47 protein-coding genes and 3 pseudogenes are annotated in these 44,870 nt (G+C 36.0%); 39 read left to right on the top strand and 11 right to left on the bottom strand.

Translation table 11 applies throughout. From position 1 onward, the window contains the following. Positions 1–261 precede the first annotated feature (261 nt). The 11 genes from PQ479_RS18715 to PQ479_RS18665 are packed head-to-tail and all read left to right on the top strand — an operon-like array spanning position 262 to position 8,490. Positions 262–843, top strand: a complete 582-nt coding sequence (locus PQ479_RS18715) for a zinc metalloprotease (RefSeq protein WP_047988048.1) — start codon at positions 262–264, stop codon at positions 841–843. Further along, a complete protein-coding gene (locus tag PQ479_RS18710; protein ID WP_047988049.1) occupies positions 840–1,913 on the top strand; it encodes an arginase family protein in 1,074 nt (357 codons plus the stop codon). Before PQ479_RS18715 ends, PQ479_RS18710 begins: the two co-directional genes overlap by 4 nt. A gap of 12 nt (positions 1,914–1,925) precedes the next feature. Beyond that, positions 1,926–2,846: a lysophospholipid acyltransferase family protein gene (locus PQ479_RS18705; protein WP_047988050.1), complete on the top strand. Its 921-nt coding sequence runs from the start codon at positions 1,926–1,928 to the stop codon at positions 2,844–2,846. Beyond that, positions 2,846–4,075, top strand: a complete 1,230-nt coding sequence (locus PQ479_RS18700; protein WP_047988051.1) for an MFS transporter — start codon at positions 2,846–2,848, stop codon at positions 4,073–4,075. The genes PQ479_RS18705 and PQ479_RS18700 overlap by 1 nt, the downstream gene beginning before the upstream one ends. 13 nt (positions 4,076–4,088) lie before the next feature. Then, the gene (locus tag PQ479_RS18695; protein ID WP_047988052.1) at positions 4,089–4,478 is read left to right on the top strand and encodes a 4'-phosphopantetheinyl transferase family protein; all 390 of its coding nucleotides are present in this window, start codon (positions 4,089–4,091) and stop codon (positions 4,476–4,478) included. Next, a complete protein-coding gene (locus PQ479_RS18690; protein ID WP_047988053.1) occupies positions 4,475–4,735 on the top strand; it encodes an acyl carrier protein in 261 nt (86 codons plus the stop codon). Before PQ479_RS18695 ends, PQ479_RS18690 begins: the two co-directional genes overlap by 4 nt. Next, positions 4,722–5,180: a 3-hydroxyacyl-ACP dehydratase FabZ family protein gene (locus PQ479_RS18685; RefSeq protein ID WP_047988054.1), complete on the top strand. Its 459-nt coding sequence runs from the start codon at positions 4,722–4,724 to the stop codon at positions 5,178–5,180. Before PQ479_RS18690 ends, PQ479_RS18685 begins: the two co-directional genes overlap by 14 nt. A 12-nt stretch (positions 5,181–5,192) precedes the next feature. Next, complete coding sequence (locus PQ479_RS18680; protein WP_047988055.1) at positions 5,193–6,386, top strand: beta-ketoacyl-[acyl-carrier-protein] synthase family protein; 1,194 nt, start codon at positions 5,193–5,195, stop codon at positions 6,384–6,386. Positions 6,387–6,406: 20 nt separating this feature from the next. Then, positions 6,407–7,366, top strand: a complete 960-nt coding sequence (locus PQ479_RS18675; RefSeq protein WP_047988056.1) for a beta-ketoacyl synthase N-terminal-like domain-containing protein — start codon at positions 6,407–6,409, stop codon at positions 7,364–7,366. After that, positions 7,363–8,073 carry a 3-oxoacyl-ACP reductase FabG gene (fabG, locus tag PQ479_RS18670; protein ID WP_047988057.1) on the top strand — a complete coding sequence of 237 codons (711 nt, stop codon included), beginning with the start codon at positions 7,363–7,365 and terminating at the stop codon, positions 8,071–8,073. Before PQ479_RS18675 ends, fabG begins: the two co-directional genes overlap by 4 nt. Further along, entirely contained in the window at positions 8,074–8,490 is a 417-nt protein-coding gene (locus tag PQ479_RS18665) for a hypothetical protein (protein WP_273717151.1), read from the top strand. Positions 8,491–8,711: 221 nt separating this feature from the next. Here the strand turns inward: PQ479_RS18665 and PQ479_RS18660 are convergent, their stop codons facing one another. Further along, positions 8,712–10,016, bottom strand: coding sequence for an acyl-CoA thioesterase/bile acid-CoA:amino acid N-acyltransferase family protein (locus PQ479_RS18660; protein WP_047988059.1), 1,305 nt, complete (start codon positions 10,014–10,016; stop codon positions 8,712–8,714). A 355-nt stretch (positions 10,017–10,371) separates the two neighbouring features. Here PQ479_RS18660 and PQ479_RS18655 point away from each other — a divergent pair. Then, a pseudogene (locus tag PQ479_RS18655) lies at positions 10,372–10,644 on the top strand (GNAT family N-acetyltransferase); the annotation flags it as partial. Between the two features lie 137 nt (positions 10,645–10,781). Here the strand turns inward: PQ479_RS18655 and phaZ are convergent. Together phaZ and PQ479_RS21950 are read right to left on the bottom strand one after the other, a co-directional pair. Continuing rightward, positions 10,782–11,639 carry an intracellular short-chain-length polyhydroxyalkanoate depolymerase gene (phaZ, locus tag PQ479_RS18650; protein ID WP_053070332.1) on the bottom strand — a complete coding sequence of 286 codons (858 nt, stop codon included), beginning with the start codon at positions 11,637–11,639 and terminating at the stop codon, positions 10,782–10,784. 52 nt (positions 11,640–11,691) lie between these two features. After that, complete coding sequence (locus tag PQ479_RS21950; RefSeq protein WP_047988061.1) at positions 11,692–12,885, bottom strand: ABC transporter permease; 1,194 nt, start codon at positions 12,883–12,885, stop codon at positions 11,692–11,694. A gap of 292 nt (positions 12,886–13,177) precedes the next feature. Between PQ479_RS21950 and PQ479_RS18645 the strand changes: the two genes are divergently transcribed. The 5 genes from PQ479_RS18645 (at position 13,178) to PQ479_RS18625 (ending at position 17,507) form a co-directional block, all read left to right on the top strand. Next, entirely contained in the window at positions 13,178–13,741 is a 564-nt protein-coding gene (locus PQ479_RS18645) for a GNAT family N-acetyltransferase (protein ID WP_047988062.1), read from the top strand. Between the two features lie 378 nt (positions 13,742–14,119). Next, entirely contained in the window at positions 14,120–14,296 is a 177-nt protein-coding gene (locus tag PQ479_RS18640) for a hypothetical protein (protein WP_273717150.1), read from the top strand. A 209-nt stretch (positions 14,297–14,505) separates the two neighbouring features. Beyond that, positions 14,506–15,303 (top strand): phosphotransferase, encoded by a 798-nt coding sequence (locus PQ479_RS18635; protein ID WP_047988063.1) that lies wholly within the window; start codon positions 14,506–14,508, stop codon positions 15,301–15,303. Positions 15,304–15,847: 544 nt separating this feature from the next. Then, on the top strand, positions 15,848–16,846 hold the full coding sequence (locus PQ479_RS18630) for a metal-binding protein ZinT (protein WP_047988064.1): 999 nt from the start codon (positions 15,848–15,850) through the stop codon (positions 16,844–16,846). A 259-nt stretch (positions 16,847–17,105) separates the two neighbouring features. Beyond that, positions 17,106–17,507, top strand: a complete 402-nt coding sequence (locus PQ479_RS18625; protein WP_047988238.1) for a Fur family transcriptional regulator — start codon at positions 17,106–17,108, stop codon at positions 17,505–17,507. Between the two features lie 93 nt (positions 17,508–17,600). Here the strand turns inward: PQ479_RS18625 and PQ479_RS18620 are convergent, their stop codons facing one another. Then, entirely contained in the window at positions 17,601–18,452 is an 852-nt protein-coding gene (locus PQ479_RS18620) for a metal ABC transporter permease (protein ID WP_047988065.1), read from the bottom strand. 219 nt (positions 18,453–18,671) lie between these two features. Here PQ479_RS18620 and PQ479_RS18615 point away from each other — a divergent pair, with 219 nt between their 5' ends. The 5 genes from PQ479_RS18615 to PQ479_RS18595 all read left to right on the top strand — a co-directional run bounded on the left by PQ479_RS18615 (position 18,672) and on the right by PQ479_RS18595 (position 23,153). Further along, entirely contained in the window at positions 18,672–19,898 is a 1,227-nt protein-coding gene (locus tag PQ479_RS18615) for a metal ABC transporter solute-binding protein, Zn/Mn family (protein ID WP_047988066.1), read from the top strand. 52 nt (positions 19,899–19,950) lie between these two features. Continuing rightward, a complete protein-coding gene (rpsN, locus tag PQ479_RS18610; RefSeq protein WP_047988067.1) occupies positions 19,951–20,220 on the top strand; it encodes a 30S ribosomal protein S14 in 270 nt (89 codons plus the stop codon). Between the two features lie 22 nt (positions 20,221–20,242). Further along, the gene (locus tag PQ479_RS18605; protein ID WP_047988068.1) at positions 20,243–20,593 is read left to right on the top strand and encodes a hypothetical protein; all 351 of its coding nucleotides are present in this window, start codon (positions 20,243–20,245) and stop codon (positions 20,591–20,593) included. Positions 20,594–20,719: 126 nt separating this feature from the next. Continuing rightward, positions 20,720–21,916 (top strand): GTP-binding protein, encoded by a 1,197-nt coding sequence (locus PQ479_RS18600; protein WP_047988069.1) that lies wholly within the window; start codon positions 20,720–20,722, stop codon positions 21,914–21,916. 64 nt (positions 21,917–21,980) lie between these two features. Continuing rightward, positions 21,981–23,153: a GTP-binding protein gene (locus PQ479_RS18595; RefSeq protein ID WP_047988070.1), complete on the top strand. Its 1,173-nt coding sequence runs from the start codon at positions 21,981–21,983 to the stop codon at positions 23,151–23,153. A 370-nt stretch (positions 23,154–23,523) separates the two neighbouring features. Here PQ479_RS18595 and PQ479_RS18590 read toward each other — a convergent pair whose 3' ends face one another. Continuing rightward, complete coding sequence (locus PQ479_RS18590) at positions 23,524–24,600, bottom strand: glycoside hydrolase family 11 protein (protein ID WP_047988071.1); 1,077 nt, start codon at positions 24,598–24,600, stop codon at positions 23,524–23,526. A gap of 359 nt (positions 24,601–24,959) precedes the next feature. On the opposite strand from PQ479_RS18590, the gene PQ479_RS18585 reads away from it, so the two are divergent. From PQ479_RS18585 to PQ479_RS18560, 6 genes are all read left to right on the top strand, one after another. Continuing rightward, complete coding sequence (locus PQ479_RS18585; protein ID WP_047988072.1) at positions 24,960–25,400, top strand: hypothetical protein; 441 nt, start codon at positions 24,960–24,962, stop codon at positions 25,398–25,400. 222 nt (positions 25,401–25,622) lie between these two features. After that, complete coding sequence (locus PQ479_RS18580; protein WP_047988073.1) at positions 25,623–26,783, top strand: sensor histidine kinase; 1,161 nt, start codon at positions 25,623–25,625, stop codon at positions 26,781–26,783. Then, on the top strand, positions 26,761–27,393 hold the full coding sequence (locus PQ479_RS18575) for a response regulator (RefSeq protein WP_047988074.1): 633 nt from the start codon (positions 26,761–26,763) through the stop codon (positions 27,391–27,393). Before PQ479_RS18580 ends, PQ479_RS18575 begins: the two co-directional genes overlap by 23 nt. 148 nt (positions 27,394–27,541) lie before the next feature. Beyond that, positions 27,542–28,474, top strand: a complete 933-nt coding sequence (locus tag PQ479_RS18570; protein ID WP_047988075.1) for an ABC transporter ATP-binding protein — start codon at positions 27,542–27,544, stop codon at positions 28,472–28,474. A 16-nt stretch (positions 28,475–28,490) separates the two neighbouring features. Continuing rightward, on the top strand, positions 28,491–29,753 hold the full coding sequence (locus PQ479_RS18565; RefSeq protein WP_047988076.1) for an ABC transporter permease: 1,263 nt from the start codon (positions 28,491–28,493) through the stop codon (positions 29,751–29,753). Beyond that, a complete protein-coding gene (locus tag PQ479_RS18560; protein ID WP_047988077.1) occupies positions 29,753–30,856 on the top strand; it encodes an ABC transporter permease in 1,104 nt (367 codons plus the stop codon). The genes PQ479_RS18565 and PQ479_RS18560 overlap by 1 nt, the downstream gene beginning before the upstream one ends. A 122-nt stretch (positions 30,857–30,978) precedes the next feature. On the opposite strand, the gene PQ479_RS18555 is transcribed toward PQ479_RS18560, so the two are convergent. The 6 genes from PQ479_RS18555 to PQ479_RS18530 all read right to left on the bottom strand — a co-directional run bounded on the left by PQ479_RS18555 (position 30,979) and on the right by PQ479_RS18530 (position 34,745). After that, on the bottom strand, positions 30,979–31,632 hold the full coding sequence (locus PQ479_RS18555) for an HAD family hydrolase (protein WP_047988078.1): 654 nt from the start codon (positions 31,630–31,632) through the stop codon (positions 30,979–30,981). Positions 31,633–31,663: 31 nt separating this feature from the next. Beyond that, complete coding sequence (locus PQ479_RS18550) at positions 31,664–32,131, bottom strand: GNAT family N-acetyltransferase (RefSeq protein ID WP_047988079.1); 468 nt, start codon at positions 32,129–32,131, stop codon at positions 31,664–31,666. Positions 32,132–32,165: 34 nt separating this feature from the next. Continuing rightward, positions 32,166–33,017, bottom strand: a complete 852-nt coding sequence (locus tag PQ479_RS18545) for an alpha/beta fold hydrolase (protein WP_047988080.1) — start codon at positions 33,015–33,017, stop codon at positions 32,166–32,168. 117 nt (positions 33,018–33,134) lie between these two features. Further along, the gene (locus PQ479_RS18540; RefSeq protein ID WP_083991198.1) at positions 33,135–33,719 is read right to left on the bottom strand and encodes a GNAT family N-acetyltransferase; all 585 of its coding nucleotides are present in this window, start codon (positions 33,717–33,719) and stop codon (positions 33,135–33,137) included. 35 nt (positions 33,720–33,754) lie between these two features. Beyond that, positions 33,755–34,330, bottom strand: a complete 576-nt coding sequence (locus PQ479_RS18535; RefSeq protein WP_047988081.1) for a histidine phosphatase family protein — start codon at positions 34,328–34,330, stop codon at positions 33,755–33,757. A 13-nt stretch (positions 34,331–34,343) separates the two neighbouring features. After that, on the bottom strand, positions 34,344–34,745 hold the full coding sequence (locus PQ479_RS18530) for an NUDIX hydrolase (RefSeq protein WP_047988082.1): 402 nt from the start codon (positions 34,743–34,745) through the stop codon (positions 34,344–34,346). Between the two features lie 140 nt (positions 34,746–34,885). Between PQ479_RS18530 and PQ479_RS18525 the strand changes: the two genes are divergently transcribed. The 11 genes and pseudogenes from PQ479_RS18525 (at position 34,886) to PQ479_RS18480 (ending at position 44,754) form a co-directional block, all read left to right on the top strand. Beyond that, positions 34,886–36,160 carry an acyl-CoA thioesterase/BAAT N-terminal domain-containing protein gene (locus PQ479_RS18525; protein ID WP_047988083.1) on the top strand — a complete coding sequence of 425 codons (1,275 nt, stop codon included), beginning with the start codon at positions 34,886–34,888 and terminating at the stop codon, positions 36,158–36,160. Between the two features lie 180 nt (positions 36,161–36,340). After that, positions 36,341–36,895, top strand: a complete 555-nt coding sequence (locus PQ479_RS18520; protein ID WP_053070333.1) for a PadR family transcriptional regulator — start codon at positions 36,341–36,343, stop codon at positions 36,893–36,895. A 4-nt stretch (positions 36,896–36,899) separates the two neighbouring features. Continuing rightward, on the top strand, positions 36,900–37,466 hold the full coding sequence (locus PQ479_RS18515) for a rhomboid family intramembrane serine protease (RefSeq protein WP_047988085.1): 567 nt from the start codon (positions 36,900–36,902) through the stop codon (positions 37,464–37,466). Then, positions 37,465–37,748, top strand: a pseudogene (locus PQ479_RS18510) (IS607 family transposase); the annotation flags it as partial. The gene PQ479_RS18515 and the pseudogene PQ479_RS18510, both read left to right, overlap by 2 nt. Next, positions 37,732–38,891: pseudogene (locus PQ479_RS18505) on the top strand (RNA-guided endonuclease InsQ/TnpB family protein). The pseudogenes PQ479_RS18510 and PQ479_RS18505, both read left to right, overlap by 17 nt. A gap of 158 nt (positions 38,892–39,049) precedes the next feature. After that, positions 39,050–39,514: a GNAT family N-acetyltransferase gene (locus PQ479_RS18500; protein WP_047988086.1), complete on the top strand. Its 465-nt coding sequence runs from the start codon at positions 39,050–39,052 to the stop codon at positions 39,512–39,514. Positions 39,515–39,592: 78 nt separating this feature from the next. Next, entirely contained in the window at positions 39,593–40,432 is an 840-nt protein-coding gene (locus PQ479_RS18495; RefSeq protein WP_047988087.1) for an AraC family transcriptional regulator, read from the top strand. Positions 40,433–40,755: 323 nt separating this feature from the next. After that, positions 40,756–41,193 carry a VOC family protein gene (locus tag PQ479_RS18490; RefSeq protein WP_047988088.1) on the top strand — a complete coding sequence of 146 codons (438 nt, stop codon included), beginning with the start codon at positions 40,756–40,758 and terminating at the stop codon, positions 41,191–41,193. A gap of 600 nt (positions 41,194–41,793) precedes the next feature. Then, entirely contained in the window at positions 41,794–42,501 is a 708-nt protein-coding gene (gene thyX / locus PQ479_RS18485; protein ID WP_047988089.1) for an FAD-dependent thymidylate synthase, read from the top strand. Between the two features lie 713 nt (positions 42,502–43,214). Continuing rightward, on the top strand, positions 43,215–43,496 hold the full coding sequence (locus PQ479_RS21945; protein ID WP_420535565.1) for an FtsX-like permease family protein: 282 nt from the start codon (positions 43,215–43,217) through the stop codon (positions 43,494–43,496). 250 nt (positions 43,497–43,746) lie between these two features. Further along, positions 43,747–44,754, top strand: a complete 1,008-nt coding sequence (locus tag PQ479_RS18480; protein WP_047988090.1) for a phosphotransferase family protein — start codon at positions 43,747–43,749, stop codon at positions 44,752–44,754. Positions 44,755–44,870 lie beyond the last annotated feature (116 nt).

Raw genomic sequence — 44,870 nt, 5'->3', positions numbered from 1 at the left:
CAGTAACGGTGGAAGAATTAGAAAAGTTCGAAGAGCAAAGAAATGGCGATGTCGTAATTATCCGTTGTGCCCGCTAAGCTAGGTTAAAAATATTGATAGGGCCCTGTATGTTTAATTAAAATAGAAGCAAAATTTCCACCAAGACTCTCGTTTAATTCAATTATGTAAATGCGTAATTTTGATTGGCTAAAGGGCTCTGACTCAGTATTGGTAGTTAAATTATATGAATGCAAATTTGTTTGTAGGTAAGGGTGTGTTTGAATGATGGAGCTACAACTTATTGACGTTATTTTATTCATCGCTTTATTCCCGCTCCATTCTTATATCAGTCTAATTGTTCACGAGTGTGGACATTATCTTGGGGCTATTTTTATGAAAGCAGAAAGTAAAAAAATTGTTGCAAGCCTGAGTGAGAAGAAGTTCTATGTAAGATTTAATTTCGGAAGAAAACCAACGAGAACAGAAGATATTATTATTTCTATAGCTGGTCCAATGGCACAACTATTATTAATACTTATTTTTATAATGCAACCGTATTTGATTGCTTTAAAATTAGTTGCGATTGCTTACTTGCCAATGGTCTTTCGTCATTTAATTCCGAGTAAAGGTTCAGATGGTCAGTTTATACAGAATGTGCTACCTAATCAGCAGCAAGTCATTTATAAAAAATTAAGCTATACATTATATTCTTTTGTATTCTTATTCTCTATCTTGTATTTTCAATTAACGATCGTCAATAACCCCGAATATACGATGTGGACGATTGCGTTATTAACTATTTTGGCATTACCGTTCTGGTGGAAACTATTAAGGCCCTATTATGCAAAGGTTGTGAGGGTGTGACTAACAAGTATATTTATAAGGTAAATGATTCAGAGGTGATATTGGCAAATTCGAGCTTTGATAAATTTTGGTTGTCGGATAACCCTTTTAAAAAAGAGATGTTGCCCAGGCATTTAAATTATATCAAAAGCGTTGATCATTCCTTTTTTAACCTAAAGAATTGTGTTGATTTTGAAGCAGCTGATCTTTTTGTATTAGGCGTTCCATATAACAGGGGATCCAATATGCAGAAATCCGCAGTCCGCCACTTCCCAGAGGTATTGCGCAGAGCTAGTTATGCATATACCAACTTTTATGATTTTAATTTAAAAAGCATGTCTGGAATATATGATGTGGACGATAATAAGTTACTTTGGCAAGATGCGGTTGTTAAAGATTTAGGTGATATGGAAGAAGTTTTTGATCAATGTGACATTCAAAAATGCCTGGATGATGTTATAGCTTTTACTCACTTTTCCGATTCAAAATTATTAACAATTGGCGGAGATCATTCTTTAACCTTTTATGCAATTAATGGGCTGAAGAAGCTGTATCCGAAAAAGAAGTTTGTCCTATTTCAATTTGATGCTCACCATGATTGTGGATATAGCCTAAAGCACCGTCAGGAGAATCTAGATCATGCGAATTTTGTAAAATATTTATTAGATGATGAATCGATTTATGGGGTCATCCAATTTGGTGTAAGAGGTTTCAGGTCAAGAGAACAAGTGTATAAGCATCCAAAATTATTTCAGGTATCTGCTCGTGATTTAAGACAGAACAATATAAGTGAGTTACTTGATGAATTACCAATAGATTTTCGTAGTAATGAATTATTAGGGTACGTTAGTTTTGATACGGATGCTTTCGATCCTAAAATATTCCCTTTAGTAGATTTCCCTATTCAAGAGGGGATGCAAATGAACGAGGTCAAAAATACACTGGATAGTATATATTCCTTACCAATAGATATATGCGGATTAGACATTGTTGAAGGGAAAAGTGGTGGAGAGGTATCCGTCTATGATCCTGTTATTAAAGTCTTAATTCAATTACTACATTTAATGGGTAAAAAATATAGCTTAGTATAGCGAGGGTTGTGTGTGAACGAAAAAATTAATTTTATAGAAAAGCTAAAGGAACAAAAAGTACATGACTTTGAATATTTGAGAGCTCTTAGTAATTTAATAAAGGAACTAAAACCCTTACAATACTCAACTTCTTCAATTTTAGAAATATGGTACGAGTATATGTGGAAGATAGAGAGTCAGAATACTATAAGGGTGAGTCCATTTAGTTTTGAGGGTTTTAAAGGAATAAAAGGTCAAGAACACATTTTTGAGTGTGTTCAAGAAGCAGGGGTATTTGTATCATTTCATCTAAATAATTATAGGCTTATTCCATTCTATCTGGCCCTATTTCTTAAAGATAGAGGACTTTCTTATAAATTATCTTTATTAATCGATCAAAAAACTAGTGAATTAGAAAAAGAGCTTGAACAGTATGAGATTAAGAAGGACCTAATTGACCAAGTTTTGATTGCTGAGAATAAGAATATAGGATTCGAAATTTTGAAAACATTAGAAAAAAACCATTTATTTTTATATTTAGATGGAAATACTGGTGTAGGAAAGGACTTTAATCCAATTGAAGTAAACTACTTGTCTTCAGTGGTAACTATTAGAAGTGGCATTTTTAGGCTATTGTCAATTATTAATAAGCCTGTTTGTTGTATTAATATTGTAACGGATCAAAATGGAAATGAATATTTAGAAGCCCAGCCATTAATTAAAGTCACTAAAAATAATATCCATGATTCGGCTAAGGAAATGTATAGCCACTTTCTAAACATACTACGAAAAAATCCTGAAAATTGGAGGTTCTGGTACCGCCATCATTTACAGGTGTCAGATTGGAAACAGGTGGATGTTCATTCTGATGTGCTCGTGGACTACTATGACAAACAAAATTTATTTGGATTGAGTTTAGAGGATGGAAATTTTTATAAGGTAGGTGAAATGTAATGGTAAGAAACAAAAAATTTATGTTGTTATTTTCATCAACGTTTTTTAGCTCTTTTGGGGATGCGATTCTGTTTGTTATACTGTTGACCTTGTTGCAACAAGTGGGAGTTGGAGGGATTGGAACATCAGTATTCCTAGTGTGTTCAGCCCTGCCTGTCGTATTGTTTGGTCTTCATGCGGGTGCTTTTGTTGAAAATAAAAACTTACAAAAAATTATGATGTATTCTAATTTACTAAGAATTATAACTGTGTTTCTATTTTTCATAATGAGTTTTTATTTTATTGAATCTTTGTTGTTAATCTTTTCTTTCATTTTCTTAATAACCTTTATCAATATTTTCTTTAGTACAGCGAGCTCTACCTTAATACCAAATATATTAAGCGTCGAAGAGATTCCTAAGGCGAATGGTTTCTTTAGAATGATTAATATGATTTCAAAACTGATTGCTTATGGCTTTGCAGCATTATTATTCATATTTAATTTAACCGATTATTCTAAAATCCTATTTGCGTCATTGTTCTACTTAGGTTCATTAATTCTTATATCAAGAATTAAACCTTATGTTGAGAAAAAAAGAGACGAATTGACACCGAGAAAGTCTTTATCAGAATCAACTAAAGAAGGGTTACAGTATATCAAAGCAAATAATAAGATTTTCAGACTATTCATAGTGTTTGGTCTAGGTTGGATAGTTGGAGCTTCTATTGATGTTTATTTAATAAGCTATCTACACGAAATCATTGGAGAAGGGGCCAATAGTTTATATATGGTTGCTACCCCTACATTCATCGGGATATTAATTGGTTCAATAGTTAGCCCAATCCTTTACAAAAAGATAGATAAAAAATATGGCTTCTTGTTTTCGTTATTTACCTTTGGTGTTGTTATCTTTTGCTTCTCGTTAGAATTACCATTCATTGTATTGCAGCTACTGTTAGTTGTGGGAGGATTATCTCAAGGTATTTTAAACATTTTTATGGTGAGCTATTTACAAACTAATGTGGATCGGAATTATTTGGCAAGAGTGTTTAGTGTTTACAATATTATTATTACGGCTGCAAGTGTCCCTGGTTATTTATTAATCGGATTGTTAATTGAGAAGTTGGGTGTGATAAACATCGGATTTGTTATTTCTTCTTATTTAATAGCTGTTGGGGTCATTTGCTTAATTATAATCCCATCATTGAATACAGAAAAAGAACTCCATCTTGAGAATAGTAGTGCATAAGGAGATTAGAGAGATGAATAATTCAGCAGTCATTTATGGTATGGGGATTGATATCATAGAGAAAGTGACTATCGTAAAAGTATTTAATAGTAATTATTATGAAGAATATTTATTACGCTGGTTAACTGAGGAAGAGATTTATTGTTTAGAGGACTGCAATAATAAAATTGATTTACTTTCAGCTTACATTGCTATTAAGGAATCTTTTATTAAAGCATCAAATGGTTATATGAAGTTAAAAGATTTGAAAAAAATAAATGTGCATATAAGGAATGGTGTTTTTAATTTAAGTTTAGAAAATAGTACTTTCCTTAGTAATAAAACATGTAGTATAGAAGTTTTCCAATCACCAGATTTATGTATCGCATCATTAACATTAAAATTAGAGGAGGAAGTTAAGTGATTCTAAAAGATAAGGTTGTAAATGTAAAGAAGTTGAATGAAATCATTGCGGATGTTCTAGAAGTTGAGGTTGAAGAGGTAGAAGAGTGTGAGGACCTAGTAGAAGATTTGGATGCGGATTCCATGTCCCTATTAGAATTATTAGTTGCGATAGAGAAAGAGTTCAAAGTGAAGATTCCAGAAGATAAGTTAGTTGATTTTACTAGTGTTAGTAATATTATTGAGGTCCTGGAAGGCTTAGCTTATGGAGAGATCTGAATTACTGGGATTATCCAAAACGGAAATTGATGCTTTGTTACCACATAGCGACCCGATGATTTTTGTAGATGGTGTTTCGGATATTACAGGTAGTGAAATTACTACGTTTAAAGATGTACTAAGTCAAGAATATTATTTTAAGGGGCATTTTCCTGACAAAAAAATATTTCCAGGTGTTTTCATAATTGAATTCTCAGCGCAAAGTGCCATCCTGTTATTGCAACATTTAGGAAGTGAAATTGAAAGTGATACGATTCCGCTTTTATATCATTCAGACTTTAAATTTAAGCGTGTAGTTACACCTGATGTAAGGCTATACTGTTCAATCCGTCTAATTAAAAAAGTATCACACTCAGCCTTTGCAGAAGCAGTAGTTAAGTTAGATGGAAAGGTTGTTGCAAAGGGAGAATTGACTTTTGTTTTAAAAAAGATTGATGAAGAGTAATGGAGGAATTTTATGAGTAGGAGAGTTGTTATTACTGGATTAGGGGTTATTTCGTCTATTGGAGAAAAGCTCGAGGAATTTTGGGACAATTGTCAAAAAGGTGTTAGTGGTATATCGAACATAAAGGGGAATAATATTACGCTATTAACTTCGAGAAACGGTGGACAGGTTCAGAGTTTCAACCCGGAGAAGTATGTGAAAACCAATGATGCATTTAAGATAGGAAGGGGTTCTCAGTTATTAATTGCTGCTATGAGGAGGAGTATTGAAGATTCTGATATTAACTATGAGATTTATAAAGATGCAGCACTTGTAGTCGGCACTACTATGGGAGAAGTATCATCACAGGAGACACATTTATTAAGTAAGGAAAATAAACACCCAAGCGACGATCTTAGAGAACAAAATAATCTACAAACGATTTTATCTAACGCAACGAGTGAATTTAAACTGGAAGGAAAAGCAAGCTTAATTGGAAATGCATGTGCATCAGGAAATTATGCTTTGATTAATGCTTTTGAGAGTATAAGAAACGGGAAGACCAACGTAGCTTTTGCTGCTGGGGTGGATCCTTTTTCTACAGTAGCTTATTATGGATTTCATCGATTAAATGCGATAGCCCCACAGGTTTGTAGCCCATTTGATAAAAATAGGAGAGGTATGATGGTAGCAGAGGGAGCTGGGTGCTTACTTTTAGAAGATTACGAACATGCTATGAGAAGAAATGCCAAGATTTATGCAGAAGTTGCTGGTTATGGAGTAAGTACAGATGCTCACCATATTACAGCACCACATCCTGAAGGTGAGGGCCTTATTAGTTGTATGAATATGGCTATACATTCTGCCAACATAAAACCTGAAGATGTTAGTTATATCAGTGCTCATGGAACAGGTACCGCTGCAAATGATAAAGCAGAGGGGAAAGCTATTAATGAAGTATTCGGTTCCAGGACACCGGTGAGTTCGATAAAGTCCATGTTAGGGCATTCAATGGGTGCAGCAAGTGCAATTGAAAGTATTGTATGTTGTCTCGCTATCAGGGACCAAGTTGCTCCTCCAACCATAAATTTCAATGAACTTGATCCAGAACTGTCGATCGACTGTATCGAAAATACGAAAAGAGAGTTTCCAATTAATATAGCTTTAAATAATTCATCAGCATTTGGAGGAATGAATGCATCGGTTGTATTTCAAAAAATAAATTAAGAAATGTTGGAGGATAATAAATGAGTAAAGTGTCAATACAGGGTATTGGGTGTGTCACGCCATGGGGAAATGAAATAAATCAAGTCTATCAATCCTGGATTCAGGGGAACATAGAGACTTACAATGTCGCTGATTTTGAACCAAGTAAATATTTCAAATATAAGGGTATTAAACATATAAGTAAAACGACAAAAATGGCTTTATCTTCAACTTGGTTAGCTTTACAAGATTATGCTGGTGATTATCGTGCTTGGGATAAGGAAAGAGTAGGCGTATTCGTAGGGAATTCAATCGGTTATTTAAACGAAGTATATGAGTTTTTAGATGTTGCTTATGAGCAAGGAGCTGATTTCGTAAGCCCCAAAAAATTTACTAATACCGTTTTGAATAATATTCCTGGTTGGGTTTCTATTGTCTTTGGTATTAAGGGCATTAATCTATTGTTACAAAATGGTGTTACATCATCTTTAGACGCTATTGAGGCCGCGAGTATGTATTTAAATAATCATGTAATTGACTATGCTATTGTAATTGGTGCCGATGAAACGAAAGGACCAATATTAGAGAACAATATTGATAAAAAGTTCAATATAATATCAGAATCTTCAGTTAGTTTTGTGTTGTCACGTGAAGAAATCAACTCGAATTATGGTTATTTAGAGGTACTAGATACTTGGCAGGATTATAAAATTAATGAAAAGGATTATTTTACTAAAATCAACAAAGTATTAAGTGGTAAAACCTTTGAGCATGCTTTTTATGGGTCTGGTAATTTTCTAGATACTTGCTCACCAAGTATACTTAATGATTACGCTAGAGAAACCTCTAATACTTATAGCGTCTTTGGGAATACACTGTCTGTCTCTAGTCTTATTAAGGCAATGTTGGCTTTAAAAAAACAAGGAAATCATATAGTTCTTGATGCAAATCAAATAGGTAATAAAGGGCTTATGGCCGTATATAAGGGAGTGAAAGAATGAAAACGATATTAGTAACAGGTGGTACAAGGGGCATCGGTAGAGGTATAGTCGAATTTTTAGCTAATGCAGGTCACACGGTTCATTTCACATTTATGGGTAATGAAGAAGAAGCAAAAAAACTAAAAGAACAGTTTATTAATGTTATTCCACATCAAGCTGATGTTAGAGATTATAAATTAGCCAATGAGTTAGTAGCGAAAATTGTAAAGGCACATGGGAGGATTGATTGTTTAATAAACAACGCAGGTATAAAAAACGATCGCTCTTTACTATTCATGAATAAAAAAAGTTGGAATGACGTTATTGAAACTAATATGAATGGAACGTTTAATTATTCTAAACATGTAGCAAAAGTAATGATAAAGCAAAAAGAAGGTATCATCATTAATATTTCTTCCATTTCTGGCATGATGGGTATAGTTGGTCAGACCAATTATTCTGCATCTAAAGCAGGTATTATAGGATTCACAAAATCTTTATCAAGAGAACTAGGGGAATATAACATCAGAGTAAATGCAGTTTGTCCGGGTTTTATTAAAACGGATTTGACTAAGGATTTAGATGAAGGAAACTTATCAGAAAACATCATATTAAAAAGGTTTGGTCATATTAATGATTTAACAGGTGTTATAGATTTTTTAATTGGTGAACAATCTTCATATATTACTGGACAAGCACTAGTAGTTGATGGCGGTTTAAAATTATAAATGGTGGTAAATGAGAAACCATATATGTCATTTGCTGATATTAAGTCGAGTTTAGTTACTTGTAATGAGGAAGAAAAAACGGAAATTCTTTATCAATTAATTATACAAGAAAGAAGAAAAACGAGTTTAGTAACAAAGAAATTCTTAAATATGTATATATTTTTTGTGATATGTCACCTTGAAACAAAGTCTCGATATCAAGGTATTGAGCATTATTGTAAGTTGATAAAAGATAATATTAATTCGTTCTCTAACATAGAAAAAGAAGATATATTCATTACATCTCATTATTTATATCAAAAATTTAAATACGATTATTTCTTTAAACATGAGCTAGAGGGGTTATTCGATGTATTCAATCGTGATTTTGAATTTAATATCTTTGAATTAGAAAGAGGTCTTCCTAAAACTGGATAATGAACCTCTTTTTTTTATATCAGTAATTAGAAAGTAAATGGTCCGTTTTAATATGAATTAACAAAGTTTTTAAACATAAATTACGTGTTTCGATGTCATCATTACTAGTGGTGAGAATATCTTTTGGTCATGATTATTAAACCAAATTGCCTCGTTTGTAACATAAGAAAGAGAGTTCTTTATTTTAAGAACCCTCTTGCTAGTTTACAGGATATGTTTATTTAATCTTTCAGAAGGTGATCACCTAAAAATGTAATTACCTCTTGCCATGATTGAACTGCGACACTTGCATTCACTTTTTTAGTGCCTCCAAAACTAAAAGTTAGTAAAGCATTGCCTTCCTCCGTAGTTTGTGGAAGGTTTGGTAAATTACTTGGGAAGGCCGAAAAATGTCCTGCTCCTTGGTGAATAATAAACTTATTTGTTTTCCTATATTCATGGTTTTTTAAATCTAATTTCATTCTTTCTATAAATATTTCAACGGGTTGAACATGATCATCTGTACCAGCTAATACCATAATAGGTGATTTAATTTCTTGAACAGGAATAGAGTAAAGTTTTATCTTCTCATTATCATTTAGATTATTCTTCATACCTTCTATATTTGAATAAGGCTTTCTAAGGATTAAATGTTTAAAAATGGTAAAAGTATCTTTAAACCCACTTTTTATAGGGTAATAGGGAAAGGGGACACCTTTATATGTCCAAGCTGGATTAGATGTAGGTTGAAAGTTATCTATGCCAGAAAAAATAATCGAACTTGGTGCAGATGCAATTACTGCCTTTAACTTAGGAAATTTAGAGGCATATAAAAGAGCAAGTTCTGCTCCTCTAGAATGACCAATTATAGCTAGTTTCTCCTTATTAACATTAGGTTGGTTCTCCAAAAATACGAACGCATTATCTACATATTCAAGCGGTATATTTTGAATGCCTTTTGGTAAGCCCTCTTTCCCAAAGTAGGCTAGAGCTAAAACAAAATATCCTTTAGAAGCTAATAACGCAGCCGCAGATTCATGAACAGAAGCATCTGAGCCTCCTAAAATAATTACTCCTGGTAATTCCTTTTCATTTTCAGGATAAAATCCAGTGCCCAAAAAGTCATGTTTAAAGTCTTTCTTTATTATTTTTTCACTAAAAAAATACCTTTCAAATGATTTACTAGCTAAAATATGGCCATCAAGGTCCTGAAGTTTTAATTCGAATTTTATAGGTTTCGATGATTGTTTATTAAACATGCGATTTTTCTTACCAGCATAAGACATGGACCATATCATCCCTAGATTATCAATGGATTCATAATCACCACTGATTGGTCCATTTGTTTCTAAATTAATTAAACCAGTCTTATCACTTTTAAATACAGCCTTTGATTTAAACTCCTTGTTATCGTCATCTTTTGTTTCTAAAGCTATCTCAAACTTTGTTTCTGGATGGCGAGTTTTAATTTGTACGTTGAACGGTTCCAATATACTTGCTCTTTCGTTTACAATAATTTCTATTTTTGAATTGTCTTTAATCTGCATCTAAGCGCCCCTTTTAAATACTCTCTGGTTATATACGTATTAAACAAGCGAAAGATTCAATTTATTTAAAACTAATCTACTTCAATATCATGTGCAGCTTTGCATACTACTTGAATAAGACATTTGAATCCCATTTTATCATGATGGCGTATAATGGAATGGCTTTGGAAATTAATGATTGATAATGTCGAATAAAGCTTCGTTGAATAGCTTCTTTTGATCGGTTACTTTATCTTCCTAAGGAAACTGAACGTCTTGGGCCGAGCTAGGTTGTAAGACGATGAAGGTCGATACGCTTAGCCATCAAGCGTTAGGATTCTATCAAAAGCAGGCTTTGAGGTATTTAGTCAATAAGATGGGGTTGCTGAACAGTACAACAAGAATATCAAATCAACCAGAAATTTTTAATTTTTTGCCAGACTGGAAATTAACAAAAGAACAGAGGGTTGATTGGGTTACTAACTAAGAAATACTAGCCAATAAAGCGTTTCTTGATTCCGTTGTAACTACATCAAACATAGATGTTCATTTATTAAAACTAGGGATATTTATTAAGGAAACAGAAGAATTTATTGGTTGGTGCTGTACAGTCGTGAAAGATGAAAGAAAATGTTGTTCCAGGAAAGTGGCGGTTGTTTATTAGAAAAGTCATAAAAACAAAAAGTGATACCTATTAGTCATGATAATAGGTATCACTTTTTTACTTCTATTTAGAAGAGTAAGTTAATCATTCTTTAATAGAGGTAACATTGAGTCATTCATAAATTACCTTAAAAAATTATTGATCTCATCGAGAACGGCGTTAAGATTATCGACTAACAGGGCATGACCAGCATTAATGGGGACATATTTAAATGGTTTACCGGCTAAAGTTAAATCCTTTATAATCTCAAGTGTCATTTGTTGGGAAGTTAATTGATCATTCAAGCCCCAAATGATCAGAATAGGCATATTGATGTGTTTAATTTCACCAGTCCCCTCAACTAAACCATTTGATTGTGCACTAATGTTAAATATATTCGCAGCATGAGCGGCATCGGCAATATTACGTTGTTGAATCGCACTTCTTAGGTATTTTTCATACCTTTTTTCACTTGGTTTATTTACTGAGTAAAGAAGATGATTCATTGCACCCTTAAATAATTCAGTATTTTCGTTTTCTTGAGCGTCCAACAGCATTCTTATACTAGGAGTGTTGTTGATAGCCTCTCTTGAATGGACTCTGTTATTTTTTTCGTCTAGAGCTGGATAACCTCGTGTAGACATCGAGGCAAGCAAGATTAATTTGTTCACATAATCTGGATATGTCGCTGCAAACTGCATAGCAACTCCACCTCCGTTTGACCAACCAATTACATCTGCTTTCTTTATATCTAACTGTTCAGCAAATAGCTTTATATCATCTGCAAAATCTCTTATGGAATTGATTGGCTGCTGGTAACTCGATTGACCATAACCTCGTAGATCAATCGCATACACTGTATACTTTGAATCCATATGTTCTATTAACAAATCCCATTGGACCGATGAAGCCATATTCCCATGTATTAATAGAAGAATAAGGTCTCCACCTTCCCTCTTTTCATAAAAAATACTTTCTCCATTTTTTAATAAGACCTTCATAAGCACGCTCCTTTCCTCTATTAAAGGATATTCCTTGTAAGGTGAAACCAAGCTATTCGGGAAAGGTATTCCCTAAGACATTGACTTTCTTTGATATGAAAAAATAGACAAATCCATAAACAAATAAACATCCGATTACAAGATTGAATAAATTAGCAGTAAAAGTAAGCAAAAACATGGCGAAATATAGAAGAAAAAATTGCGTATATAGTATGAGCAAGACAAACTTTAAGAAAGAATCTTTGATCTGCGATTTGGAAATTGGATAAAGTAATACATTTTCTTTTAGTTCATGTTGTAAAGGAATTACTTGAAATCCAGTCATAAATAAAATGAGGAGATTAATGATCCAACCACTTGCTGGCATCGCATAATTAACAAATAGTCCAATGACAGTCAATCTTAAATAAAGGTAAAAGTAATCATTGTATCTAACAAATAAGTGTGAGTATAAATATACGAATGTATTACTCCGATTATGCGGGATACTCCTTCGCAGAAGCATTGTGAGTAATCGTCTACTCCGAAAAGAGCGTTTAAGATTAGGGACATCTATGAAAAAGTTAATAAATTTAAAATTTCTTAATAAAGCACTTTCTTCCTCATCTATTTGCCACTGCCAATTCAAATTTCTTTTTTTCCTTATAAAGTAAAGTAAATAGACGAAATTTATACTCATTAATATAAGGGCATAAAGCCACTCATTTTTAAACAAGAAATAACACATAAAACAGATGAGAAAAAACCTATTTAACCTATGTAACACAAGTTGTACATGGTTCGCTAACCATTGTTCAATCCATTTCATTAAAACGTTATAAGCAGCCATCCCTATTATAAAGCAAAGAAAAAGAAGATTTATATGTGTTGTGTGCAAAAATAGGGATACAAAAAACGTGATGAAACCGACCAATTTAATCACATCAATCACAAAACTATATATAAGGGATTTAATAAAATAGGGCCTTAATCGCCATTCTAAGGGCAACAAAAAGTGTATATCTGCCCTTTTAACAAAAGTCCGTACTTTTGTCCGTATTAAAATAAAGCCTACAAATAATGATAAGATTACTTCAACAGATATTTGGGGAGGTATCCACTGAAGAAATAAATGAAAATAATAAAGAAAGATACTACTAATGATCAGAAAAAAGTAAACAACATTTGCACCAATGATTGAATAGTATTTGAACATCTTTTTATAAAATTCCTGAACCCTTAAACCCCATAATGTTTGTATATCCATTACACCCATACCTTCATTGAATCATATCCTCATTTTATATCGAAGTTAACAAAAATGTCCATTTTCCTTATTACATAAAGATACCACAAACTAACCTTTAAGTTCCCATATCTGCAATTTTTTTCATTTTATCTTTTAGGGAATGCATATCTTCTAATCTGGCAACAGTGATGCTAAAAACGGGTTGCCTATGTGAAAGAAGGAGAAGCATCCTTTCTTGTAGAAGTTATTGAACTAAAAAGCTCAACAGGGTAAATAAAAAAAGCCATAACTTCAAGAAAGGGGCAATTATATGAATCCAATGTTAGTAGATGTTCCGTTACAATTAGAAACAGATAGATTATTCCTTCGAGCACCACTTCAAGCTACTGATGGCGATGTCGTATACCTAGCTGTCAGGGACTCAATTCATGAGCTAAAGCAATGGTTGAGTCTATTCCAAACAACGCCTACTTTAGAAGAAACAGAAATTCTCCTGAGAAAGGCTCATATCGATTTTTTGAAAAGGAAGAGCTTACGTTATCTTATTTTTCTTAAGGATACTAATGAATTTATTGGAACTGCTAGCCTTCACGCAATTGATTGGGAGATTTCTAAGTGTGAGATTGGTTATTGGATGAACTCGCCATTTGCTGGTAATGGATATATGACAGAAGCGGTTAAAGAGCTAATAGAACTAGGCTTTCAACAACTTAAATTTAGGAGGATAGGAATAAGATGTGAATCAACCAATTATAAAAGTCGTTCAATCCCAGAGAGGCTTGGGTTTGAATTAGAAGGAACGCTAAGAAATGAAGATTTAACCGCAGACGGTAACAAGCTAACTGACATTTGTATTTACTCACTAATAAAGTGATAGTGTAAATGGAGGAAGCTAACATGGGCAAAGCTGCCTATCGGTTACTAAAAGGTCAGCTCCATATCCATAAAACCAACACGCAACAGTTGAGTAAGGAAGTTGATATTCGTCTGCCACATCTTTCAATAGAGCGACCATGACACCGCTTGACGATGTCGAGGCGAAAGGCTTCCTTGATGAACGGACAAGCAATAATCCATAGTCATGAGTGAAAGTAAATCCACATGCTTTACATCTTTGGCGAGGTACATCTAGTTCTTCGATTCAAAGAATACCAATGTGCCGAGCATAGCCATGTCGAAAGAGGCGACATTTCTTTTCATGGCAGACCGTATCACCCTCACAAGTCGGACATATAATGGGTGGAGGTGAAATGTGGACTGGAAAAACATTATTATTGATAGTGAATACTATTGTATGGTTATTAATCCAATTTTTATTAGTGTAACCAATGTTTGGATGTTTATCTTGACTGTTAGACTTCTATTTTATATGATTGATGAGAGATGTAAAAGAGAGGGGAATCTAGACTATATATGTGGAATACCTTGAAATGATTCTTTAATTAGATGAAGACAATTCGGTCCTTATTTGCTGAGGATACGTTTATTTGTCTATCTTAAATCATTCAAGGGATTTTATGGTGTGGACAATTCGATTCCTATTACCAGGCAGATACCTTTGAGTATGTGCTTTTTATTGATAGGTAAAAATACATCTCTATTAAAACTTACATAAAATCCCTATATAGGGGGGGTTTCATGGACGATCAACATGAAAACGAAGAAAAACTATCAGGTGGGAATGTCACCAATGTCTATCGGGTAGGAGATACTGTACGACGAGATATGAACGAAGATAGTCCAAAAATTCATAAGTTATTAAAGCATTTAGAACACAAAGGCTTCAATTACGCACCGAGGTTTTTAGGAATGGATGAAAGGAATAGAGAAATTATATCATTCATTGAAGGAGAAACGGGTCATTATCCTTTAAAGAAATATATGTGGTCTAATGATGCTTTAACAGAGGTAGCAAAAATGCTGCGCCTCTATCATGATGCTGTGAGGGACTTCCCGTTCGAAGAAAATTGGAAACCAATCGACCATACGCCTGAGCCAATTGAGGTGCTATGTCACAATGATTTCGCTGTTTATAATATTATATTTAACCATGAAAAGCCGGTAGGGATTATTGATTTTGATCATGCTGCTCCTGGTCCTAGACTTTGGGATATAGCATATACTCTTTATACATGCGTTCCCTTAAGCAGACTTTGGCATACTGAAACATTTGAAACGGTTTATTATGAGCCAACCAAAGATGCTGAGCGTATCAAACAAAGAGTTAAGTTATTTTTTGAATCCTATGGCATAGCTGGATTGGAAACAGGTTTCTTAGAGATGGTCATACTAAGGCTTGAAGGATTATGTGAAACGATGCAAAGGAAAGCCAATGAAGGTAACCCGGCTTTTCAAAAGATGATCGACAAGGGCGAACGCGATCATTATGCAAAGGAGATCGAGTTCATTCGGAAACATGGGGAAGACTGGATTTGAAAGGTGAACAGAATGCCCTAGCGTTAAGCCTCTGAGGTTTAACGCTATTGTTTTATATATAGGTAGTACGACAAGAGTGGGTAAACTTGTCTAATGGTATAGGCTTAATATCTTTATTAATCGCTATATAAACTATTACTTTTCCTCTACAAAATAAGATATTGGACAATTACTCCCTGTTGATGGTGGACAAGCTACGGTAAGATAATAGATTTGAAAACAGATACCGATACCCCCTATTCTTGAGTAGAGAATAGGGGGTTACTATTTATACAAGATTTAATAAAAAGCATCGAGCTAGAAGTTCATATTCATCCATCTATCTATCTTATATCAGGATACTCCCAATAACCATTACATGTACCATTATCTGAGGTATCGATGTACTCCACTAATTGATTGCCGGTTCAATTCTACTATTTGTTTAACTATTTTTTAGCCACTGCCTATTTTAAATAAAATAAAAAGTGATGTTGCAATATTAAAAGTTACATGATAGTATTTGATCGTAATAATTACGATTAGTTAAAAGGAGAGGAATTCATTGAGAAAGAATTTAGGAGTACTATTTTTAAGCTTTTTATTATTGGTGGGGTGCCAAGCAGTTGATTCCAACGAGGACAATTCTCAAGAAGAAGAAACAAATGAGCATGAACAACATGATGATCATGACCACAGCCATGAACAAGAAGCTCCAGAGGATGTTACTATTCTAGGACTAGCGGATCATTATCATACTGGTGATGTAATTGAACTTACAGCTAACTTTGAAGAAGAGACGGAATTTGAGCATTGGCATTGGTATACGCGAGAGCCAGGTGAACAAGAGTGGGTAACTGTACCTGAGCACGGTGATATTCATTACATCGGTGAGGCTGAAGTCGACGGTCAAGAAATTAAAGCAGTTCTGTTTAATGATGATCATGAACCTTTTGTGCAGTCCGCTCCAGTGGTGATAACTATTGATGATCATCATGGGCACCATGGACATGACCATGATGAAGAACAAGAAAAGATTTATCAAGGATATTTTGAAGATAGTCAAATAGAGGATCGGACACTTTCTGATTGGGAAGGAGACTGGCAATCGGTATATCCATATCTACAAGCTGATCAATTAGATGAAGTTTTCTCACATAAAGCAGAGCATGGTGATATGACTACTGAAGAGTATAAAGAGTATTATACGATTGGTTATGAGACAGACGTCGAACGAATCGTTATTGAAGGTAATCAGGTGATATTTTACGAAAATGGAGAAGAGCTTTCGGGCGAATATGTTTATGATGGATATGAGGTTCTAACCTATGAAGCAGGTAATAGAGGTGTTAGATATATATTTAAATTAAATGGGGATACTACCAAACTTCCACAATTTATCCAGTTTAGTGATCATATTATTTTTCCTACTAAATCACATCATTTTCATTTGTATTGGGGTGATGACCGTGAGGAATTATTAGATGAAGTTACGAATTGGCCAACTTATTATCCTTCTGAACTGAGTGCAGATGAGATTATTCATGAGATGATTGCTCATTAAATAATGAAATAGTGACCTTTTCTTAATTAATTATGTGGTAAAATGACGTAGCGACTTATTTATTCTAAACAAAGGATAAATGAGTCGCTATTTCTGTTGTCATGTTAATGAACGTAAGGTGTCATAGCATATTTAGAAATTACCAATGGTTTTTTTACACATATGACAAACATTTATTTTGTTGATAAAATACATATAAACATAAGAGTATAGAAAGGGACGGATAAAATTGTTAGAAGGTCAAACTAAATTGAGTGAAATGGTTCAAGTTATGTCTCGAAATGGCTGGCGAATAACGGAACAGAGAAAAACATTAGCTCAGATTTTTATCGATCATGATGGATACTTATCACCAAAAGACGTCTATGAAAAAATGTCTAATAAGTATCCTAGTGTTAGTTTAGATACAGTATATCGAAACCTTCGCATCTTAAGTGAGATGGGGATATTGGAACATTTTTATTTTATGGAAGATGGATTGAAGTTTAGGGAAAACTGCACGACTCATCATCATCATCATTTAATCTGTTTAAGTTGTGAAAAGACGTTGCATTTTGAATTCTGTCCGATGGGAAAGGAATTACAATTACCTGGAAACTTTAAAATTTTGAACCATCGATTTGAAGTGTATGGAGTTTGTGAAGAGTGTCAAGGTATATAGTTTAAAATAAGAATAGAAGCCTCATAACTTAATTCAATGTTATGAGGTTTTTTATTTCAAAGATTATCTACTAAAAACCCGTTAAAGGCATAATTAACGGGCGTAGACATGAAGCTTGCTTAACATTTTCTTCGCACCTAAACTCCCTAATAAAAATAACCCAGCTACAACTACGATGGAACCGCCTGGGGCTAAACTAAAGTGATACCCTAAGAAAATCCCTAAAATAACGGATAGTTCCCCAAAAATGACAGAATAAATAAACATTTGTTTAAAGCTTTTAGCCCATTGTATGGCTGCTGATACGGGTAATGTCATCAAAGCCGAAATGAGAAGTATGCCTACTATTCTCATGGCAGCAGCAATAACAAGTGCGACAACAATTGTAAAAAGTAAATCTAACCAACGTTTAGAAATCCCCGATGTAATAGCTTGTTCAACATCAAAAGCTAAAAAAAGCCATTCTTTATAAAATATGATTAAAACAATGATGCTGAAGATTGAAACAAATAGAACCACATTTAAATCATTTTGTCCAACTGCGGCTATGCTTCCAAATAAATAAGCAAAGAGATCTGTATTAAACCCATTTGCTATGGAGATAAAAACCACACCTAAACCAACACCTAACGATAATGTAATTGGAATGGATAATTCCTCAAAATTTCGATAGATTGTTCGAAGCTTATCGATAAAAATAGCCCCTAAAATTGAGAAGAGCACGCCCATATAAATGGGATCATAGTTTGCTAATGGGACAATCAATGAAGCTAGAAGCAGGTGAAAGGCAATACCTGTTAATGTGATGTGAGATAATGCATCTGCAATTAAAGACATTCTCTTTACTACAAGAAAAACACCAATCATAGGTGCGATTAATCCAATTAGTAATCCAGAAAATAAAGCATTTTTTAAAAAATCGTATTGAAAAAAGACATCTAACATAGCAACACCTTCTTAATAGTTATTATTACGATTAAGTCGTTTTGTAGTATATCCTAAAGTAAGTAGGTATGTAAATAAATTATTTTTTATTGACAGATAGAAATGTTGTAGGATATTATAAAACGTAATAATTACGATTTGTCACTATGTGTTAGTGGAGAGCTCATATTGTGAATCGAAAGTAATGGTTAAACAAAATCAATTATAAAGGAGAGAAGTATGAGAAAGAGGTTATCATTATTATTGATTATATTAGGAATTGTACTAATTGGTTGTCAATCTCAAGAGTCAAACGAGGGGATGACAGCTGATGAGACCTTATTAGTATATACATCTATTTATGCGTTAGCTGATTTTACAGAAAAAATAGGTGGAGAATTTGTTGAGGTAGAGAGCATATATCCGCCTAATGCAGATGCACATACGTATGAGCCTACGTCGAAGGATATGGTAAATATTGCAGAGTCTGATATTTTTATTTATTCCGGAGTGGGGATGGAGCCCTTTGCAGAAAGAATAGAAGACAGCCTTAAAGATGAAGTTGTACATATCTTAGCTGCAGGAGAAGGAATTAATTTGAGGGGAGAACCCCACTCACTTGAAAACTCCTCGGAACATATAGTGGATCATGGAACCTTTACATTAGAAGGGGTAGCCCATCATTACCATACAGGAGATGAGATAAAGCTAACGGCTAATATAGAGGACAATAATGGAAACGACCATTGGCATTGGTATAAGAGAGAGCCTGGGGAAGATGAGTGGGAAGTAGCGTCAGGGCAAGAAGGTTCCGAATATACGGGGATAGCCAATGTTAACGGCCAGCAAATAAAAGCGGTACTATTTGGAAGTGATCATGAGATTAAGGCAGAGTCTGAGATAGCGACCGTTATTATTGATAATCATGATGGTGATAGTGGTATAGGAGATCCACATGTATTTTTAGACCCTATTTTAAGTATTGAAATTGCAGAAAGAATTAAAAAAATGTTGATTGAACTGATTCCAGACGAAAGTGAATATTTTGAAGGTAACTTTATTCAAATAAAGTCTAAACTGGAAGAGTTAGATCAACAATTACTTGAGACCATTTCTAAGGCTGATCACAATCAAATTATTGTTTCGCATGCAGCATACGGATATTGGGAGGATAGATATGGTTTGGAACAGTTAAGTATTTTAGGGTTATCTCCTACTCAGGAACCTTCTCAAGCACAATTAGTTGAACTTGTTAATGTAGCAAAAGAAAATAATCTTCAATATGTTATATTCGAAAATAATGTAAGCTCTACGATTTCAGAATTAATTCGTTCGGAAATTGGAGCTGAAAGTTTAATTTTAAGGAATATGGAAAGCGTCTCACAAGAAGATTTGGACAATGACGAAGACTATTTTAGTATGATGAAAAAGAACATTGAGACCTTGGAAGAAGCTTTAAATCATTAACCACGGAAATAAATCGTAATAATTACACTTAAGTTGTAGAGGAGTTAGAGAAATGGCAAAGAAATCAAAGGTAGTGAAAGAGCGAAAGCGACAAGAGCAAGTGGAAAAGTATGCAATCATTCGAAAGGAATTGAAAGAAAAGGGAGATTATCGTGCACTTAGTAAGCTGCCTAGAGATTCGTCTCCTACCCGTTTAAAGAATAGGTGTGAATTAACAGGGAGACCTCGGGGGTACATTCGTAAATTTAAAATGTCGCGAATTGCGTTTAGAGAGCTCGCTCATAAGGGACAAATTCCTGGTGTAAAGAAAGCAAGCTGGTAATTGTAATAAGGAGTTCTAAATGATGAAAAAAGACAGTCCTGCCTTGTTGGAATTTATGTATCGTCGAGCGGTGAGGAATTTATCACCGCAGGAACAGGAGATATATACATTTATTATAGAAAAAGAAATGGTGCTTGAGAATCAGGCGATGAATAAAGAGCATTATTTACAACTATTAATTGAGCATTCTCCGATTGTCGAAGCTGCAAACTTTTTCTTGCTAGAAGTAGAATCCGTGAAATATCAGTTAGATAAAGTAGAAGAAAAAATTAACAAAATGATAGAGGAAACCTCTAGAAAGGTCAAATGGATTGATTATTCCAGTAGTCTAGAGAAAGAAACCGGTAAGTTGTTTTTATTTTCTTATGAGTGAATAGCAGTCATACTGCAAATGTTTAATCTATTACGGAAGATAGCCATACGATGTGACAAACCTTCATTAAATAAATGGTGGTTTGTCCTTTGGTCATTCCGTTAATGAATACGAGGAGTGAAGGATATGAAAAAGATTCCGGTTACAGTATTGAGTGGATATTTGGGAGCTGGGAAAACGACATTAATGAATCATGTGCTGAATAATCGTCAAGGCTTAAAGGTCGCGGTCATTGTCAATGATATGAGTGAAGTGAACATTGATAGTGAGTTGATTCAAACACAAGGTAATTTTTCGCGTACGGAAGAGAAACTAGTAGAAATGTCGAATGGCTGTATTTGTTGTACACTTCGCGAGGATTTATTGGTGGAAGTACAAAGGTTGGCTGAACAGGGAGATATTGATTACATTCTAATAGAATCATCCGGAATAAGCGAGCCTGTACCAGTAGCTCAGACGTTTTCTTATATAGATGAAGAAATGGGCATTGATTTAACTCAATTTTGTCAGTTGGATACGATGGTTACACTTGTTGACGCTCATCGTTTTTGGCATGATTTTGAGTCAGGGGATACTTTGCTAGAGCGAAAAGAGGCGGTTGGAGAAGAGGATGACCGAAATATTGCCGATCTGTTAATAGACCAGATTGAATTTTGTGATGTCCTTATTTTAAATAAAAGCGATTTAGTAACAGCAGAGAATCTAGATATTTTAGAGAAAGTGATAAAAACATTACAGCCTGATGCAAAAGTGATAAGGACGGAAAATAGTGTAGTCGATGTTCATGAAATTTTAAATACTGGTTTATTCGATTTTGATAAAGCGAGCCAATCTGCAGGTTGGTTACGAGAATTAAACCTAGGTCCTTCCCAGCACACGCCTGAAACGGAGGAATATGGAATATCATCGTTTGTTTATTCGAGAAAAAGACCATTCCATTCGCAAAGGTTTAATCAATGGTGCGGTGCAATGCCTATACAAATTGTAAGAGCAAAGGGGATTGCTTGGTGTGCTAGTAGAAACGATTTAGCTATATTCTTGTCTCAAGCTGGTCCTTCCGTCCACCTTGAACCTATATCGTATTGGGTAGCTTCTTTACCAGCTAGTGAGCAGACAAGAATCAAAATGACTAATCCGGGAATAGTAGAGGGTTGGGATGAGGAACATGGTGACCGACATACAAAGCTCGTTTTTATTGGAATTGATTTAGACTTAGACTTAATAACAAGAGAATTAGATGAGTGTTTACTTACGAGTGATGAATATATGGAAAATTGGAATAAACTTCCTGATCCATTTTATTGGGATATCGAAAGTAGTTAAGTTGGCCTTGTGATACTGGTTCGTTAATATATTTGAGAATCTGTAGTTTTGGGAGGGATATAAATTGAAGGTACCTGTTACCGTTTTAAGTGGTTACTTAGGATCTGGGAAAACGACACTACTTCAGCAAATTTTGCAAAATGAAGATAAGTTAAAAATAGCGGTTATCGTTAATGATATGACTGAAATTAATATTGATGCGAGGTTAATTAAAGAAAATGGTCTTGTGCAAACAGATGAAAAGTTGGTTGAACTTCAAAATGGCTGTATTTGTTGTACACTTCGCGAAGATTTATTGCTAGAAGTAAATAATTTAGTTCGGCAAGGGGACATCGATTATATTGTAATAGAGTCCTCAGGAATTAGTGAGCCCATTCCTGTAGCGCAAACATTTACTTATATGGATGAAGAGCTAGGTGTGAATCTATCTGAAAAGTGTAGGCTTGATACAATGGTAACTGTAGTGGATACTGCACACTTTTGGAGTAATTACTCTACAGGTGAATCACTGCTTGACCGTCAACAAGGAATTAATGAGGATGATGAACGAGATATAGTTGATTTATTAGTTGACCAAATAGAATTTGCGAATGTCATTATATTAAATAAGGTTGATTTAATTAATACAAAGAGATTACAGACGATCAAAGGTTTTATCCGTAAATTAAATGCCGATGCAGATATTATATGTACGGCACATTCAAAGGTAGATATTAATAGAGTTTTAAATACAAATTTATTTCATTTTGAGAAGGCGAGTCAAGCAGCTGGGTGGATAAAAGAATTAAATGAAGAACATATTCCAGAGACGGATGAGTATAACATCTCATCATTTCTGTTTAAAAGTCGAAAACCATTTCATCCAGAAAGGTTGATGTACTGGCTGGAAAACTGGCCAGAGGGGATTGTACGAGCAAAGGGTTTTTTCTGGTTAGCTTCTAGAAATGACCAGGTCGGTTTACTATCACAAGCCGGTTCAAATATTACTATTAGTGGTGCAGGTGAATGGGTAGCTACTTATTCTAATGACGAGCAGAAGAAGTTACTTCAAGAAGATTCTAAGCTAAGTAGAGAATGGGATGTTCTATATGGAGACAGATTAACAGAAATCGTTTTTATCGGCATCTCCATTTCACAAAAAGAAATACAAGAATCGCTAGAATTATGTGTGCTCACTGAGGAGGAAATGACGGAAGGTTGGTTGTCCTTCCATGATCCATTACCAGATTTCTACTAAAAATAGCAGGGAGGAGATAAAGGTAACAGACGACGAAGTAATATCATTAGAGAAGGTAGAGATAAAAATAAAGGCTTGTAGCTATTGATTTGATGAACGAGGCTAGGCCAAAAGATTTTCAGTAACTAAAAAAGCCGAACTATTATTAAAATTGCTAACACAGCATTTTACACTAGTTCGGCTTTCTGAATTTTGATAATTAAAAAATAAATGTATCATTCGGATTTGGACACAGCTAAATTAGTTATGTCCCAGCCCTGAAATGATATAACTTAAAACGATGAGGCGATTGGCTATTGCGATTAAAATAAGCACCATGCACGTATCCGTCGATTATGAAAGTCGTTTTCTATTACCGTTATTGAACCGTTTATCTTATATCTAAATAATCCAAATAAGCATCCCATGTACCATTATCTGAGGTAACAATTAACTCAACTAATTGATTGCCTGTTCCGTGGCTAATATTATTTAAGTTATATACAGCTGGATATTGATTGCCAAAGTAGAAGGTTCCTTTATTTTGCCCGCCTATTCTTAAATCAACTCTCGCCATATTTGAATTGTTAGAAGCACCTCTAAGGGAAAAATTACTTGTAGATTTCGTGAAGTTATGAGTAAAACTTACTTTATCATTGTTGGCGTATAATGCGACCCCGTTAAATGGAGAGGATATATTGGATGTATACTGGCCACCCTTTGTCATATTTTCAGCTTCCACTCTAGCAGTTGGAGCCCCACCATCACCTCCACCAGAGTTACCACCGATCGTAAGGGTATTGCTATACACATTGGCACTTCCACTGCTTTGGTAGCCCTCCACAGTCAAAGCAACTTCATACATTTTCCCCATCGGCATCCCAAGATTCTCCCAAGCTTTAAAATGCTCACTCACGGATATTGTGCCACTTGTTCGTTTAGATGTACGTACACTCCAATACTGTTGGAAAGTTGCAGTTCCTTTGATGGATGGCTGATTATAACGGGTGGTCTCATAAATTTCGTACGTACCACCATCAACTTGAATGGTTCCTTTTGGAGTGCCACCTGGTGGTCGCCATGTACCCCAGCTATCAACAATATAAAACTCAACAAGAGGGTCTACAGCCCAGCCATAAACGGTTAGGTAGGAATTACCGTTTGGGTTATACGTTGCACCATAGTTAATGGACATATTGCCAATTTGTTGATGGGTTTGCGTTTCATCGAATTTTTTGCCTTTACGGAATAAGATGTTATTGACGTTGTTCCACTGGGCACTAAATGTACCACCGCTATTTAAGGTCATGCTTCCAGTTCCGCCGCTGTCTTTCCAAAATTCATAATCATATCCATCATGTGTACCAATTTCATTAGAAGTAATCGCTGCCTCAGCTTTTTCTGTCATTGAAAATAATACGAATCCAAAAACGATCGTCATAAATAACAAGACTTTTCTTAGTTTCAAACGGCATTCCTCCTAGTAATATGAAATGAATGGAATTAAATTAAATCAAGCTTACCTCCTTTCTGAATAATTTGTAATCGCTTACAATAATACATGTTATCAGAAAAAATATGGAAATATCACTTTAATAAGTAAAGATTTTACTGTAAATAAGATAGATGTTTCATAAGAAAAGTGTCGAAAGCGAAGGCAAATTCGAAAAGATAAAATGGAGGCTTTATCTATAAAAGAATCGACTTCAAAAACAAGGATAAAATTCGGAAAAATAAAACTTTTATCTTGGTAATTCGTATAAGTAAGAGGGATAATATGTTTTGCTTTACTTTTATCAAAATAATCAATTAAAAGGGGTTAAGGAAATGAGAAAATGGAGATTGGTTGTGCTGCTACTAATAGTCATGGTTCTCTCTGCTTGTACAACGAATGATGAGTTATCCGGAAAATCATTTGATATGGGTGCTGCACCACCATTAGAAGAGGAATTGACGAACCAGAATTCGTATCAGCTTCTGACAACACTGGAGTTCTTAGATGGTGTGGTAACAGCCAGTATTCTTCCCGGTGAAGAGGGAACGTATGAGCGAACGGGCGATGTGTTGACGGTGAAATTTGAAAATGGTCATGAATATTTATCGATTATATTTGACGAGTTTCAAGAAAGTGATAAGGAATTCAGTGCGTATTCCGCGTATATAAGTGATTACGAAAGCGGAGCTCTACATGATGATACGATCAAGAAGTTTAACTTGTTAACAAATAAGATTGATAAGAACATGTCATTAGAATTTTTACTGCACTAACTTTGGTAAGGGGGATTAATGCCCATATAACCTATTAGGTATTAAAGTGAATATGCGTTGATTTATTTAATGAACTCGCTAATGTCAAACACTTGTATTACTTTCTCCTCTACTGAAACTACTAGAGTGATATCCGTTGGTTCTCTTGTTTGATATAATAGTGGAAAATCAACGTTTCTCTGTTGGGCAAGTGAGCTTTTATGAGGGAAGGGAAAAATACGTATGAATGTTTATTGGATTTGGTTTTTGTTTCATGCTATGCCGTGGGTGTTTGCTTTTGTTTATTTAGAAGGTGGTATAACTGAATGGACGTGGAAATTACTTGGTTTATCGGCATTTTTCATTCTCTTTTTTATTCTACCACTTATAAAGCAAAGGCCGATTGCGTCCGTGTCTGTCCTTGCTACCAATTCAATAGTAGCGGTTATTACATTGTTTCCCGTTCAACAGGAAAGCTTTAATCCATTTTTATTGCTAATTTTGTCTTTGTTGATTGCAGAAGCCTACTACCGACTCCAGGCTGCACTTGCGTCTATTGTTGGTGGCGTTTCCTTGTTAGGAATATTACTCAGCTTTTTAAATAGTAACCCTTCTTTTTCAAGTATTAGTTTTATCAGTCTTTATTTTATCTTCTTTTTTGCAGCCATTATCCTTTTTAAACAGACAAAAAACGCTCATGATGACCTTTTTGCCAGGTATGATGCACTTCTTAGTGAATACCGTGAGTTAAAAAGGCGTCTGAGTACAGAGGAAGAAACGGTAAGGCAGGAAGAGCGTGTGTTAATTGGTCATGAAATTCATGATTCTGTTGGTCATAAGCTAACAGCTCTGTTAATGCAGCTTGAAGCATTCAGGTTAAAGTCAAATCAAGAAGACCAGGGGCAGGTCCAATCTTTGAAAAAACTAGCTAATGATAGCTTAGAGGAAACGCGAAGTGCGGTGAAAATGTTAAAGAGTCATGAAGTGGGTGGACTTCATGGTATCTTACGTTTAATTCGAAAGCTGGAAACGGAAAGTTTTATTCGAATTCAATTTTCCGTGAAGCATGGTGCGTTTACGGTTCCGCTTAGTGGTGAGCAATCTTTTGTCATTTTCCGATCTGTACAGGAGGCGTTAACGAATGTGATGAAGCATAGCTATGCTAGGGAGGCAGAGGTTGTATTTGAAGCCCCTGGTCGCAGTGTATTTCGGTTTGAAGTCAGCAATCCAGTAATAAATAACCATCGATACCAAGAGGGCTTTGGACTTACTTCCATGCGTGAAAGACTTGAGAAAATTGGCGGGCAGCTACAAGTACAAAAAACAAAAGAGCGGTTCCTTGTGAGGGGTCTTATTACATTAAAGGATCAAGGAGGAAATGATGATACGAATATTATTGGCTGAAGACCAGGTGATGGTGCGACAAGGGTTAAAAATGATGATTGAATCAGATGAGGAAATGAAGGTGACAGGGGAAGCAAGTAATGGAAAAGAAGCGATAGACCTCTGTGAAAAACAAGCATTTGACATCATTATTTTGGATATTCGAATGCCTATTATGGATGGCATCGAAGCGGCAAAAGTCATTCAATCGCGCTGGAGCTCTGCTAAAATACTCATTTTAACCACGTTTGACGATAGCGAATATGTGATGGAGGCACTTAAAATAGGCGTAAGTGGTTATATTTTAAAAAACGCAGATACCGATTCCTTGATTCGTTCGATTCGTAGTGCTCTAAATGGAGGATTAACGGTGGAAGAACAGGTTGCGGCAAAAGTAATGCCGCTGCTCCTAAATCAAAAGGAAATAAAAACAGCAGATCCGTCATTAACGCCACGTGAACGAGCGATTCTAACATGTATTGGTGAGGGACTTAGTAATTATGAAACGGCATATCGACTTGGGTTATCAGTAGGTACCGTAAAAAATAATACGAGTCAAATTTTACATAAATTAGAACTACGTGACCGCACACAACTGGCTATATATGCTATCCGCCATAACTTAGTATAGATGAGCTAAGAAACTTTAACGATGAAATAGAGTGAAAATATAAATGACTGAAGTAACTCATCTAGATATGGTTCGTGACTGAAGACAGTGTTGACACTGTTTTTTTTTGTATATATTTTAGCTACTAAAACGTAAGGAGTGTACGAATATGATTGAAACGATCAAACTAAGCAAGAGTTACAAAGGAAAAAAAGTAGTGGATGATGTTGATATCTATATCGATGAAGGGGAATCGATCGGTTTGCTTGGACCCAATGGAGCAGGTAAGTCAACGACGATATCTATGATTTCATCATTAATAAAGCCTTCTGCTGGAGACGTGAAATTAAATGGAACAAGTACAATCAAAAATCCTGCTGAAATGAGAAGAATTCTTGGCGTAGTCCCACAAGAGATTGCTTTATATGAGGAGCTTTCTGCTTATGAAAATCTGAAATTTTTTGGAGAGACCTATAAGGTCAAAAGGAATGTATTAGAACACCGAATTCAGGATGTCCTTAATATGGTCGGGTTAAAGGATCGTCAAAAAGAGCTTGTTAAAACCTTTTCGGGGGGGATGAAGCGAAGGGTGAATATTGCTGCGGCACTGCTACATCAACCTAAAATCCTCATTTTGGATGAACCGACTGTTGGAATTGACCCGCAATCCAGAAATCATATTCTAGAAACTGTTCGAAAGCTAAATGAAGAAAAGGGGACTACGGTTCTTTATACAAGTCATTACATGGAGGAAGTTGAGCAATTGTGCAAACGTGTCTATGTTATGGACCACGGAAAAGTGGTGGCAGCAGGCAGTAAGGCAGAGCTTTTAAGTATTTTATCGAATGAAGATACGATTCAAGTTCATTTAAGTGAGACAAGTGATGAGGTAATGAAGAAAATAAAAGCGATACATCATGTTCACCGTGTTGATGAAATAGAGCTAGGACTTAGGGTTAGTGCCAAGAAAGGAAGCAATATATTAAGTTCTATCGTACATGCAGTGGAAAGCGAAGGGATCCAACTAACGCATTTTCAAATGGAAACGCCAAGTCTTGAGGATGTTTTCCTGCATTTAACAGGTCGGACTTTAAGAGATTAGGGGAGAGGTAAACGACATGATTTCATTTTTAAAAAAGGATTTACTCGTGTTTTGGCGGGATCGTAAAGAGGTACTTATTTCTCTGCTGGCACCTATTCTTATCATTATTGTTCTGAATTTTGTTTTTTCCGGTATTACGTTTGATGATGCTGGTGACATGGATATACGTGCAGGTTTAGTAATGGAAGATAACGAGGCAGCTGGGATTGAGCAGTTTATAGAAGTAATATGGGCGATGGATCTATCGGAAATAGAAAAAGAGACGATGATAAAAGAGGCGGAAAGCCTTTCGCCAAGTGGCTTAATCACATCATTTTTTAACGAACCTGAATTAAGTTCTTGGATTCATACACAGGAGTTAAGTGAAAAAGAAGCAGTAGAGCAAGTTAAGAATGGTGATCTGGATGCTATTATTAAAATTCCCGAAGGATTTATGTATGATTTTCTCGCACATATGATGTTAGGTCAACCTGCACAAGCAGCTCTTCATGTCCAGCTTGAAGATCATTCCATAGAGGCGAATATCCTAACAGATATGCTCACTCAATACATGGAAACACTCAATTTCCAAATTGCCCTTGGAGCGGTGGCCGAGGTAGAAGGAGCTGAATTGACATTGCCGCAAGGTGGTCTAGAGATCATAAATGAAAGGGCGGTTGAAATTGACCTTGCTCAATATTTTACGATCGCGATGAGTTCGCTTTTTGCCTTGTTTATTGCTTCAACAGTTGCATCTAAGACGGCAACAGAAAAGAGGGAAAATGTTTTTAATCGGATTTTATTAACGAATAGTCAACCACTTTCGTATTTAATGGGTAAAATTACTTCTACTTTCTTTTTAGTCTGGATTCAGTTAATGCTTGTGTTTTTATGTACGGATCTCTTATTGGGGATCTTTTCAGAGCAGTCGATAGCATTTTGGTTGGGTATTATGGTTATCGTAACACTTTTTTCATTAACGGTTGCAGGATTATCTGCGATATTTACTTCATTAATGTTAAAGATGAATAACATTAATGCAGCAAATGGGCTATTTATTATAGTGGTTATGGTTATAGGTGCTTTAGGAGGCAATTTCTTTCCAATGGAGCAATTTCCGGCTTGGGCACAAGCGGTTAGTGTATGGACGCCAACAGGAATAACGGTATCTCTTTTTACGGATTTTCTTCAATATGGTCAAGATATATCTTTTGTTGCACCATTGATGAAGCAATTCGCGTTTTTTGTTGCGTTTCTCCTCATCGGAATTCTGTTGTTTCCTGAAAGGGGGAGAGCGTAATGTTTGCCGTATTTAAAGCACAGCTAAAAAAGGATATAAGAAGCCCATGGACGATTTTATTATTAACGTTGGGCAGTATTATCTTAACATTTGTTTTTACAAATACGAATGAACAAACAGAAACGATCGTACCTATTTTCAGTAGTGAGTCAAATCGTGAAGAAGTAGAAGAGAAATGGATAGCACTTTTAAATGATAGTCAGAACTATTCGTTTATTGTGACTGATGAAGAGAAGGCACGTTCAGATGTAGAAGAAGGAAATAGTGGAGTAGCTATCCAAGTATCAGAAAGAGATTATAAAATGATTGCTTCTTCACATACGAGGTCTGTCCAATTCATTGAGGACTATGTTCATACTGTTTTTACACGAGAAGCTCAGCTAGATGCAGCCACTGGCTCAGGTGAAGTTGGAATACTCCGAGATGAAGTAATTACTTTTGTAGAGGGTTCTCCATTTCAAGTTGTCGTAAAGTCAGTCGATGGCGGAGATGTTCCTGAGTATAATATGATGATTCAATTATTATTTGGATTCACTTTATTTATGGCGATGTTTACGATTGGCTTTAAGGTAAATGCGGTGACATCGGATAAAGTAAGTGGTGTATGGGATCGGATGATTCTTTCTCCTCTTAGTAAAACAGGAATGTATGCAGGACATCTGTTTTATAGCTTCTTTATCGGTTTTATGCAAATTCTAACTGTATTGGTTATGTTTCACTATTTTTTGGATTACGATCTTGGTCATCGTTTTGGCATGATCGTAGCTGTTGCAGCAATCTTTGCACTTAGTATGGTAAGTGTGGCGATGTTACTCACAGGTTTTATCAAAACACCCGAGCAATTTAATATGATATACCCATCCATTATCCCGATTGTACCGCTCATTAGTGGTGTGTATATGCCGCCTGGAGTGCTGAGTAATCCTGTTCTACTGTTTATCGCTGACTTATTTCCATTGGCACATGCAATGGAAGCTTTAATGGATATCACGCTTTATAATGCTGGCTGGAATGAGATCACTTTATCTCTCGTTCTTATGTTGTTAATAGGCGTTATTTGTATGGGAATAGGCGTTAATTTGGTTGAGCGGAGGAAGGATTAATTGATGATAGTCATTGGCAGCGTACAGCTTCGCAAATATAAATCGTAATAACTAGAAAAAGCTCATCCAAGTAACGAGGGATGAGCTCTTTGTATGGCAGGAACAACGGTTCAGTTTACTTGTTAACCAATTAGAATACTTCCTAAATCGTTGACATGCTTGACGATATAAGTCGGTTTAGCAAGATTGATTTCTTCTTCAGAACCATATCCATAGGTGACACCAATCGAATGAACACCTACATTTTTTGCTCCGATAATATCATGCTTTCTATCACCAATCATGATAAAGTCACTTGGCTGATATTCCTGATATATGCCTAATATGTATTGAATAATTTCTGTTTTCGAGTTCCTTGTTCCATCAAGATTACTGCCTACAATAAGTTCGAAATAGTGAGCGATTTGAAAATAATTAAGGATTTGTTCAGCAAAAATAGTGGGTTTGGAGGTTGCTACAACTAAAGTAAGTTGCTGTTTTTTTAATGCCTTTAATAAGGTGGTGACATGTGGATATAGCTCATTTTCGAACATCCCTTTTTCCTGGAAGCGTACTCGGTAATATTGGATGGCTTTTTCAGTCTCCTTTTCATCGAAATGATAAAATTCAGGAAATGTTACTTGCAAGGGAGGACCGATAAAATTGACTAATGTATCGAGGTCTGTCTCAATGATGTTCATCTTCTTTAGAGCGAATTGAACTGATTTAGTAATGCCTATTTTGGGATCTGACAAAGTTCCATCTAAATCAAATAAAATGACTTTGTAGGTGTTCATAATGAGCTCCTTTTATTCTATTTTATGGAAGTTATAGTTCTTTCATCATCGAAACAACATCTATCGTCATGCCGTTTGGTTTAGAAATCATTTCTGAATGAAAAACGTTATAGCCAATCGAGCTATAGAGCTGTATATTTCTAGGCACCGTTACACGTACTTTGCACTGAATGGAAGTGAGTTCCTTTTTCTTTGCATAGCATTCTAGTGATTGTAATAACTCTGTAGCGATTCCTTGTCCTTGTTTTGTAGGAATGACCGCTAAGCGATAAAAATATAGGTTGTCTTCTTTTACTTGAAATCGAACGATACCGACTGGCTTGTGTTCTTCAAAAGCAATAAATGCTTGTTCCCCTTTTTCTAAAGCCACTGAAACGAATTGAATCGTTTCTTCTAAAGCACTGGATGGGGGTTTTTCATTTCTGTATACACTAAAAGCTTGTATCATGACATCATGAATGAGCGCTGCTTCAGAAATGGTGGCGAGCTTTATGAACATCTTTTCCCCTTCTTTACTTGAATTTTTATAAAGGCTATTCATGATCACTTAGTTGTTGGAAGAAAGAATCAATGATACTCGTAAACTTTGCTTTCTCTTCAAGGAATGGATAATGATTGCTTTCGTAAAAGATAACTAATTCAGCTGTAGGAATTAACCCTGCCATCTCGATTGAGTAGGTAACTGGACATTGCACATCATGCTTTCCACAAATGATAAGAGTAGGAGTTTGGATGAGAGTAAGTTGTTTCGTGACATCAAAGATCACTACTTCCCGACTAAAATAATGTAGTCGAATAGGGTTCAAGCTTTTGTGGATATTCCTGTTGAAGAATTCGCTATACAGGTCTGGTTTATATAAGGAAAGCTTCGTTCTCTCCACTTTATAGCTTTCTTTTTCCTGAGCGGTAAGGTTCTTATCAGAAAGTAAACGTGTTAGCTGTTGCATGTTTTCATATTGAGGATGCTGCTTATTGTAGATACAAGTTGGTGAAAAGATTTGGTATTCACGAGCGGCGGCCCCAACAATGATTGTATAGTGTAGAGAATCTGAGAAGTGGATTCCATATATAATGCCGAGCATGCCACCGGTTGAGTGGCCGGCAAAACCCCACTTTTTATAACCAAGGCTTGTACGAATCGCTTCCAAATCCAATATCGTTTCTATGAAACTAAGCTGATAAGGCTCTGTTGCTTGAGCGGAATGACCGCACTCCCGAAGATTAATAAGAATAACCGTATGGGAATGAGTGAAAGAGTCGGCGAAATAATCACCGGTTTCATTAAAGGATGAGTAGTGATGGGTGACACAAAGCGGTGTACCGTGACCTTTTGTAAAAACCTCAAACATTCCTCTAGTTGTTTGGACTATTTTCTGTTTCCACATAGGATGAAACCTCCAAAAGTAGATTCTGACTTTATTTAATTATCTCGTAATTTGGGTGGGTGAAGGTCATCACTTTTTTGAAGAGTGTGTCCCAGTTTTTCATATTTACAATAATAATTAATGTAACTTTTTTATAAAACAAAAGCATTCATGTACGCGTTGAAATTGTTGAGCGATCATTTGCTTATCATCGCCTACATAATGAAAAAAGCCTTGTATTGGATATAAGTTAGGGATATTCGAGGTAAGAGCAAATTCCAATTCTTTTCCTTTGATGAATACATGTAAATAGGAATCAACCTCTTCAAAGCCGTTCTTTTTATACCATTTATTTACCCACATATCATCCCGCGTCCATGCCTCTAGGCGGTTTAAACCTAATTCTTTACTGATCTCTTCGGCTTTTTGAAGAAGCTTCTGTCCAACACCTGCTCTACGATAGTCGGGGTGTACAGCGATATGCCAAATCATGCCGCCTTTTCCTTTGCCTCGTGAACAAACCGTTCCTTCTTCCTTTTCATACTCAATATCTAGGAGTCCAATAATTTGTCCATTGATTTCAGCTACAAGTTCAATAGAAGGGTTTGCGTATTTTTCCTTTTCCTTTAAAACATTGTCATAATAAGCAGTGTCTAGAAAAGCCAGAACTCTACACCTAATCCAGCCCATTTCGTCTTCCTTTTTATATGCTCTTATGTTCAAAATGAAGTCCTCCTTCGTGATAGGTAGTCGTCGCCTTATATTTTCTCAATTACCCAGCCCGCATCATGAAGAAAGTCATCTCTTGTTAAGGCCACGTTCTTAATGAGTTCACGGTATGCGGTAATCGTCCCATCATGAGAAACGATGAACAGTCGATCCTTTTTTAGGCTTTTACACCAGTTCAGAAAATCTCTTGCTATTAATTCAAATTCAGTTTGAGAAATCGTGTTTATACCGTTTTTCCACAGGTGAGGATCATCTGCTTGATGTATATGGAATGAAGGAAAGTCCTCCCGGATCATTTCTATAGCTAGCAATTGATCGCATGGTAGTGTATTCCCGGATTTATTGAGTGGGAAGACTCTTGGGCCAACGAAGGGATGAACGATGGATTCGCACATGATTGGGTGAGCAAATAATGAAGCGGTTTGTAAGGTCCGTCTCATAGGGCTAATCACCATAAGGTCATCTAAAGTTAAGGAAAATGTCTGTTGTAAGCTACGCGCCTGAGACTCGCCCTTTACGGTTAAAGTGGGGTCTTCAAGATACAGAGAGTTTGGTAAGTCTATAGTATGTTTCCCCTCGGCGTGTCTAATAAATATGATGTCCATCCAATCACTCTTTCTATCTGAAATATAATGTAAAAGGGTGTTTCGTTTGATCGTAACAAAATGTTAATTCTGTCTGGAAGTCCTCGTTAGTCATTAAAGCTAATGCTTCGCTTATTTCAAAAAAACCAACCTCAAGACTTTCTGTGCTCGTAGTAAGTGCGCCACTTACCACTTTTCCAACCCACCAAATATGACAGAGACCTTTACTTATTTCTTGGGAGACTCCGCAAAATCTCTCCACTTCAATGTCTACGCCGGTTTCTTCCTTTACTTCTCTTACCGCTGTTTCTTCAAAGGTTTCACCTGGTTCTACATAACCACCAGGCAACTCCCAACCGCGTTTAGGATCTTTTTTTAATAAAACATGATTATAGTTGTCTAATACAAGACAAGCAGACGTCATTATATAATTCATTTGGTCACCTTTCTGATGATATCTGTAGATCATGTTGTTTTATTTCATATTATCATAAAAAGAGTCTTATATATTTGATTTTTCTGTTTAATTTGATAACATTTTCCTTAGTAAGAATAATAGAGCAGAGGAGCGAGCGGATGCATATCAAAGAGAGAAATAATCGCTGGGTGACTATGCTAGATGAGGTCATTCATATATATTTTACGAATTTACAACCTCATAATACCTATAAAATCGAGTTGGACAGACGGTCGGTTACGGCAAAGGATGTTCTTTATAGACAGTCATATGCGTATTTCCAAGCAGATAAAAATGGGGAAATTCATCTGTCAGAAATGGCACCGATAGAAGGTACGTATAAATTGGTAGACCCGATGGGATTATTTTGGTCAATGGCTCTGATTAAAAAAGAAATCAATGCTAGTGAACCTTACGACCGTTTGGCCCCGCATGTTTTTACGTTATCTATTTATCATAATAATGTGGAGTTAGAGCGGAAAGAGTTGCAAAAAAGGTGGTACGCCGATGAGGAGGTAGCGGTAATACCTATTCATGACTCAGTAATAGGCAACTATTATTATCATTTAGATGGAAAGCCAAGGCCTGGTCTGATTGTTGTTTCGGGTTCAGAAGGTGGGACAAATGATTTCACAGCAAGTCATTTAACTCAGTATGGTTATAATGTCTTGGCTGTCGCTTATTTTGGTGTGGAAGGATTAAATAGTAGGTTAGCTAACATCCCTTTGGAAATAATCAGGGATTCAATTAGTTGGTTACAGAAACGGGAAGATGTCAAAAACGGATGGATGGGTATGCATGGTGTTTCAAGAGGGGCTGAGTTAGCTCTCTGGTCAGGTGTTCTATTTGATGAGATTAAAGCGATTGTTTCGTTAAATGGATCGGGTGTATCTTTTGCAGGAATTACCCCTTGGACAGAGGAACCGAATTTGTTACCTGCTTGGATGTATAAGGGCGAGGCTCTTCCGTATGCGACAGCAAAAAATCCTGTCGAAACTGCCTTACTATGTAAAGAGAAATTCTTAGAAGGAAAGAACGCGCTCTCCTTCTGGTATGAAACACTGTATGAGCAGCACCCTGATAAGGATGGGGTTAAGATTCCGATCGTTAATACGAATAAAGACTATTTATTCATAGCAGGAAAAGAGGATGCTATTTTTGATTCCTGTACATATAGTGACTTTTTTTCAGGGGAACATATCAAGAAGCATTTTTATGAAAAGGCCGGGCACGGCATTGCCATTCCTCATTTACCCGCCTTTACTGGTGAATATTTCGGAGGGGAAAAACCGTATACGTATCATGCAAGCTTACATTCGTGGTCGGAGACGATAGCATTTTTGGAGGAGAGTAGAAGGAAGTACAAAGGGCTTTGTCATGTCCAAAATAACTAGTGGCAAAATGAATAAGGGCTTATCCTTAATTAAATGGGATGAAGCTCTTTTTTTCGTTCAACCATATCTTTTCAAGGAGAGGATTTATGTGAAAGTAAGCAGGAGAAGAAGTAATGAATTGACAAATAAAAACATATATAATAAATTATATATAACTTGTTGAATGATTGGGTGGTTTTTATGAGTTTAAAATTCGGTATATTAGGTTTATTAAAGTATGAAAGGATGACTGGTTATGACTTACAGAAGACCTTTAACTCTTCATTACAATTTATGTGGAATGCGAAGGGCAGCCAGATATATAGAGAGTTAAAAGCAATGGAGCAACGAGGTCTTGTAAGTTCATCAGTTATTGAGCAGGAAAATAAATTTGATAGGAAGGTCTATTCTTTAACAGAGCAAGGGAGTGAGGAATTCCTTAGTTGGATGCAGAAATTCCCTCAAGATTTAAATGCTCCTATTCGAGATGAGTTCAGCATAAGAGTTTTTTTTGGTGAATTTATCTCGAATGAAGAGTTACGCTTTGAAATAATAAAATATAAAAAGCAACAGGAAGAATCCATTGAAGAATTAAACGTAATAAAAGTGTTAGCAGAACAAGATGCAGAGAAAAATGATATGGAACAGTCATTTTTTTACTGGTTATTAACGATAAAAAGAGGGATAAAGTCAATACAAGCGGAAATTGAATGGGCTGAGGAGGCCTTAGATTTGCTCCAACATAAAAGGGGTTGAAAGAATGGACTGGTCAGTACTAAAAAAATCACCAATTACACTTATTTGTTTTAGTATTTGCACGTTTATCTTTTTTCTAGGACAAAAAACGGACCCTGACAATCTACGTGTATTAGCTCTATCCTCTCAAGAATTTCCACAAAATTGGTTTACCTTGCTTACACATGGTTTCGTGCATATCGAATGGTACCATTTCTTAATCAATATGTTTCTTTTGCTTTATATTGGTCCATGGGTAGAGCAATTGTTAGGTAAATGGATGTTTATGCTGTTAGTAATCGTATGCATTTTGTCAGGTGGTTTGACGCTTATTTTATTAAATACAGCTGGAATTGGGTTTAGTGTTGCTGGTATTGCTATCTTATTTTATTACCATGTAGCATTCCCTTGGAAAAAGGAGTTATTTTTTCAGATACCTAATATCGCATTGCCCATACTCATTGTTGTTATTTCGTTACTAGCCTTGATCTTTGGCTGGATGGGTACGGTTGGTCATATTCCTCATTTAGTCGGTGCAGTGATTGGTATACTCTTTCTTCTTTTCGTTAGACGTCAGTATAATAGTATTTAAAAAATGGAATTAGTTATTAGATGAAATTCAAGAAGATAAAGTTTCACAAGTATATCTGACACATAAAAATCGATTTATACGCTTTGGATTTGATTGGTTTGAGAGATTTGTGCAAAAACAAGGTGCAGAAATTATTAGACTGATTCATGAAGATTTGTCTCCGAAAGAAGAAATGATACGAGATTTCATTACTATTATTCGTGTATTTTCATGTAGGATATATGGCTTAAAAAATATAAGAAGAAAGTGAAAGAGGATAAAGAAATTGAAAAAAGCCTTTAAGACAGAAATTATACTCAATCCTTCACAGACAGATAAGATGAATCGTACTATCGGTACTTGTCGTTATGTATATAATTTATATTTGACAACAAATCAAATTCATTACGAAGAACACGGGAAACATTTAAGTGGGTATGATTTTTCTAAGTGGTTAAACAATTACCATTCAAAAAAGAAAGAATTTAAATGGATTAAAGAGGTTTCGAGTAAGGCGATCAAGCAATCTATTATGAATGGTGAAAAAGCTTATCGAAATTTTTTCAAAGGGATTTCAAAATTTCCGAGATTTAAGAAAAAGAAGAACCAAGATGTTAAAGCTTATTTTCCTAAAAACAACCAAACAGATTGGACGATTGAACGACATCGAGTAAAAATTCCAACTATTGGTTTTGTTCAATTGAAAGAATATGGTTATTTACCTGTAAATGCCTTTGTGAGAAGTGGTACAGTTTCTAACAAGCAGGAAGATGGTTTGTATCTGTTTTAGTAGAAATAAAAGAATCAAAGAAAACGCATTCTTTATTTACACAAGGGGTTGGAATTGATTTAGGGGTTAAAGAATTTGTTACCGTAAGCAATGGATTCGTTTTTAAAAATGTAAATAAGCAACAACGTGTAATAAAGTTAGAAAAACGATTAAAACGCGAACAACGCTCTTTGTCGCGAAAATACGAAAATCTTAAAAAGAAGAGAGGTGAATCTGTTACTAATAAAAGAGCGAATATAGACAAGAATATACTTAGACTGCAAAAGCTACATGTTAAACTTTCTAATGTGAGAAAAGAGTATGTGAGGTTAGTTGTGAGTGAGTTGGTCAAAACCAAGCCAAGTTATATCACGATGGAAGATTTGAATATTAAAAGGATGATGAAAAATAAGCATTTGTCTAAAGCGATTGCCGACCAATGTTTTTACTTTTTCCAGACATGGTTAAAGGTGAAGTGTGTGGAAAATGGTATTGAGCTTAGACAGGTAGAACGATGGTATGCTTCTTCTAAATTATGTTCATGTTGTGGTCAGAAAAAGCATGATTTAAAGCTTCGCAATCGCGTATATGAATGTTCGTGTGGATATGTGGCAGACCGAGATATTAATGCGTCTATCAACCTTTGGCAATCAAAAGAATATACGATACTCACATAAAAAGAGTTTGTATATATGTACGGTGGGCTACATCGGAATTTACGCCTGTGGAGTGCTAGACAAACCAGAGTAGTAAGTAAGATGCGAAATGGAGTACGGTGAAACAGGAAACAGTCTAAATGTAGATATTTGTCTATGTTTTTAGTAGCAGCAAACAAATGAACATTCGACTAGCTGAAGAAAAGGACATTCCACAATTAATCAAGATGAGATGGGATTTTACAATCGAACATGATCAAAGTAAAAAGAATGCTTCATTTGATTCGTTTTATCATGAATGCCAATCATTTTTAGTGAATGCAATTAGAGGTGGCCAATGGTATATTTGGGTAGCAGAAAAAGAGGGTACGGTGCTTTCACATATTTATTTGGAGCTCATCCAAAAGGTACCACGTCCAGGTAGAATCACGAATCCTTTTGTTTTTATGACTAATGTATATACGGTCCCAGCTTTTAGGAATAAAGGTGTTGGTAGTCAATTACTACATGCGGTCAATACGTGGATGAAAGAGAATAACTATGAATTTTCGATCGTTTGGCCGAGTGATGATTCGATTGAGTTTTATAAAAGAAACGGCTATAAACATTGTCAGGAAGCGATGGAATATCATCCTCCGAATTAATCCGACTGACACAAGCAGAAATTGTCGGGGTCTTGTAGATGAATCTTGGTATGTTAGTAGAGAAAGGAGTGGTGGGATATGTTAAAAAGGATGAACGAGGCTTTAAGTTATATTGAGGTGAATCTTGATCGTTATATTGATTTAAAAGAAGTGGCAAAGATCGCTTATTGCTCGGAATACCACTTCAAACGATTGTTCTCGCTCCTGTCTGGTATCACGATATCGGAGTATATTCGGAGGAGGAGATTGACTGTAGCTGCTTTGGAGTTAAAAAACCAAGGAGTGAAAGTGATTGATGTCGCAATCAAATATGGTTATCAGTCACCGGATGCTTTTGCAAGAGCTTTTCAAAGCTTTCACGGTGTGAAGCCATCTTTAGCGAAGAATCTCGATCAACATCTAAAAGCATATCCGAAAATGTCCTTTCAACTAACGATTCAAGGAGGAATTGAAATGAACTATCGTATTGTTGAAAAAGAGTCTTTTAAGGTGATGGGCGTTAAGTATGAGGTAGAGATGGTTAATGAAGTTCTATCTCCTACGTACGAAGATATGATTGCAGGAATTAGTGAGGAGACGATGAAAGAATTGGAGTCACTTTCTAACGGAGAACCTGCTGGTCTTGTTCATGTGTCTACGAACTATTCAGAAGCACCGAGTGGAAAAGCAAACTTTGAACAGTTTATCGGAGCGATCACAACTGAGAAAGACCAACCTAAGTATGAAACACTGGAGGTCCCAGCATTATTATGGGTTGTCTTTGAGATTGACGGAGACTGGACAGAAATCGAAGAACACTGGCAGAGAATTTATTCGGAATGGCTACCATCATCCAATTACGAACTCGCAGAAGGCCCTGAAATGCTCGCTAGTAAGGAAAAAACAAGCGAGATTTGGATTTCGATAAAAAAGAAGTAAAGTGTGCAGGTCCGTGTGGAAGTAAGGTTGGAGTTGGGGCATGAAAAGTAGTAGGTCCAAGTGAGAGCCACAACCAGACATTGCAAGATTCTTCCCCGCCCGAGTGCAAGGGTGAATGAGTAACACTCCATGCTCACACTTTTATAGTAAAAACCAAAAACTGAATCCAATCGTGGATTCAGTTTTTTGGTTTTTCCGGTTATTACTCACGCACAAGATTCGAGTATAAGAGCCAATTTGATTTAGGAAGGGAAAGTAAGCAATCGAGGAGAATGCTCTAGATAGATATTATAATAAACTTAGGAAATGAGGAGGAGGTTGCTATGAGAATCCGCAAGATTGATCATGTCGGAATCAATGTCCATGATTTACCGGCAGCAAAAGCATTTTTTCTTGATCTTGGCCTTGAGATGATTGGTGAGGCCGAGGTAGAAGGTGAGTGGGTAGAGCGTATTATCGGGCTTAATCATGTTAAGGAAGATATCTGTATGTTAAGGACGTCAGACGGTAACGTAAATATAGAGCTCATTCAATTTCATACACCACAGGATGAACAAGGTATTCAGGCATCTTTTGCAAACACGCTCGGTATTCGCCATGTTGCTTTTGAGGTGGAAGATGTTGACGCCCTTGTTAGCAAGCTACAAGCAAAAGGCGTAGAGCTTGTAGGAGAGGTCGTTAATTACAAAAATAAATATAAGTTATGCTATTGTCGCGGTCCGGAAGGGATACTTTTAGAGTTGGCAGAGCCGATTACATGATACAGAAAAGGAAGCATAAGGACCTTTCGTCCGTTATGCTTCTTTCGTTGCTTTTTGAGAGGGGGCACTAGGTTTATCCTCGATGAAAAATACGACCTTTTCGTAGGTTAACCAGTTATGAAGAGCTTTCTTTTCTTTGCTAAATAAAGCAAAGAAGTAAGACCAAGTAAACAAGGCAGTGTCGCTAATACAAAGGGATACGACAAGAAACGCCAGAAGACTAAGTAGACATTAGGGAGTTTGCTTTTGAACGTTATGACTTACAATCTGCAGACCCATATCAATAAGTAGATCATGCTTTGTTGAATGTTATCAAAAATGAATCGCCACTAGAAAAGTAAGATAGTTTATAATATTCTTTATATAAAAGTTACTTTGGGTGACAGGTTGTGCCTTGAAATTAGCTGGTTATCCATCTTGCGGTAGATGACTTTAACAGGATATTGATCCCTTTTTGGTCGTGCCGGACTCCTGATGGTGATGGAGTTGTAAAAGGGCAACCAGTGTGTTCAGTCGCCACTGCTTTCATTTTTGTTGGTGGCGAAGTGTTTTTAGCTTCGTCGTGGAAGTTTTGTTTATAAATTTTTAGGAGGACAACCAATGGATATTATGAATGTATTAGATAAAGGCTATGTTCGCTTAGTTAATCATATGGGGTCTGATTTAACGGTCGTGAATTCGGCCAGAGTTTCTTATGCAAAAGAATCGAAAGAGCTGAGCGAGAAGGATATCAAACTCATCAAGTTTCTTGCTAGAGAAGGTCATACTTCTCCATTTAGGCATGTTATCGTTCAATTTGAGGTTTATGCACCACTCATGGTAGCGAGGCAGTGGTGGAAATACGTAATTGGTTCTACCCATCAAGAGGCTACGGGAGATAGCTTGGATGCATGGAATGAGTCAAGCCGTAGATATATTACAGAGGAGCCAACCTTTTATATTCCAACGAGTTCAGAGTGGCGAGGTAAACCTGAAAATTCAAAGCAAGGTAGTGGTGACATTGTCACGCTGGAGATTGGAGAGACCTATACTCATGAGCTTATGGCCTATGTTGAAGAAGGGGTAAGTAAATATGAAGCAGCACTAAAAGACGGAATATGCCCGGAGCAGGCTCGATTATTTCTCCCTGCTTATGGTATGTATGTACGTTGGTACTGGACGGCATCTTTGCAATCTATCTGCCACTTTCTCAATCAGCGACTAGAACATGACGCGCAAAAAGAAATCCAAGAGTATGCTAAAGCCATACTCGAATTAACGAAACCATTGTACCCGAATTCAGTAGAAGAGCTTATTGGGGTTAATTAGGATAACTAATTTATCTAAGGTACATAAATAGGGGTATAAGGAGTATTTCATTTGGACAGCATTCCTTCTAACAAGGAGTGCTTTTCTGCATGTAAAACACCTTAGATTATCATTCCTGTAATTGCCAAGACTTTGTGTCGTTTTTATGAAAGTAATAGCTACTTAGAAGGGGCGCATATGTCACTGTCGAAGTAAATATTTATGGAAGAGAGGATAACGATATGAAACAACCGTGCCTCATCACACCTCGAATCATAAGGAGTAGAAATATAGACGATTTTAGTTCCTAATGATGTCCTACCTAGTGATTTCACCCCACCTTAGAAATACCCAACCATGACCCAAAAAAGACCATAAGGTCAATTTACCTTAAGTAATTCACATCGCCAATGGCTAAGCAGAATCATTTCGCGACCAACAGATATGAAAGTGGTGTTTTGCCCTTTTATTGCTGGCTTTTCATTCAATATTATTTTTACTTTATTACTGGTGGCTTTGCATTCATAAACATTTTTGAGGATTCTCATATTATGCCGTAGCCCCGCCACTTTTTGGGTGTTGCCCGTACGGGTTTTCCCAAAAAGATTCAGCGCACCGCATAAACAGCCACCACCAAAAAAAAGAGAGAGCAGTAACCCATCATCAGGATTAGTATCTAAAATCCAAGTGTTTTTGGACCGTTAGCCAAGCTCGCTTGGCTACTTATAGCGATTTTGCGGTCTATTTCTTTGGAACATAAGGGAATTAGAACATATATTTTAACCGAAGTCATTTTATTTATATTAATTGGCCTAATTCATGGGCTCGTCTGTGGAAGCTTTCTAACCTGGATGATGTCCGTAATTGACCCAGAGGCACAAATAGTAGTTAACTTTATTCCCTTTCTGCTCGTTTCGTTCATGATGATTGCCTTAGCTATTTTTACCTTTAGTATCCAAGCAAGAAGCATTTCTAAAAAGACACTCGTGGTCGAGTTTCAGCGGGAGCATAAGTAGAGGTGTTTCAGCTGTAAAAGGAAAAGGAACAGCGTCATGTCGGATAAGGGTTTCAGAAGTTCATACGTATATAAAATAAGTCAGGTATAAAGGTGGAAAAAAGCTATTAGAATCTAAGAAAAGGATTATCTATCCTGAAGATAGAATACTATAGTGTATTTAATGGAGATAGTTAAGTGGGCGTTGTGATTGAGCGAAGATAGAGGAGCAGAAACAACAGATCTAATCAATCATTGAAAGAGGGGTTATAGTGACATCTAAAATTATCTTTGGGTCTAATAAGTTGGGTGCTTTGCAGGGTGAGCAAGTACAGGCTATGTTAAAGAAACATGAACTAGGAGAACTTATTTCTTTTGAAAGAACCGATCAAGGTGCTATGGGGCAGACGATGTTTGTTGAATCGAGTAAAGGTCATTTTGTTTTAAAGGGGAATCCTCTATATGAAGGTCAGTTACAAGAAGAGCTCTTTTTTATTGAAAACATCAGGGAGCGAACAAGGGTAATCGTTCCATCTCCTTATATGATCGATGATGCTGTGGAGATTTTCGGGTGGAACTATGCCGTTATGCCAAAATTAGAGGGAGAGCATCTCAATGCTGAAACCCTTAAAGGCAGAATCCAGTTGGGGGATAAATTAAAGATTGCTGAATCGATTGCTGAAACGCTGCGAGCTTTTCATCGTTGGGAAGTGACGGAGTTTGGTGAATTAGACCCGAAAACCTTCTCCATTATTCCTTTTGAACATTCGTATACTGACTGGCTTTTCCAAAGAATTCTATATTGGCTCGAGGATGCGAAAAAGTATTCGAAAATAACGAAAGAAGATGTTTTGTGGGTAGAGGAGTTATTACAGCAATCAGAACAAAGCTTTAGAAAAATGACAAGGCCAACATTTGTGATGGGGGATTTTAAGAATGGGAATTTCTTAGTGGGTGAATGCGAGAGTTGGAAGGTCAGTGGTGTTTTTGATTTTACGAACGCTTATTTTGCTGACCCTACTTCAGATTTAATCAAAATGCTCACCTATTATGTTGACCACCATGAGCGAACGGTAGCTAAACATCTAGTAGGTAAATATTTTGAGGGAACTGTTATCAATATGAGTATCATTCAGAGATTACAAGTCCATATGCTTCACCAAAGAGTATTAGATTGGGGGGCTGCAAAGGCAACCAATAAGGTCATTTGGGATGACGAGCTTGCTTTCTCCCATTGGGTTAAAGAGTATACCGATTTGGTGGAGAGTCTCTTAGTGTAGTTAAAGGATGACGCTAGTTTAACAATGCACGTTTATAAGAAAGAGGCTGGGACATAACTGACTATAGAAAGTAGAAAACGAGTCCGACGAACAAAAAATATGTTCATTGGACTCGT

Origin of the sequence: Alkalihalobacillus pseudalcaliphilus (assembly GCF_028610675.1) — a bacterium.
GTDB classification, from domain to species: Bacteria; Bacillota; Bacilli; order Bacillales; family Bacillaceae_D; genus Alkalihalobacillus; species Alkalihalobacillus pseudalcaliphilus.
The sequence above is the reverse complement of the archived record's forward strand: the minus strand, read 5'-3'. Positions and strand labels throughout refer to the sequence as shown.

Coding starts and splice junctions, on each gene's coding strand:
- PQ479_RS18580 (WP_047988073.1), top strand. CDS start 25,623: ATGAATGTTTATTGGATTTGGTTTTTGTTTCATGCTATGCCGTGGGTG.
- PQ479_RS18500 (WP_047988086.1), top strand. CDS start 39,050: ATGAACATTCGACTAGCTGAAGAAAAGGACATTCCACAATTAATCAAG.
- PQ479_RS18645 (WP_047988062.1), top strand. CDS start 13,178: ATGAATCCAATGTTAGTAGATGTTCCGTTACAATTAGAAACAGATAGA.
- thyX (WP_047988089.1), top strand. CDS start 41,794: ATGGATATTATGAATGTATTAGATAAAGGCTATGTTCGCTTAGTTAAT.
- PQ479_RS18680 (WP_047988055.1), top strand. CDS start 5,193: ATGAGTAGGAGAGTTGTTATTACTGGATTAGGGGTTATTTCGTCTATT.
- PQ479_RS18565 (WP_047988076.1), top strand. CDS start 28,491: ATGATTTCATTTTTAAAAAAGGATTTACTCGTGTTTTGGCGGGATCGT.
- fabG (WP_047988057.1), top strand. CDS start 7,363: ATGAAAACGATATTAGTAACAGGTGGTACAAGGGGCATCGGTAGAGGT.
- phaZ (WP_053070332.1), bottom strand. CDS start 11,639: ATGAAGGTCTTATTAAAAAATGGAGAAAGTATTTTTTATGAAAAGAGG.
- PQ479_RS18555 (WP_047988078.1), bottom strand. CDS start 31,632: ATGAACACCTACAAAGTCATTTTATTTGATTTAGATGGAACTTTGTCA.
- PQ479_RS18605 (WP_047988068.1), top strand. CDS start 20,243: ATGAAAAAAGACAGTCCTGCCTTGTTGGAATTTATGTATCGTCGAGCG.
- PQ479_RS18530 (WP_047988082.1), bottom strand. CDS start 34,745: ATGAATTATATAATGACGTCTGCTTGTCTTGTATTAGACAACTATAAT.
- PQ479_RS18675 (WP_047988056.1), top strand. CDS start 6,407: ATGAGTAAAGTGTCAATACAGGGTATTGGGTGTGTCACGCCATGGGGA.
- PQ479_RS18495 (WP_047988087.1), top strand. CDS start 39,593: ATGTTAAAAAGGATGAACGAGGCTTTAAGTTATATTGAGGTGAATCTT.
- PQ479_RS18695 (WP_047988052.1), top strand. CDS start 4,089: ATGAATAATTCAGCAGTCATTTATGGTATGGGGATTGATATCATAGAG.
- PQ479_RS18685 (WP_047988054.1), top strand. CDS start 4,722: ATGGAGAGATCTGAATTACTGGGATTATCCAAAACGGAAATTGATGCT.
- PQ479_RS18560 (WP_047988077.1), top strand. CDS start 29,753: ATGTTTGCCGTATTTAAAGCACAGCTAAAAAAGGATATAAGAAGCCCA.
- PQ479_RS18535 (WP_047988081.1), bottom strand. CDS start 34,330: ATGGACATCATATTTATTAGACACGCCGAGGGGAAACATACTATAGAC.
- PQ479_RS18525 (WP_047988083.1), top strand. CDS start 34,886: ATGCATATCAAAGAGAGAAATAATCGCTGGGTGACTATGCTAGATGAG.
- PQ479_RS18715 (WP_047988048.1), top strand. CDS start 262: ATGATGGAGCTACAACTTATTGACGTTATTTTATTCATCGCTTTATTC.
- PQ479_RS18625 (WP_047988238.1), top strand. CDS start 17,106: ATGGTTCAAGTTATGTCTCGAAATGGCTGGCGAATAACGGAACAGAGA.
- PQ479_RS18600 (WP_047988069.1), top strand. CDS start 20,720: ATGAAAAAGATTCCGGTTACAGTATTGAGTGGATATTTGGGAGCTGGG.
- PQ479_RS18550 (WP_047988079.1), bottom strand. CDS start 32,131: ATGTTCATAAAGCTCGCCACCATTTCTGAAGCAGCGCTCATTCATGAT.
- PQ479_RS18700 (WP_047988051.1), top strand. CDS start 2,846: ATGGTAAGAAACAAAAAATTTATGTTGTTATTTTCATCAACGTTTTTT.
- PQ479_RS18570 (WP_047988075.1), top strand. CDS start 27,542: ATGATTGAAACGATCAAACTAAGCAAGAGTTACAAAGGAAAAAAAGTA.
- PQ479_RS18620 (WP_047988065.1), bottom strand. CDS start 18,452: ATGTTAGATGTCTTTTTTCAATACGATTTTTTAAAAAATGCTTTATTT.
- PQ479_RS18575 (WP_047988074.1), top strand. CDS start 26,761: ATGATACGAATATTATTGGCTGAAGACCAGGTGATGGTGCGACAAGGG.
- PQ479_RS18635 (WP_047988063.1), top strand. CDS start 14,506: ATGGACGATCAACATGAAAACGAAGAAAAACTATCAGGTGGGAATGTC.
- PQ479_RS18615 (WP_047988066.1), top strand. CDS start 18,672: ATGAGAAAGAGGTTATCATTATTATTGATTATATTAGGAATTGTACTA.
- PQ479_RS18515 (WP_047988085.1), top strand. CDS start 36,900: ATGGACTGGTCAGTACTAAAAAAATCACCAATTACACTTATTTGTTTT.
- rpsN (WP_047988067.1), top strand. CDS start 19,951: ATGGCAAAGAAATCAAAGGTAGTGAAAGAGCGAAAGCGACAAGAGCAA.
- PQ479_RS18545 (WP_047988080.1), bottom strand. CDS start 33,017: ATGTGGAAACAGAAAATAGTCCAAACAACTAGAGGAATGTTTGAGGTT.
- PQ479_RS18585 (WP_047988072.1), top strand. CDS start 24,960: ATGAGAAAATGGAGATTGGTTGTGCTGCTACTAATAGTCATGGTTCTC.
- PQ479_RS18660 (WP_047988059.1), bottom strand. CDS start 10,016: ATGCAGATTAAAGACAATTCAAAAATAGAAATTATTGTAAACGAAAGA.
- PQ479_RS18520 (WP_053070333.1), top strand. CDS start 36,341: ATGAGTTTAAAATTCGGTATATTAGGTTTATTAAAGTATGAAAGGATG.
- PQ479_RS18665 (WP_273717151.1), top strand. CDS start 8,074: ATGGTGGTAAATGAGAAACCATATATGTCATTTGCTGATATTAAGTCG.
- PQ479_RS21950 (WP_047988061.1), bottom strand. CDS start 12,885: ATGGATATACAAACATTATGGGGTTTAAGGGTTCAGGAATTTTATAAA.
- PQ479_RS18490 (WP_047988088.1), top strand. CDS start 40,756: ATGAGAATCCGCAAGATTGATCATGTCGGAATCAATGTCCATGATTTA.